This is a genomic window from Sphingomonas endophytica (assembly GCF_014199415.1).
GTDB classification, from domain to species: Bacteria; Pseudomonadota; Alphaproteobacteria; order Sphingomonadales; family Sphingomonadaceae; genus Sphingomonas; species Sphingomonas endophytica.
This window is the reverse complement of record NZ_JACIJN010000009.1, coordinates 109,826-165,156: the sequence shown is the minus strand read 5'-3', so window position 1 is coordinate 165,156 and position 55,331 is coordinate 109,826. Positions and strand designations below refer to the sequence as shown.

Genomic DNA, 55,331 nt, shown 5'->3' with positions numbered 1-55,331 from the left:
GGCGTCTGCCCGGTCATGATCTTTTCTTCGGGGTAGAGATACTGGTCGCGCAGGTCGCGCGGCGAGAAGGTGCAGCGCTCGACCACCGCCGCAACCGCGGCGAGCGCGTCGGGGAAGCGCGCGAAGCGGCGTTCCATCTCGAACGGCGGGTGGAGGCAGCGGTCGGCGGAGCGTTCGCGGCGAAGTCCGAGCGCGTCGATCGTGGTCTTCTCGCGGATCGCGGTGACGACGTCCTGGATCATGCGCTTGTCGGGATGGTGGTAGAGCACGTCGCCGGTCGCGAGCGGCGCGAGGTCATAGCGGCGCGCGGCGGCGGCGGCCTCGTACAGCCGGCGTGCGTCGTCGGGGCGGCGCTGCTGCGTGAGGCAGACATGGCCGCGCGCGTCGCCCGAGGCAGCGCCGAACAGATCGGCCATCCAGCGCAATTCGCCCTCGTCTGCGCCGTCCGCGCCGGGGACGAGCGCGGCGACCAGCCCGGCGGCGTGCGCGGCGACATCCTCCCAGTGCAGGAAGCAGCGGCCTTTTTCGCCATGCTGCGGGCGGGCGCGCGCCTTGCCGATCGTCAGCAGCCGGGTGAGCCGGCTCCATGCCGCGAGGTCCTGCGGCCAGACGAGCAGCGACGCGCCGGTGACGAGATCGAGCCGGCAGCCGGCGACCATCCGCACGGGGTTGCCCTGCGCGGATGTTTTCTCGGCGGCGACCAGCGCGCGGACGATCCCGGCGACCGAATTGCGATCGGTGATGCCGAGTGCCGGGAGGCGCATTTCCGAGGCGGTGGCGAACAGCTCCTCGCACGACGACACGCCGCGCAGGAAGCAGAAGTGCGTCGCGACCTGAAGTTCGGAATAGGTCATGGCGTCACAGCCGAAAGCCGTAACCTGCAAGCCCTGCCGTCATTGCGAGCGTAGCGAAGCAATCCAGGGCGTCCTGGTCCGGCTCTGGATTGCTTCGCTGCGCTCGCAATGACGACGTGGCTGACCGGCATGCTCAATTGCCCAAGCCATGCAGGAACCAGCTGAGATCGCCGGTCTGGCTGCGCAATCCGTCGCCGCGGCGGAACAGCCAGAAGCGCTGCCCGGTCTCGTCCTCGACGCGGTAATAATCGCGGACCGCCATCCGCTCGGGCGCGCGCCGCCACCATTCGCCCGCGACGCGCTCCGGGCCTTCGGCACGAACGATCAGGTGCATGGTGCCGCGCCACGTGAAGCGCTTCGGCGGCTGGTCGGGGAGTTCGGCGAGGACGTGGTCGATCCGTTCCGGGCGACGCAGCAGCAACACCGGGCGCGGCCAGCGCGGGTGCCATGGATGGTCGGGGCTGCGCGCGTCGAGGTGGCGGACATCGTCGGGGCGCAGTTTCTGTGTCTCGCGTTGCGGTGGATCGAGCGGCGCGGTGCGCGTCCACGAGCGTTCGGGGACGTCGCTCTCGACCGGGGCGACGCGCCACAGCCGGCCCGCGCCGATGCGGTTGATGAGCGCATCGATCAGCGGCGCGAGATCGGGCGCGGTATCGTCGGCGAGCGCCGCAGCCAATGTCTCGGCGCCGAGCGGGTCGGCGCGGCGCACGATCAGCGCGATGCCGTCGATGCCATAGCCGGGTTCGATCTCCTCGATGCGGCGCAGCGTCAGCCGCAGCATGTGCGCGGCGTCGCGGGTCGGGCGCGCGAAGCCGAGCCGCAGGATCTGCGGTACGCCGTCGACGCGCGCGGCGATCATCTCGACCGCGCGCGCGCCCTGACCGGCCTTCGCCAGCGCGACCGCGAGCCGGTGCATCAATTCGCGCAGCCAATGCTCGATCGCCTCGGGAGTGGCGATCGGCTCGACGAAGCGCTGCTCGACCGCGACGCGCGTCGGGGGGACGATCGGCTCCAACGGTTCGGGCAGCTGGCCAAGCGCCTGATCGATGCGATCGGCGATCGCGCGGCCGAAGCGGCGGACGAGCGGCGCGCGGGGGAGCGCGGTGAGCTGCCCGATCGCCTCGATCCCGAGCCGCGCGAGCAGTTCCAGCGCGGGCGCGTCGAGCCGCAGCGCCGCGACCGGCAGCTGCGCCAGCGCTTTGCCGTGCCCAGCGGGCGGCACGATCTGCACGGCGTCGCGCGCGCCGAACCGCGCCAGCGCCCAGGCCGCGCCCGGCGTGTCGGCGACCGCGACGCGGGCGGCGATGCCGTAGCGCGCGAGCAGCCGCAGCAGCCGGCGGCAGAAGCGCGCCTCGCCGCCGTGGAGATGCGCGACCCCGGTCAGCTCGACGAACAGCCCGTCGGCGTCCGACACTGCGACGGTCGGTGCCCAGCGGCGCGCGAGCAACGTGGCGAGCGCGGCGAGATCGGCGGCGTCGCGCTCCGGCTCGGCCTCGCGCACGTCGAGCCCCGGCACCTGCGCGCGCGCCATGGTGAGCGCGGTGCCGGGGCCGATCCCGAGCGCGCGCGCGGCTTCATTGGCGGCAGCGACCTCGACGCGCGCGCCGCTGCGCTGCACCGTCACCAGCGGTTGCTCGTCGACGGGCGCGGCGGCGCGTGCGCCCTCGTCGGCATCGTCGCAGACGCGCGCGACCATCGTCGCCAGCGTGCGCCCGGTCTGGAAGAAGCGGCCGTGGCCGTAGCCGGGTGCGGTCGGCGCGCTCTTGCCGTGATTGTCGGGATGCGGCCCCTCGCCGGGGAATTGCACCGCGGGCATCGCGGCGAGTTGCTTGAGGCTTTGAGCGAGATTGGGCGGGGCGACATGCCCGGCCTCGCCGCCATGCCCGTCGCGCGCGCTGCGGCGCGGGGCCTTCATTGCGCGGCGGACGACGGCATCCTCGCCGGGGCCGAGCACCGGCGGCATCCGGCCCATCCGGCGCAGCGCACCCGCTTCGTCGGGGGGCAGCGGGCGGAACGGATGGTCGACCAGCTCGGTCTTGCGCGACAATTCCTGCAGCGATGGGCGGCGATGCGCGGGGAGCGCCTCGACCGAAGCTTGCAGGTCCTCGTTGCGCCAGCCGCGCGTGCCGGGGCGGAACAGCGGTTCGGCGGCTTCGGTGCGGCGCGACAGTTCGCGGAACGGGGTGGCGGCGGCCTCGCTGGTGCGGCCGAGTTCGCGCTGCGCGGGGCGGCGGTGCGCGGGCAGGCCGGCAACTGCGCTCTCGACCTGGTCGCGCGTGTCGGCGAGCCCGCTGCCGGGGTCGGTGCGCGCCCAGCGTGCGCCGGGACGCCAGCCGCCGCCGCGCGGTACGGAGCAGTGCTGCGCGCGCTCGGCGGCGGCGTCGGTGCCCAAAGCGTCGAAGGCGGCGCGGCCGTCGGCCTCAGCCGACCGCGCGGCGCGGCGCTCGATCCGCCGCAGCCGGTCGATCGACCAGCTGGGCAGGTAGAGCGAGGCGACCCGTTTCATCGGAGCCCTCCACCAAGAGTTCGAACGGATCGCCGCCGCGCTGGCGCACGCATTCGACGTGCCAGCACGCGCGGCCCAGCCCGCCCCACGGCACCTGCGACGACGGCGCGTGCGCGACACGCCAGCGCGTCACCGCCGCGGACGGCGCGGTGATCGGATCGGTGCCGTCGCGGGTCGGGCGGCGGAGCAGCAGCGCAGGGGTGCCGCCGCCCTCGGCGGCGAGTTGCAGCCGGCGGGCCTGCGCCATCTGGACGCGCGTCGCCTCACCGACCACCGCGCCGAGCCCGCGGTGGCGCAGCCCTTCCTCGACCAGCGCGAGCAGTTCGGCGTCGTCGCGCGCCTCGGCATAGACGACACGCGACGGCGCGAGCCCGGCCTGGAACAGCCCCGGCGCGAACAGGTCGCGCGAGCGCACGACCCACAGCACCTCGCCGTGCGTGCGCGCGGCGATTCCGGCGGCGAACAGCACCGCGGCGGCGTCGTCGCCCCAGCCGGTGCCGCGTGACGACACTTCGTGCAGCGCGTCGGTCCGCAGGCCATGGTCGGCGAGCCGATCGTCGAGCGCGGCGATGCCGAACGGCAGCACGGGCCGGTCGCGCGCCTCGCCGGTAATGGCCTGCAAGCTCTCGCGGAGCGCGGCAAGGGTGGGAACGGGACCGGACACAGGCGACTCGCAATCAATCTGTTCGCTATTTGTTCCTATTCGTGTTCCGGCGTCAAGGCTTTGCGGGGATTAGGAATGTGGGGGCCCGGCGTTGCCGATTGCCCGCTCGTCATCCCGGACGTGATCCGGGATCCCGCTCCCTTACCTCCGCCAAAAGAACCGGGGCTAGGCCGCCTCTGCCTGTTCCTCTGCCGTGGGCGTCACCCGCAAGATCTCGCTCACCGCGCGCCGCTGCTCGCGGCGCGTGACCACCGGCGCGAGTCGCCCGGTGTCGTCGCAAGCGATCGCGGTCGCCGCGAACGGTGCGCCATCGCTTTGCCGGGCGAGCGTCACCTCCCAGCGCGGGCGCGCGGTGCCGACCATCGGCACGGACCCGATCCGCCAGCGGGTGGCCGCCGAAGACGACACCGCCAACGGATCGCCGCTGCCGCGCGCCGGGCGCTTGAGCAGCAGCGCAACCGTCCGCCCGCGCGCCGCGGCCTGCTGCACGCGCTTCGTCGCGGCGGGCGATGCACGGCGCACCTCGCCGATCACCGCGCCCAAAGCGGGATGGCGCAGGCCTTCCTCCATCAGCGCCAGCACCCCGGCATCGTCATCGGCCTCGGCATGGATCACGCGCTTCGCGGTCAGCCCGGACTGCGCCAGCGCGGGGGCGAACAGGTCGCGGCGTCGCACCACCCACAGGATCGGTCCCCATGCCCGCGCCGCGACCCCCGCGACGAACAACGTCGCCGCCGCATCGTCGCGCAGCGATGGCGTCGCCGCCGCGACCTCGTGCAGCGCGTCGAGTCGCAGCCCGCCGTCGGTCAGCTGCGAGTCGATGTCCGGCACCCCGAACGGCATGACCCGCCGCCGGCTGTGCCCGTCGTCCGGCACGGCGCGCAGCGTCTCACGCAAAGAGGAAAGGACGCTCGACTCGGGCACGACGCGCAGGACTCCGCAGCGGATTTTCGTTCGCAATTTGTTCCAGAAAGAGGGTGCGAGTCAATGGTCTGTCACGTACGCCGACTAGCCCGGATCGCGTCAGAGGTCCGCCAAAAGGGCTTTGACTGGCGTTGAAACAATATTACAAGCGGCTGAAATCGTGCTGCGCGACAAGCAGCGCCTGACGGAGAGTGAAACGTGGGCGAAGAACCCGGCATCGTGCACCCGCGCGGCAACCTGCCGCCCCTGTCGCTGCACGTCCCCGAACCCAAATTCCGGCCCGGCGATGCGGTCGACTTCGCCGACGTTCCGATCCCGCCTGCGGGCGCCGCGCGCCGCCCCGATACCGCCGACGCCGCGCGCGACTTCACCGACCTTGCCTATACGATGGTGCGCGTCCTCGACGAGCACGATCAGGCGGTCGGCGCGTGGAACCCGCGGCTATCGCCCGACACGCTGCGGCGGATGCTGCGCCATATGGCGACGGTCCGCGCGTTCGACGAACGGATGTTCCGCGCGCAGCGGCAGGGCAAGACCAGCTTCTACATGAAGTCGCTCGGCGAGGAGGCGGTGGCGGTCGCCGCGGCGCACGCGCTGGATGCCGAGGACATGTGCTTTCCCTCCTATCGCCAGCAGGGGCTGTTGATCGCGCGCGGCTGCCCGATGGTCGACATGATGAACCAGATCTATTCGAACACCGGCGACAAGCTGCAGGGCAAGCAGCTGCCGATCATGTATTCGGAGAAGCGCTTCGGCTTCTTCTCGATCTCGGGCAACCTGACCACGCAATATCCGCAGGCGGTTGGCTGGGCGATGGCGTCGGCATCGAAGGGCGACACGCGCATTGCGGCGACATGGTGCGGGGAGGGCTCGACCGCGGAGGGCGACTTCCATTCCGCGCTGACCTTCGCGACCGTCTATCGTGCGCCGGTGATCTTCAACGTCGTCAACAATCAATGGGCGATCAGCAGCTTCTCGGGCTTCGCGGGGGCGGAGGCGACGACCTTCGCGGCGCGCGCGGTCGGCTACGGGATCGCCGGCCTGCGCGTCGACGGCAATGACGCGCTGGCGGTCTATGCCGCGACCGCCTGGGCCGCGGAGCGCGCGCGCACCAATGCCGGCCCGACGCTGATCGAGCATTTCACCTATCGCACCGAGGGCCATTCGACCTCCGACGACCCGACGCAATATCGCTCGGCCGGCGAGCCGACGGCATGGCCGCTCGGCGATCCGATCCGGCGGCTGAAGGACCATCTGGTCGCGATCGGCGAATGGGACGAGGCGCGGCAGGCCGACATGGACCGCGAGGTCGCCGAGGAAGTGAAGGCGGCGCAGAAGGAGGCCGAGAAGAACGGGGTGCTCGGCCATGGCCTGCGCCAGCCGCTCGACTCGCTGTTCGACGGGGTGTTCGAGGAAATGCCGTGGCATTTGCGCGAGCAGCGCCAGATGATGATCGACGAGGAAACCGCGAGCGGGCGGCCGTGGGACCGGAAGTGAGGGCGGCCGCGCTACGCCCCGCCGTCATCCCCGCGAAGGCGAGGATCCAGACGCGCGGATCTTCGCAAAAGCCGAAAGGTCAGAGGTTCTGGATTCCCGCCTGCGCGGGAATGACGGAGTGGGTTGGATGAGCGTTACAATCGAACAAGCGGTGGACGACACCACCACCCGCATGAACATGATCCAGGCGATCAATTCCGCGATGGACGTGACGATGGCGCGCGATCCGGCGATCGTCGTCATGGGCGAGGACGTCGGCTATTTCGGCGGCGTCTTCCGCGCAACCGCAGGGCTTCAGAAAAAATACGGCAAGACCCGCGTCTTCGACACGCCAATCACCGAATGCGGAATCATCGGCGTCGCGGTCGGGATGGGCGCCTATGGCCTGCGCCCGGTGCCGGAGATCCAGTTCGCCGATTACATCTACCCCGCGCTCGACCAGTTGGTCAGCGAGGCGGCGCGGCTGCGCTATCGCTCGGGCGGTGAGTTCACCGCGCCGCTGACGGTGCGCTCGCCGTTCGGCGGCGGGATCTTCGGCGGGCAGACGCATTCGCAGTCGCCCGAGGGGATCTTCACGCACGTCTCGGGGGTGAAGACCGTCATCCCCTCGACGCCGTACGACGCCAAGGGGCTGTTGATCGCGGCGATCGAGGACAATGATCCGGTGATCTTCTTCGAGCCGAAGCGCATCTACAACGGCCCGTTCAACGGCCATTGGGACCGCCCGGCGGAGAATTGGTCTAAGCATCCCGGCGGGGAGGTGCCGACGGGTTACTACAAGATCCCGCTCGGCAAGGCGAACGTGGTGCGCGCGGGCGAGGCGGTGACGATGCTCGCTTATGGCACGATGGTGCACGTCTGCGCGCAGGTGGTGGCCGACACCGGCGTCGATGCCGAGATCGTCGACCTGCGCACGCTCGTCCCGCTCGACATCGAGACGATCGAGGCGAGCGTGCGGAAGACCGGGCGTTGCATGATCGTCCACGAGGCGACGCGCACCAGCGGGTTCGGCGCGGAGCTGGCGGCGCTGGTGCAGGAGCGGTGCTTCTACCACCTCGAGGCGCCGGTCGAGCGCGTCACCGGCTTCGACACGCCGTATCCGCATAGCCTCGAATGGGCCTATTTTCCCGGACCGGTGCGGATCGGCCAGGCGCTCAAGAAAATCCTGAAGGACTAAGGCAGATGGCGCGTTTCACCTTCAAGCTGCCGGACATCGGCGAGGGCATTTCCGAGGCGGAGATCGTCGCGTGGCACGTCGCGGTCGGCGACCGCGTCGAGGAGGACCAGAGCCTCGCCGACATGATGACCGACAAGGCGACCGTCGAGATGGAATCGCCGGTGGCGGGCGTGGTGGTCGAGATCGCGGGGGCGGTCGGCGATCAGGTGTCGATCGGTGCGCCGCTGGTGGTGATCGAGACCGAGGGGGAGGGCGAGGTTGCTTCTCCCGCTGCGGAGCCGGAGACGCTGGAGGCGGAGAATCCCGGTGTGGAGGAAGCGCAACCGCAAGCCCTCTCCCCTGCGGGGAGAGGGTTGGGTGAGGGGTTGGAGCCTCGCGGAGAGGATAGTCTCGGTGAGACCCCGGCCCCTCACCCCAGCCCTCTCCCCGCCGGGGAGAGGGAGCCGGTCGCCCACTCGCCCGTCCTCGCCTCGCCCGCCGTCCGCGCCCGTGCCAAGGACCTGAACGTCGACCTCTCCGCGATCCGCGTGGCAGAGGGGGAGCGTATTCGCCACGCCGATCTCGACGCGTACCTCCGCTACAACAGCGGACAGGGCTATCACGCCCCGCACGCCAATCGCGCGCGCGACGACGAGCAGGTGCGCGTCATCGGGATGCGCCGCCGCATCGCCGAGAACATGGCCGCGGCGAAGCGCCACATCCCGCACTTCACCTATGTCGACGAGATCGACGTCACCGCGCTGGAGGAGATGCGCGCCGACCTCAACGCGCATCGCGGCGAGCGGCCCAAGCTGACGCTGCTGCCGCTGCTGATCGTCGCGATGTGCCGGACCTTGCCCGACTTCCCGATGCTCAATGCGCGCTACGACGACGAGGCGGGCGTGGTGACGCGCGCGGGGCGCGTGCATGTCGGCATGGCGACGCAGACCGATGCCGGGCTGACCGTGCCGGTGATCCGCGACGCGCAGGACCGCAACGTCTGGCAACTCGCGACCGAGATCGCACGGCTGGCGGGCGGGGCGCGTGCCAACAAGCTGACGCCGCAGGAACTGGGCGGCGGGACGATCACCGTCACCTCGCTCGGGCCGCTGGGCGGGATCGCGACCACACCGGTCATCAACCGACCCGAAGTGGCGATCATCGGGCCCAACAAGATCGTCGAACGTCCTGTCTTCCGCGGCGACGACATCGTGCGTGCCAAGCTGATGAACCTGTCGATCAGCTGCGACCACCGCGTCGTCGATGGCTGGGACGCGGCGAGCTATGTGCAGGCGTTGAAGCACTATCTCGAGACGCCGGTGCTGCTGTTCGCCGATTGACGATGCGCGCCGGCACTGCACGCGCGCAGGACGCGGCGCGCGGGATCGGCGCCTCGCGGCTGGGTCGTCATCGAACCGTCACGAGAAATGCTCTAGGCCGCGGCCATGCATCTCGATCTGATCCAGTCGCTCAGCCTGTGCGGCGACGCCGGCACGCCCAATGACGATCGGGCGGGCAGCGGCACGCGGCACGCCTGGGTGATCGACGGCGCGACCGACCTGTCGCCGCCGGGACTGCTCGGCGCGCAGGGCGGGGCGGCGTGGCTTGCGGCAACTGCCGACGCGGCGTTCGCGGCGGCGATGGCGGACGATCTGCGCGGCACCTGCACGCAGGTCTTCGCGGCGGTCGCGACGCGCTATGCGGCGCAGCGGCAGCGTGAACCCGAGGGGGCGTGGGAAACGCCACGCGCTTCGTTCGCGGCGGTGCAGCTCGTCGGCGACATGCTGGAGGTGGCGTGGGCGGCGGATTGCGCGGTGCTGCATGCTTCGGGAGCGACGGTGACGTGGTGCACGCCCGCGCCCGATCGCGCGCGAGAGAGCGCGCAGGCGGCGGCGCTGGGGCCGGGGGTCGGCGCGACCAAGCTGCGCACCCCGGCGGTGCTGGCGGATCGTCGCGCCGCACGGACGCTGCCGGGACAGAAGGTGCTGGGCATCGACGCTGGCGAGAGCGCGCGCGCCATGGAGGTGGTGAGCGTCGCGGTCGCGCCGGGCGACGACCTGCTGCTGATGAGCGACGGGATGGCGGCGCTGGTCGATGCCTATGCCGCTTACGATGCGGCCGGTCTGGTGGCGGCGCTGCGGTCGCGTGGGCTGGCGGCACTGGGCGGCGAACTCCGCGCGATCGAGCGCAGCGATGCCGCCTGCCGGCGCTACCCGCGCTTCAAGGCGAGCGACGATGCGACCGCCTTGTGGGTGCGGGTGGGAGGCTGATCGTCATTGCGGACGGAGCGAAGCGATCCAAGGACGGACCTCGACGCTTTGGATTGCTTTGCTACGCTCGCAATGACGGCTGAGATTAGGCGCAATCGAACTCCGTCGCGCAGCTAAATCCGTCACTACGGACTTGGTTTAAAGAAAACTGTAAGGATCGACGTCGACCGCGACGCGCACCTTCGCGGGCCAATCGAGCGCACCGAGCCAGTCGCGGATCACGTCCTGCACGTCGAGCGCCCGGCGTGCATGGACGAGCAGCCGGAAGCGGTGCCGTCCACGCAGCATCGCCAGCGGGGCGGGGGCGGGGCCGTAGACCTCCATCCCGTCGACGCGCGGCGCCGCGCGGCCGATCGCGCGCGCGGTGTCGTGCGCCGCGCCCTGATCCTCGCTCGACACGATGATCGCGGCATAGCGGCCGAACGGCGGCGCACCGGCGTCCTCGCGCGCTTCGGTCTCGGCGGCGTAGAAGGCGTCGGCGTCACCGGTGATCAGCGCCTGCATCACCTGTGCCTTGGGGCTGTGCGTCTGGATATAGACATGGCCGGGCTTGGTACCGCGCCCGGCGCGCCCCGATACCTGCCGGATCTGCTGAAAGGTCCGCTCGGCCGCGCGCAGGTCGCCGCCGTCGAGCCCGAGGTCGGCGTCGATCACCCCGACCAACGTCAGATTGGGAAAGTGATAGCCCTTGGTCACCAATTGCGTGCCGACGACGATGTCGATGTCGCCGGCCTCCATCCGCGCGACGAACTCGGCGGCCTTGGCGGGGCTCCAGATCGTGTCGGAGGTGACGACCGCGGTGCGCGCTTCGGGGAACAGCGCCGCGACCTCGTCGGCGATCCGCTCGACGCCGGGGCCGCACGCGACCAGCGTGTCCTCGTTCTGGCATTCGGGGCACAGCCGCGGCACCGGCTCGATATGCCCGCAATGATGGCAGGCGAGCCGCCGCGTCAGACGATGCTCGACCATCCAGGCGGTGCAATTGGGGCATTGGAAGCGATGCCCGCACGTCCGGCACAGGGTGAGCGGTGCGTAACCGCGGCGATTGAGGAACAGCAAAGCCTGCTCGCGCCGCTCCAGCGCTTCCTCCATCGCCTTGACCAGCCGCGGGCTGATCCAGCGCCCGCGCTCGGGCGGCTCGGCGATCAGGTCGATCGCCTCGATCGTCGGCATTTGCGCGACGCCGAAACGGCCGGGCAATTTCACCTCGGCATATTTGCCGAGCGCGACCTGATGCCGGGTCTCGATCGCCGGGGTGGCGCTGGCGAGGATCACCGGGCACGCCTCGAACAGCCCGCGCATCACCGCGACGTCGCGCGCGTGATAATGGACGCCGTCCTCCTGCTTGAAGCTGGTTTCGTGCGCTTCGTCGACGACGATCAGCCCGAGGTTGGCGTAAGGCAGGAACAGCGCCGAGCGCGCGCCGACCGTCACCCGCGCCTCGCCGCTGGCGATCGCGCGCCACGCGCGACGGCGCTGGGTGGCACGCAATCCGCTGTGCCACGCGACCGGCTCGCAGCCGAAGCGGTCGTGGAAGCGCTTGAGGAACGGTTCGGTCAGCGCGATCTCGGGGAGCAGCACCAGCACCTGCCGGCCGGCGCGGAGCGCGGCGGCGACCGCCTCGAAATAGACCTCGGTCTTGCCCGATCCCGTCACGCCGTCGAGCAGCGTCGGGCGGAAGGCGGCGGCGGTGACGCCGTCGACCAGCGTCGCGGCGGCGGCGCTTTGGTCGTCGGACAGCGTCGGCGGCGCGTGATCGGGGTCGGGGACAGGGAAGGGGCTGTCGATGTCGACCGGTACGCCCTCCAGCGCGCCGACCTTGACGAGCCCGCGGATCACCGCGTCACTGACGTCGGCGATCGTCGCCAGCTCGCGGATCAGCCCCTGCCGGTCGCCGATTCGTTCGAGCGCCTGCTCGCGCTGCGCGGTCATTCGCTCCGGCACATGGCCGGTGGCGCGATATTCAACGACGCTCCGCCCGCCTTCCAGCGCGGCGGTCGAGGACAAGGCCATCCGCACCACCGCGGCGGTCGGGGCCAGATAGTAATCGGCGGTCCATTCGATCAGCCGCCGCAGCGGCGCACGGAGCGGCGGCACGTCGGCGACCGCGAGCAGGTTGCGCAGCCGATTGTCGCCGACCTCGGCGTCGGACGGCATCCGCTCGGCCTCCCAGGCGACGCCGAGCAACTGGCGCGGGCCGAGCGGCGCGACCACCACCGATCCGGGCTCGACCGTCATGCCGTGCGGCACGCGATAGTCGAGTGGACCGAGAGCGGAGTTCAGGACGATGACGCGCGCGCGGGAGGACATTGCCGTCCATATGGGGCCGCGGCGAGTCGGAGGGAAGCGGGTGCGGGTGGATCGGCATCCATCCCACGCCCTGCCCGATCGCCGTCATCCCGGATCAGGTCCGGGGCGACGACCAATACCTTTATGCCACCCGGCGGATGTTGCGCGTGCCCACCCGCGCGCGCTTGGCGGTATAGAGGATCGTGTCCGCGCGGCGGGCGAAGTCGCGCAGCGAGTGGCACTCGTCGTCGAACGGCGCGATGCCGACCGAGCCCGCACTGCTCATCGTCACACCGCCGACCTCGATCGGAATGCGCAGCGCATCCTCCAGCTGCGTGCGCAGCCCGGTGATGTCCCTCGCGAGCGCGGGATGCTCGACGATTACCGCGAATTCGTCGCCGCCGATCCGCGCCGCGACGCTGCCCATCAGCCACGGTTCGGACAGCGCGCTGCCGGTCAGCCGCAGCACGTCGTCGCCGGCGCCATGGCCGAGCGTGTCGTTGATCGCCTTGAACCCGTCGAGGTCGATCAGCACGAGGTGCAACGGCGTGCGATCCTGCCGCGCGCGCTCCATCGCCGCCTCCAGTTCGCGATCGAAGGCGGCGCGATTGGCGATGCCGGTCAATGCGTCGGTGTCGGCGGAGCGCCGCAATTGCTGTTCGAGCGCATGACGCTGCGTCACGTCCTGAAAGACGCCGACCATCGCCACGACGCGGCCGTCGACGATCTCCGGTTCGGCCATCGCGCGCACCCTGCGCAACCGTCGGTCGGCGGTGATGAAATCGGTCTCGATCGAGAAGGCCCGGCCGCGCCGGATCGCATCGTCGAGCGACGTTTGCACGAGCGCGCGGCTCCGTTCGGGGTAGAAGCGCATCGCATCGCGCAGCCGCGGCTTGTGCCCGACCGGCAGGCCGTGAATGCGATAGACGTTGTCCGACCAGTCGAGCGTGCCCTCGACGATCGACAGCCGCCACGACCCGATTTCCGCAATCTGTTCGGCCTGGCGGAAGATCTGGTCCTGCTGCCCGAGACGCGTGACCAGTTCCTCGCCGGTGGTGGCGATGTGGATGGCCTTCAGCGCGGTGCGCCGCGCCTCCAGCAAGGCCTCGGCAAGCGTGGCGAGATGCGCCAGCGCCGCCAGCGCGCGCGGATCGGCGGTGCGCGGAACGGTGTCGACGACGCACAGCGTGCCGACCGCGCGGCGGACGCCATCCGGATCGGCGACTCGCAGCGGCGCACCGGCGTAGAAGCGGACGCCGACGTCGGTGACGAGCGGGCTGTGGCGGAATCGCTCGTCGCACAGCGTGTCGTCGATCACCGTCAGGCAGTCGTCGACCACGGTGCGATCGCAAAAGGCGGTGGCGCGATCAAAGGTCATCGCGCCCGGCGTGGTGCGCGCCTTGACGAACAATCGATCGTTATCAACCAGGTTCAGCAAGGCGGTGGAGCAGCCGAGCAACTCCGCCGCCAAAGCGACGAGCGCGTCGAATTCGCGTTCCGGCGCGGTGCCGAGCAGCGCGAGCGCCTGCAAGGCGGCGGCGCGCGCCGTCTCGGCATGGCGATCATAGCGAGGAGTGGCGGGCGTCATGCGGAACATCTAACAGGCGTAACGTTAATTTTTGTTTGCCAATCCCCTTCATGTGCGGAGCTGCGACGGAGTGAGCGATTTGTCGGTCCCGCTGCCGTTGCCGGTGCAATGGTCGGTCCATCTGGCGCGCGATCGTCGCCGATCGGAGCATACCGTGCGCGCCTATCGCGCGACGGCTGAGCGGTTGTTGTTGTTTTTGAACGAACATTGGGGCGAGGCGGTCGATCGCGCCGCCTTGTCGCGCGTCACCGCCGGCGACCTGCGCGCCTATCTGGCGCAGCGGCGCGGCACCGGCCTGTCGAACGCCTCGGCGGCGCGCGAGCTGTCGGCGGTGCGCGGCTTCCTCGACTGGGCGGGCGGGGTCGGCGCGGCGCCGCGGATGAAGGGGCCGCGCGTCAAGAAGGGCGTGCCACGGCCGATCTCGCCCGACGAGGCGGTCGCGCTGGCCACCGACGTCATGGAGGACAGCGACGAGCCATGGGTGGCGGCGCGCGACTGGGCGGTGCTGCTGCTGCTGTACGGCGCGGGGCTGCGGATCGGCGAGGCGCTGGCGCTGACCGGCGCGGTGTTGCCGCTCGGCGAGACGCTGCGCGTCACCGGCAAGCGCGACCGGACGCGGATCGTGCCGCTGCTGCCGCCGGTGCGTGCGGCGATCGAGGACTATGCGGCGCGCGTGCCGTGGCCGATGGCGCGCAACGCGCCGCTGTTCCGGGGTGTGCGCGGCGGCGCGCTGGACGGCGGGATCGTGCGGACGCGGGTGCGCGCGGCGCGGGCGCGGCTGGGGCTGTCGGAGCGGACGACGCCGCACGCGCTGCGCCACAGCTTCGCGACGCATTTGCTGGGGCGCGGGGCGGACCTGCGGGCGTTGCAGGAGTTGCTGGGCCACGCGAGCCTGAGTTCGACGCAGGTCTATACCGGGGTGGATGCGGCGCATCTGCTCGATGTGTACCGGGCGGCGCATCCGCGGGGGTAGAAATTCGTCATTGCGCGCGTAGCGACGCAACCCGGGGCCGGATCAGGACGCCCTGGATTGCTTCGCTTCGCTCGCAATGACGATGGATCAGCCGCGCGGCTTCCATGTCGCGAAGCGCCAGCCGTACCAGCCGAGCGCGAGCACGGTCAGCGCGATCCCGACCGGGCCGACGTAGCGATCCAGCTCGGCGAAGCGGCTGCCGAGATAGAAGCCCGCGCCCGCCAGCACGCCGTTCCAGATGATGCTGCCCGCGAAGGTCATCACCAGAAAGCGCGGCATCGGCATCGCCGCCATGCCGGCGGGCAGCGAGATCATCGTGCGGAACGTCGGCATGAAGCGGAACACGAAGATCACCCAGCCGCCATGATCGTGAAGGAAGCCGCGCACGCGCTCGACGTCGCTCCATTCCATCGTCAACCAGCGGCCGTGCCGCTCGACGAACGGGCGGAAGCGCGCATAGCCGATCCGCCGCCCGACCGCATACCAGAAGACGTTGCCGGCGGTCGTCCCGGCGGTGCCCCACAGCAGCAGCGGCACGATGTCCATCTGCCCGCGCGCCACCGCGATCCCGCCGAGCCCCATGATGACCTCGGACGGGATCGGCGGGACGATATTCTCCAGCGCCATCAGCAGGAAGATGCCGAGATAGCCGCCCGCGACGATCCAGTGGATGATGAAGTCGGTCACATCCGCGCCAACGGCTCCGTCAGCGCGCGCGTTCCTCCAGCCGGCGGTCGATCGCCTCCCAGATCAGCCCGGCGACATCGGTGCCGTCGAACTTCTCGATCGCGACGATCCCGGTCGGCGAGGTGACGTTGATCTCGGTGAGCCACTCGCCGCCGATCACGTCGATCCCGACGAAGATCAGCCCGCGCTTCTTCAGCTCCGGGCCGAGCGCGTCGCAGATCTCGCGCTCGCGCGGGGTCAGTTCGGTCTTCTGCGCCGAGCCGCCGACCGCGAGATTCGAGCGGATCTCGCCTTCGCCGGGCAGGCGGTTGATCGCGCCCGCGACCTCGCCGTCGACCAGCACGATGCGCTTGTCGCCCTTCGCCACCGCCGGGAGGAACGCCTGCACCATGTGCGGCTCGCGCCATGTCTGGTTGAACACCTCGATCAGCGCCGACAGATTCTCGCCCGCGGCGCGGACGTGGAAGATCGCCTTGCCGCCGTTGCCGTGCAGCGGCTTGACGACGATCTCGCCATGTTCGGCTAGGAAGGCGCGTGCCTCGTCGAGCGAGCGCGTCACCAGCGTCGGCGGCATGAAACGCGCATAGTCGAGCACGAACACCTTTTCGGGCGCGTTGCGGACGCTGACCGGATCGTTGACGATCAGCGTGCGGTCGGCGATCCGCTCGAGCAGGTGCGTGGCAGTGATATAGCCGAGATCGAACGGCGGATCCTGCCGCATCAGCACCACGTCGACGTCCGCGCCAAGGTCGAGCGCCACCGCTTCGCCGAAGCGGAAGTGATCGCCCGCGACGCGCTGCACCGTCACCGGATGCGCCTTCGCCCAGACGCGCCCATCGCGGTAATTGAGCGCATCGGCGGTATAATGGAACAGCCGGTGCCCGCGCGCCTGCGCGGAAAGCATCAGCGCGAAGCTGCTGTCCCCGGCGATGTTGATCTGGTCGAGCGGGTCCATCTGAACGGCGACGGTGAGGGGCATGGGTCCTCCAGAGACGTTGATCCGTCCGTTAGGCGTCGGCGGCTCGCTTGTCAGCAGGCGATGCGCGGGGTGGGCGCGGCGGCGGCGGCACGCGGCCCTCTATAATGAAGCGTCCATCCGCAACGCGATCGTTCCCGCGACGCGTTCGCCTCGCGAGGTTTGTCACCATGTATGCTGCCGATACGGCGGAACGCGATCTGATTGCCGAATTGACCGACGAAGCCGGACGGCGTCTGAGCAGCATCGACCTTCACCAGATCGCGCTGCGACTGTTCGTCGACCATTGTATCGACGACGAGCCAAGCGCCACCGGGCAGATGCTGCTGCGGCTCGCGCTCAAGGCTTCGCCTTACTCCGAGAACCTCGCCGACATTCTGGCCGCCTATCGCGAGATCACCCGCCAGCGCGTCGCGCGCGAACTGCCCGGACTGGCCGAATGGGTCGCCGCGACGGCGGCACGGCGATTGCCGCTGCCGGTCGTGCTGTCGTGCGACGCCTATCTCGGCAAGGCGCGCGAGACGGCTTGTGCGCTCACCGACCGCTATTTCGGGGTGCAGCCGGTCATCGTCATCGGCGGCGGCGCGCTGGCCTTCGAACGTGACGACGCCGGGGCGGTGCTGCGGCTGCCGGTCGGGGACGTCTATGAGGCGCTGCCGGCGAAGGTGTTCGAGAGCTGGACGTTGTTGGAGGCGTTGGGGGCGCGCCACGGGGTGCTCAAGATCGACGACGACACGCGCGTGTTGCCCGGCATCGCGGCCGACGTGGATGAAACGCGGGCGGTCTTCGCGGAGGGCGATTACATCGGCGTCACGGTTGCCAGCCCGTTTCACGACCGTTGCTGGCACCACGGCAAATGCACCGCGCCGGTGCCGGCCATCTATGGCAAGCCGTTCGTCGCGCCATGGATCCGCGGGGCGCTCTATTACCTGTCCGGAAGCGCGCTGGCGCGGCTGACCGCGCATTATTTGTGCTTTCCCGGCTGTCTGGACGGCGAATATTACGAGGACAAGGCGACCGGCGACCTGCTCCATATGCTGGGCGTGCCGGCGGTCGGCTATGCGATCGAGTCGGTGCTGGGCCTCGATACCGATGCCCCGGAGCGCGGGGTGGGGCTGACGACTTAGGCGACAATCAGGTCCGCCGCTCGTTAAATGACACAGGTGAAGCTTACGTACGGCAACTGCGCAGACGTGGCTGTCCTATAATGACCGGGTCGCCGTCCGCGCTGGAACGCTTGCAACAAGCAGTTCCGGCGGCATTCTCATGTCAAAGTAATTTCAATAGGGGGACTACATGGCCATTCCCAAAATACTGCATTATTGCTTTGGCATGAGCCCGGATTTCGGCGGAAAGCCGTGGAGCCTGGTTCACTATGTCTGCCTCCGTAGCGCGATTCAGCAAATCAAACCTGATGCGGTTCACTTCTATTATGAGTATGAACCTGACTCTGTTTGGTGGGAGATCACCAAGCCACTCGTAAGCGCGATAAAGATCGAGGCTCCGCGTCGTATATGTGGGCGGCCGTTGTTGAGTCCGGCACATCGTGCCGACATCGTACGGCTGATGGCCTTAGTAAATCACGGCGGCATATACCTTGACGCTGACGTATTGGTACATCGAAGCTTCGACGATCTTCTTGATCATTCAGTCGTGCTCGGTCAAGAGGGTGTTGACGCTGAGTATGGCCTTTGTAATGCAGTGATTTTGTCGCATGCTAATAGCTTGTTTATAACTCGCTGGATTGATCAATATTCATGGTTCAGAGGAACAACCATCGGTAATCCCTTTTGGGGGGAGCATTCGGTTCAATTGCCGCATTTCATGGCAAGATTGTTTCCTAACGAGGTTACGATGCTTGACCATAAGGCATTTTTCTGGCCGACCTGGACTGCTAACGGTGTTTATCAGATCTTTGAAGCAGAGGGGCGAATCGATACATCCGAGAGCTATGCTACCCATCTATGGGAGTCGCAGGCCTGGCCGCTCATCCAAGACATGACTCCTGGCGAGGTGAGGTCGCTCGGCACCAACTTCGCGCGCTGGGCGAAGCCCTATCTCACGGAACTGCCAGATGACTTCGGCAAAACTGAGGAGGTTACCATTCCCGACGAGCGGCAAGTCCGTCGCTCTGCCTTCCAGCGAACCTACGCTCACCATCTTTGGGGTGACGACGGACAATCGAAGTTTTTTTCGGGCGTCGGTTCCCGCGGGCCTGCTGCACAGGCTTACGTTGACGCGATCTCAGCCGAGATACGAAAGGTTCGGGATACATTGAAGCGTCCCGTTTCGATCGCTGATCTCGGATGCGGGGATTTTGTCGTTGGCAGCGCCATTATCGCTGAAAGCGATAATCTCTATCTCGGGTGCGATATCGTGCCTGAGCTCATCGACTATAATCGAACGCTCTATGAGGGCGGTAATGTCTCGTTTAGAATTGTCGACGTAGTCGTAGACGCGCTGCCGGAAGCTGATATCTACCTAGTTCGGCAAGTTCTTCAGCATCTTTCAAACAGAGACATTCAAGAAGTGTTGTCAAAGCTTTGCGCCAAAGCGAACGTCTACATCACTGAAGCCCATCCCATAATCGAAGTTGGGCCGATCAACCCGGACAAGCCGAGCAATGAAGAGGTGCGATTTGACTGGCGCGTCGGTCAGGGCAGGGGTGTCGATCTCAACCAGCCACCTTTTAGTCTGAAGGTGACGCCGATCTGCGAAGCCGTCAACGGCAAGGAGGTCATCAGGACCTATCGCCTGCTGCCCTAAGCCGGCAGGTAGGCGTCTCCGTCAATAGCCGATCCATGCATTCTCGATGTGGCGCGGGCGCGTGCCGGGGGCGAGCAGGATCACGTCGACGCGGATGTCCTCGCCTGCGGTGGCGTAGTGCGGCATCAGCACCTCCGCCGCGGCGGCGACGCGCGCGAGCCGGCGCTCGTCGATCGCCGCGTCGAGTTCGGCGGGGGTGCGGCGGGTCTTGACCTCGACGAACGCGACCAGCGTACCGCGGCGGGCGATCAGGTCGACCTCGCCCACCGGGGTGCGCACCCGGCGATCGAGGATCTGCCAGCCCTTGAGCCGCAGCCACCATGCCGCAAGCCGCTCGCCGCGCCGCCCGGCCTCCTCCGCGACACGGCGGGTGGCGGTGGAGCGGGGTGGGCGCATCGCGGGAAGGATAATGGTGGAAGCGGGCGCGGGCAAGTCGCTTCACCTGCCGCGGAGGCAGGACGCATCCGGGGGCTGGAGGAACGCACCGACATCGCCGAGCACCGCGCGCGCGAACAGGCTGGCCGCGGCCGGCGCGCCGTCGTTTGTAAGGTCGGCGATCCGGTGCAGCAGCGTCGCCAGCGGGGCCGAGCATCCGCCGGCCTTGTCGAGGATCGTCAGCACGCGGGTCCCCTGCACCTGGTGCGTGGTGAGCGTCTGCGCGCCGCCGACCTGCCACCCGGCTGCCTGCCGTTTCTCGAGCGCCTGTCGCTCGCCGGCGGTGAGCTGTCGGTAGCGATTGCCGGGCTTGTTGAGGCTTGAACCCGCTGCGCCCGCGAGCAGGCCGGCGACGATCTCGCCCGCGCTGACATGCTCGCGCGTGCGCAGTGGCGGTGGGCTGTCGACGGCATAGCTTTGCAGGATCGCGGCAAGCGCCAGCGCTTCTTGTGAAGTCTGGATCGTCGCGACCATCTGACGGTCGACCACGATCGTGCCGTCATCCGGATGGCCGAATGCCTGTCCGACGGGTGGCGTCCCGACGACGACCTGCGCCGGGATGCGCAGCTTGCCGACGGCGTCATCGAACAGGCGGACCGGATCCGTCGCCACGCCGGCGGGGGCGGTGGCCATCGGCGCGATCCGTTGCGCCAGGGCCGCCTGCGATCCGCCGCCGCACAGGGCGAGCGTGGCCAGCGCAAGTGGAGAAAGACGAGAAATCCGCGGCAGAGCAAACATTTGCGATGCTTTCGTCACGTGCAGGATCATCCGGCGCGATGATCCTGCAAGTTACAAATGCATCCCGCAATGCCGGCACATGGCGGATTCTGCCGGGTGCACCCGCTTTGTGGCGCGACATGATTGATATCGTTCGCTTCCGATCAGGCGACTTTATTTTCTAGCTTATCGACCGCGGCTGAACTGTCAGCGCGCGCCCGTTCCGATCAAGCCCGGCGCGTCGGCGATGAAGCGGTCGAGGACGCCATCGGCGATGCGGATCGTGCCGTCGAAGCGCGTCGCACCGGGAATCGTCCGGACCGCGGCCGCGTCGGTCGCGAGGCGTTGCGCGTCGGCGAAATAGCGCGCGGCGGCAGGGCTGCCCGCATCGGCGGCAGCAAGTCCGGCGGCGGTCTGGCCGAGCGCGCGCCCCCAGAGCGCCAGCGCGTCGAGCCACGGGCGCGCCTGTTCGGTGAACGACGCGTCCGCCACCCCGGCGCGGATCGTGTCGGGGGCGGCGACGAGATCGTCGGCGGCGCGGGTCAGGTCGGCGATCGCCTGCGCGCGCGTCCCGGCGTCGCCATCCGCCAGCGCGGTGCGGACAGCGTCGAGCAAGGCGTGGAGCCGCGGTGCCTGTTCCTGCCACGGCTGGCTGCCGAAGGTCGGCGCCATATGCTGGGTGTCGAAGAAGGTCAGCAGCGCGTCCGTCGCGCGCGCGTCGCCCCCGGCCAGCTCGCGCGCCGACCACTGCCACGTCCGCTCGGCGTCATAATCCTTGTCGTTCCACGCGAACGCCAGCACGCCGGTGACCGCGACGCGGCTCGGCGCTTCCTGGTTCATCGGGTTGGACAGGATGCCGGTCAGCTCGCCCGCCAACCCCGCCTCGCGCCGCGCATAGGGGGCCATCAGCAGCCGGCCGGTGGTCTGCGCATAATCGTTGACGGGATAATTGTCCCAGAGCAGCGTCTTGCGTCCGAACGCCTTGGTCGCGGCCTTGGCATCGGGGACCGAGATCGCGGGCGGCACGACATCGGTGCCGGTCCATTGCACCACCACCTTCGGATCGAGATTGTCGCGCAGCGCCGCCTTGTAGGGGGTGTCCTTGGCGTCGTAATATTCGGTCGGCACCATGATGAGCGGCGGCGCCTTGGGATCGCGGCGGGTCAGGTCGGCCTGCACCGCGTTGAGCAATTGCGCCTGCGCCTTGCCGGCGGCGGCAGCGCCCGACGGGCCGAACGCAGCCTGATCGGCGTCGCAATTCCACTTCTTATACTCGATATCGTCGAGCGCGACGTAGAAGCGATGGATGCCGATCGCGCGCAACGCGTCGAACTTGGTGCGCAATGCCTGAAGGTCGGCGGGCGCGGAGAAGCAGACGCTCGGCCCCGGCGAGATCGCGTAGACGAAATCGACATGGTTGCGCGTCGCCGCCGCCGCCAGCGTGCCGAGCTGGGTCAGCGTCTCGGCGGAATAGGCTTCGCGCCAGCGGTCGCGCGCATAGGGGTCGTCCTTGGGGCTGTAGACATAGGTATTGGCCTTGACGGTCGCGAGGAAGTCGAGGTGGCGGGTGCGCTCGGCCATCGTCCACGGCTTGCCGTAGAAACCCTCGATCGTGCCGCGCACCGGCATCGCGGGATGGTCGCGAATCACCAGCGCGGGGAGCGTGGGGCGCTGGACCAGCTGGCGAAGCGTCTGCACCGCATGGAACAGCCCGTCGGCGTCATGACCGGCCAGCGTCACCGTGTTCGTGGCGGGGGCGATCGTGAGCGTATAACCCTCGCGCACGGTATCGGGCGCGGTGCCCGACAGCGCGGTGCGGACGAGCGCGGCATCGGCGAGCCCGAGCACGATCTGCGGCTGCGTGGCGTCGGTGACGGGGCGGCGAGCGGTGGTGATCGTCTCGACCCCGGCGGTGCGCAGGATCTGGGCGGCCAGCGCGACGGTGGCGGCGTCGGTGCCGGGGGCGGCGACCAGCGTGACCCGCCGACCGAGCGTCATCGTGTCCGCGCCGAGCGTCAGCTCGGTCGGTGCGGGGAAGATCGCCGGGCGGGTCGCGACCTGCGCGGCGAGCGGGGTGGACGACAGGAGCGTGGCGGCCAGCAGGGGCAGGCCGATGCGGCGGGTCATGTCGTTCTCCGGTATGATATTGGTATTAGGCGATGTCGTAGGGTGTTGCTCCTCCTGTCGCAACCGCGCTGATCGTTCGCCTCTACCGTCGTCGCGGACCAGGTCCGGGCAACGGGCCGTTACGCGACCGAGTCGCCCTTCATCTCCAGCGCGCGGGCGTAGAGCGCCTTGCGGTCGACGCCGAACGCCTTGGCGACCTCGCCCGCGGCCTTTGAGGCCGGAAGTCGCGTGAGCGCCTCGGCAAGCGCGGCATCGGCATCCTCGATCGCCATCGGCGCCGGCGGGGCGGGGGGTGCGACGACGACGACGATCTCGCCCCTGGGCGGCGCGTCGGCGTAGCGGGCGGCGAGCGTCGACAACGTGCCGGTGACCGCCTCCTCGAACTTCTTGGTGATTTCGCGCGTCACCGCCGCCTCGCGGTCGCCGAGCCCGTCGGCGAGCGCGGACAGGCAGGCGGACAGACGCGGCCCCGATTCGTAGATCACCAGCGTCGCGCGGACTGCCGCGACCTCCGCGATCGCGGCGGCGCGCGCCTGTTCCTTCGCGGGCAGGAAGCCGAGGAAGAAGAAGCGGTCGGTCGGCAGCCCGGCAAGCGTCAGCGCGGCGATCGCGGCGCACGGACCGGGGATGGTGACGACCTGATGCCCGGCCGCACGCGCGTCGCGCACGAGTTTATAGCCCGGATCGGAGATCAGCGGCGTGCCGGCGTCGGACACCAGCGCCACTACCTCGCTGGCCATCCGGGCGATCAGCTGCGGGCGGACATGCTCGGCATTGTGATCGTGATAAGGGGTCATCGGCCGCTTGGTGCCGATGTGGCGGAGCAATCCGGCGGTCACGCGCGTATCCTCCACGGCGATCACGTCCGCCCCCGCGAGCACCTCGGCGGCGCGGGGGGAAAGATCGCCGAGATTGCCGATCGGGGTGGCGACGATGTACAGGCCGGGGGTCAACGGGTTCACGGGAGTAGTCATGGCAGAGGCGATCGGGCGTTCGCAATGGTCGAGCGCAATGTCGCGCGTCATCACGGTCGCGGGGGCATTGTTGCTCGCGGCCTGTTCGACGGTGGTGCCGCGCGGACCGGTGCAGCAGGCGCCGACCACACAACCCGCACCGCCGCCGCGCGAAGCCGCGCCCGAGGTGGTGACCGGGCTGTCGCAGGATGCCGCGCGCAACCGCGTGGCCTTGCTGGTGCCGCTGACCGGCAGCAACGCCGGGGTCGGGCGCAGTCTCGCCAATGCCACGCAGCTCGCGCTGCTCGACACGCGCAACCAGCAGGTGCGGATCACCAGCTACGACACCGCGACCGGCGCGGCGGCGGCGGCGAGCCGCGCGATCCGCGAGGGCGCGCAGCTGATCCTCGGGCCGTTGCTCGCCGAGGACGTGCGCGCGGTCGCGCCGATCGCGCGCGCGGCGAAGGTGCCGGTGCTGTCCTTCTCGAACGACACCGGGGTGGCGGGCAACGGCGCCTATGTGCTGGGTTATGCGCCCGCGCAGGCGATCGAGCGCGTCGTCGCCTATGCGCGCGGACGCGGCATCGACAATTTCGGCGGGCTGGTGCCCAACGCCTTGTACGGTCAGCGCGCATCGGCGGCGTTCCTGCGCGCGGTCGAGCAGGCCGGCGGACGGGTCGTGTCGCTCCAGACCTATGATCGCGGCAGCGGTGCGCTGGGCGGGGCGGTGCAGCGGATGGCGAAGGATGCGCCGTTCGGCGGCGTGCTGATCGCCGACAGCGCCGCGACCGCCGCGGCCGCGGTGCCGCTGGTGAGGCGCAACAGCCCGTCGACGCAGATCCTGGGCACCGAGCTGTGGAATTCGGATGGCGGCGCGCGCGCGTCGGCGGTGCTGAACGGCGCATGGTTCGCGAGCGTGCCCGACACGCTGTACCGCCAATATGCACGCAATTACCGCGCCCGGTTCAACACCGCGCCATACCGGCTGTCGAGCCTCGGCTATGATTCGGTGCTGCTGGTCGTGCGGATCGCGCGCGAATGGCGGCCGGGATCGCCGTTCCCCGAGAACCGGCTGCGCGACGCCGACGGCTTCGCCGGGATCGACGGCGCCTTCCGGTTCGGGCGCGACAACGTCGCCGAGCGTGCGCTGGCGGTACAGGAGATCCGCGGTGGCGACACGGTGACGGTGTCGCCGGCGCCGACCGGCTTTGACGGAAAATAGCCAGCGCAGGCTATGGCATGGCGGTGGCGGTCGTGTAGGGGATCGGGATGCCGATCCTTACCGCCGTCACCCACGCCGATTTGATTGCCGATGTCCGGACGCTCGCCGCGAAGATCGCGCGCGATACGACGTGGCGCCCCGACTGGCTGGTCGGGATCGGGCGCGGGGGGCTGGTCCCCGCGGTGTATCTGAGCCACGCGGCGGGCGTGCCGATGCAGTCGGTCGACTATTCGGCGCAGGACACCACCCGCGCCGCCCCGGCGATCGAGCGGCTCGCCGCGCTGACCCGCGAGGGGCAGAAGCTGCTGTTCATCGACGATATCAACGATTCTGGGCGGACGATCGCAAAGCTGCGCGGACTGCTCGAGGAGGCGGGCGGCACGGCAGGGGCGATGCGCTTCGCGACGCTGATCGACAATCGCGGTTCGGCGGCGAAGGTCGACCTCGCGGCACGGACGATCGATCGCGCGGTGACCAAGGACTGGTTCGTGTTTCCGTGGGAGGCGCTGGCGCCGGCGACGTCGATCGCGGCGGATGCCGCGGCGGTGCCGGAACGGACGGCCTGAAGTTTCACGTCGTTGCGAGCGTAGCGAAGCAATCCAGGGCTGGATCAGGACGCCCTGGATTGCTTCGCTGCGCGCGCAATGATTATGGCAGCGTAACGATGCCCGTCACATGCACCGTCGCGCCCTCGGCATGAACCGCGCCGTTGACGATCCCGGTGATCGTCACCTGCGCGCCCGGTTCGGCGGTGATGTCGCCGCGCACCATGCCCGAGATCGTGACGCGGCAACCGGTCGCGACCGTGATGTCGCCACTGACGATCCCCGACACGTCGGCATCGCTGTCGAGCCGGATCGCGCCGCTGACGATCCCCGCCAGCTCCCTCATGGCTTGATGAGCCCGATCTCGACCAGCCGCTGGTGCAGATAGCCGTGCGCGGTAATCGGCTCTGGATAACGGTTCGGATTCGCGGCGGTGATCGTCTGCGGCAGCGTCTCGATCAGGAAGTCGGGCGCGGGATGCAGGAAGAACGGCATCGAGTAGCGCGAGTGTCCGCGGCGCTCTGGGGGCGGGTTGACGACGCGGTGCGTGGTCGAGGGCAGGACGTGGTTGGTCAGCCGCTGCAGCATGTCGCCGACGTTGACGACCATCGCGCCCTCGGGCGGCTTGACCGCGAGCCACTGGCCCGTCGCGCGGTCGAGCAGTTCGAGCCCTGCCTCCTCGGCGCCGAGCAGCAGCGTGATGAGATTGATGTCCTCATGCGCGCCGGCCCGCACCCCCTTGGCGTCCGCCGGGATCGGCGGGTAATGGAGCAGGCGCAGCACCGAATTGCCGTCCTTCACCGCCGGATCGAACCAGTCGGGCGCGAGGCCGAGGTGGCGCGCGATCGCCGCCAGCAGCCGGTCGCCGGCACGGTCAAAGGCGGCGAACAGCTCGATGAAGGTGTCGCGGAAACCGGCGGGGCGTTCGGGCCAGACATTCGGGGCCATATCGGCGGCGTAGCGATGCCCTTCGGGCAGCTCGCGCCCGACGTGCCAGAATTCCTTGAGATCGACGTGGCGCGCGTCCTTGGCGATCTCGGTCTTGAACGGCGTGTAGCCACGCGCACCACCGCCGCCGGGCGTGTGATAGCGGCGCTTCTCCTCCTCGGGCAGCGCGAACAGCTCGGCGGTCTCTGCCCAGGCGCGGTCGATCAGCGGCTGCGGAACGCCGTGATCGGCGACGATCGCGAAGCCGAAGCGCTCGAAAGACCCGCCCAGCGCGGCGGCGAACGCATCGGGGTCGCGCGCCTGATCGGCGAGGCTGAGCGTCGGAACGTCGGCCGTATCGGGGGCGGCAGGAGTATCGAGCATGGTCATTCGTCCGTGATTCTGAACGCTCTAGGTAAGCGCTCCCGCCAGTGGACGCCAGCCGCCGGAACCGGCGGGGTGCGTCTGCCGTTCGATCGGCGTAACGATTGGAGGAACTGCGCGATGGGCGGGCATCAAGTGTACGGTCAGGGCTCGGGCGACGACGGCTATGACGAGGATGGCTATGACGAGAGTCAGCGCGCAGAGATCCTCGAGGCGACCCGCGACGGACCCAGTGACGGCGCAATCATCGTCGACCTCGATCCCGATATCGGCAGCGACGATGACGCCGAGGACGAGGACGAGCTGGTGATGACCGACGGCGAGGTCGCGCGGCAGGACGGCGATGTCGATGCAGATGAAAGCGATGTCGCGGAGGACGAGGTGCAGGCCGAGTTCGACGACGGCAGCGTCGAAGACGACGAACTCGACGACCGCGACGATACGGCGCTGCGTCCCTGACCCGGCGCGGGAGCGGTCGGTTGACCGCGCCCGTTCGCCTGAGCAGGATGCGCGGCGATGCTGATTGTCGCGATCCTGCTGCAGGCCGCTGCCCCGGCCGTGCCGACCCGGCGCTCGATCCTCGCGCCAGTTGCTGAAGAGCCATGCGTCCGCCGTAGCGAACAGAGCGAAGTGGTGGTGTGTGCTGATCCACTGCCAGCGCAGGCGCTGCCATTTCCCGATGAAGCGGTCTCGCCAGGACCGCGCCCGGTCAACCGCGACATGACCGGCATCGGTGCGCTGCGTGCCGGCACCGCGCCATGTACGGCGCGGATGGAGGGATGCACGGTCGGTTTCAACATCCTCGGGCCGGCGGTGGCGCTGGTCCGTGGTGTTCAGAAGGCGGTCGCGCCGGGCAGCTGTTGCGAGCGACCGGGGGAGGCGACCGATCCGGTGCTGCTGATCGGCGACGCGGTGAAAGGCGTCGCCAAAAGCGGAAAGCACAAGGCCGACCGGTCGAAGCGCGTCGCGATTGATCTCGATGATCCGGTGCTCGCCGGGCGGGTGCATCCTTGAGCTGACCGACCTGTCGCCAAGGCCGCCAATCAATTTCGGGCGACGATAAGCTACAGCCGACCGTCGTCACCGCAGCGGCGTCGACTCGCGTTCGATGATCGCGTGCGGCACGATCATATCGGTCGGGGCCTCGCCGCTATCGCCGGTGCCGATCAGCCGCTCGGCGGCGCGGAAAGCCATTTCCTCGGCCGGCTGGCGGACGGTGGTGAGCGGCGGCCAGATCCGCGCCGCCAGCGTGGTGTCGTCGAACCCGGTCACGGCGAGGTCGCGCGGCAGCACCAGGCCGTGGCGGTGCGCCTCCGCAATCACCCCCGCGGCCATGTCGTCGTTGCTGCACATGATTGCGTCGGGCCGTACCGGGCCGGTCAGCAGCGCATGCGCGGCTTCCTCGCCCGAACTGCGGTCGAAGCGGCCTGCGATCATCAGCGCCGGGTCGGCGGCAATGTCATGCGCGGCGAGCGCGTCGTGGTAGCCCTGCACCCGCGGCGCACTGTCGGAATGGCGCGGGTTGCCTGCGATCAGCGCGATGCGGCGATAGTTGCGCGCGATCATCAACGTGGTCAGCTCCGCCATCGCCGCGCGATTGTCGATCCGCACCGTCGCGATCCCAGGCATGACATGGCCGATTGCGATTGCCGCGACCGGGAGCGCCAGCTCCTGCAGGATCGGCGAGTCGTGCAGCAATTCGGCGAACGGCGGCACCAGCAGCAATGCGTCCGCCCCGCCGCGGGCAAGTGATCGTACCGCCGCTTCGGCGGCGTCGCGCGTGCCGGGCGCCTCCTCGTGGAGCAGCAATTGCAGCCCGCGCGCATTGGTGGCGCGCAGCGCGCCGACGAGGATCGCGTCGAGGAACGGTGCGCGTGTCCCGCTATAGAGCAGCCCGACCGTGGTGGCGCGCGCGCGCGCGAGCCGCCGCGCGACGACATTGGGAACATAGCCCAATTCGGCGACCGCGGCATGGACCGCAGCCACCGTCGCCGGGCTGGCGCGCCCGGCGCGGTTAATGACGTTGGAGACGGTCATCGCCGAAACGCCCGCGCGCTCGGCGACCGCGCGGATCGTGACGCCCTGTCGGCGGCGCTCGCTCATGCAGAAGCCCGGTGCCGTCCGTCATCGCGCCGCATGGGGCGGGCTTGCGCCGCCCGTGTGCGGCGCGATGACGGCGGCGGCAAGGCCCGGCCCTAGAGCGTTACCGAAGCAGGTTGAACCATCGTCATCGCCCTACGGGCGACCGCCGCGCGGGGGGGCACCTTTGGCGGAATGCCGTGTTGCTCGTCGGTCACGATGCTTGGGCATCGCTCCCTCCGCTCGCCTTGCATCCCACCAAATCACCTCCGTGCCGATGATCCAACCCACTCCGATAACGCTTTAGATGGTGCCGGCCTTCATCAGCTTGACCGCATTGTCGCAGGCGCGGGCGGTCATCGCCATGAAGGTCAGCGATGGGTTGACGCACGCCACCGACGCCATCTGCGCGCCGTCGGTGACGAACAGGTTCGGTGCGTCATGCGCCTGGTTCCACTTGTTGAGCACCGAGGTGCGCGGGTCGGCGCCCATGCGCGCGCCGCCCATTTCGTGGATCGCATCGCCCGGAACGTGCTCGCCCTCGCGGCTCGTCACGTCGGTGAGCCCGGCGCCGCGCAGCATCGCCTCGCCCTGCTCGCGCGCATCGGCCATCATCTTCAGCTCGTTGTCGCGGAAGGTGACATTGAACACCATCAGCGGCACGCCGAAGCGATCGACCTTGGTCGGATGCAGCGAGACGCGATTGTCCTCGTACGGCAGACACTCGCCGAACGCGGTCATCCCGAACTGCCAGTCGCCATATTTGCGCATCCCGTCCTTCATCGACTTGCCGAAGCCGACCGGGCCGGCGGGCGAGCGATAGGCCGAACCCTGATAGCCGTAGCCGCGCTTGAATCCGACGCCCTCGTCACCGCCGACATTGCGGAAGCGCGGGATGTAGACGCCGCCCGGACGACGACCGTACTCGATATATTCGGTCATGCCGGGGATGTTGCCGCCGATGCTGACGCGGAAGATGTGATCCATCACATATTTGCCGAGCGTGTTGCTGCTGTCGAACCAGCTGCGCCCGTCGGGACGCTTCGAGTTCATCATGATCTGCACCGACGCGAGCGCCGAGGCACACAGGAACACCATCCGCGCCTTCACCACCTGCGCCTGCCCGGTCTTGGCGTCGATATAACGGACGCCCGTCACGCGCTTCTTCGCGGCATCATATTCGAGGTTGGTGACGACCGCGTCGGAGCGCAGCGTCAGCTTGCCCGTCGCCCGCGCCGCCGGCAGCGTCACCGCCTGGGTCGAGAAATAGGCGCCGAACGAACAGCCGTTACCGCACTGGTTGCGATACTGGCACTTCGTCCGGTTCTGGTCCGGCTTGTCCTCGGTCATGTTGGTGAGGCGCGTGTTGATGAGCTTGCGCCCCGGGAACTTGGACTCAAGCCGCGGCTTCACCCACTTCTCGGCGATGTTCATCTGCATCGGCGGCTGGAAGTCGCTGTCGGGCAGCTGCGGCAAATTCTCGCGCGAGCCCGACACGCCGATGTAATTCTCGACATATTTGTACCAGGGCTCGACGTCCTCGTAGCGGATCGGCCAGTCGATCCCGACGTTGTCGCGCTTGTTGGCCTCGAAATCCTCCGGCGCCCAGCGGAACGTCCAGCGGCCCCAGATCAGCGACTTGCCGCCGACCGCCGCCGGGCGGATCCAGTAGAACTTGCTGCCCTCGTCATAGGCATAGGGGTTCAGCCGGTCGTCGTTGTAGAACTTGCGGTTGCTGGGCGTGACATAGCCGTGCTTGGTGATGAAGTAATCGCTCTCCATCACCGCGGGCGGCATCGAGTTGCGCGCGGGCACCTCATAGGCGGGCTTGCCGTCATAGGGGTAGCCCTCGCCATGCTCGACCATGATGCCACGGTCGAGCATCAGGACGCGCAGGCCCTTTTCGGTCAGCTCCTTCGCGGCGAAACCGCCGCTGACGCCGGAGCCGATGACGATCGCGTCGAAAGTATCGGTCGCTGCCATGTGTAAAATCCTCTCCGTCGGCGCGATCAGAACGTCAGCTTGCGCAACGTGTTGAAGCTGGTGGTGATGTCGGGCAGGTAGGGGGCCGGGCACTCGTCGTTCTCGACGTAGAAGTGCTTCACGCCCGCGATGCGGTTCAGCTTGAAGATCGCGCCGAAGTCGATCTTGCCTTCACCCACCGCGCACATGCTGCCGTCGGCGCGCTTGTCCTTGACGTGATAGGCGTAGATGCGCCCTGCCAGCCGCCGGATCAGCGCCGCCGGATCCTGTCCGGCGGTGATCGCCCAGAACAGGTCGAGCTCGATCTTCACCAGCGCCGGGTCGGTTTCCTTGAGCAGGCGGTCGTAGAGCGACACGCCGCCCGGCTTCACGGTGAATTCGAAATCGTGGTTGTGATAGGCGAACGCCAGCCCGGCCTTCTTCAGATCGCGCGCAAACCGGTTGAAGTCCTTCAACGCGGTGTTCCACGCGGCCTCGTTGCGATGCTGGTCGTTCATGTACGGCAGGATGACCGTGTCGGCCCCCAGCGTCTTGGCCATTTTCACCACGGCGTTGAAATCGGCGAGCAGCCACTCGTACGGGACGTGCACCGACGGTGCCTTGAGCCCGAGCCGGTCCTGCGTGCGGCGCAGTGCGGCATGGTCCATCTTGTCATAGCCGCCACCGCCATATTCGACTTCGCGATAGCCGATCTTGGCGACCTTCTCGAGCGTGCCCATCGGGTCCGGCCCGAACAGCTCGCGGACGGTATACAGCTGGAGCCCGATCGCGCCGAGCTGCGCGGCCTGCGCCGAGACCCCGAACAGCCCGAGCGCGGCGAGGCCGCCCGCACCGGCGAGGACGTTGCGACGGTTGGCGATCATGAGGAATAGACCTTGTTGACGTTGGAATAAGGGAAGGCGCCGTCATAGCTGCCGGGCACGGGCAGATATTCGCGCTCCTGCGTGATGCCGATCTCCGAGGTGTAATAACCGGCGATCACCATCTGGCGGAACGGGCCGAAGAACGCCGCGCCGCCGGGGAGCTTGTCGTCCATCGCCAGCGTCAGCAGCGCGTCGTGCTGGGCCGGGGTGAGCTGCGCCGCGGGCTTCTTGTAATCGGCCTGCGCGCGCGCCGCGATCGCGTCGAGCCCGGCGATGATCGGCACGCGATCCGCGGGGGTCGACCAGTCGGCGAGCAGCTTCTCGATATATTCCGGCACCCCGGCGGCGATCGCGCCCGGCGTGTCGGTGGTCGGGATCACCCGATCGCTGAGCGCGCTCATCAGCGCGCGCTGCGCCGGCGTGAACACCTGCACGCTGGGCGGCCCCTCGCTGATGACGGGGATACCGCCACCCTTTGCCGCCGCGGCGGTCGCCGCGCGTGCCAGTGGAGCGTACAAGGACGCTCCGAACATGGCGGCGATGCCGCCCAAGGCTTGTCGTCTGTCGATCACTCACCCTCTCCCGTAATGCTGATACTGCGCCGGCTCATGCCGCGTCGATCGCGCGGTAAGCGGCGATCAACCGCTCCTCGCCCGCGCGTCCCGCCTGCGAATTGCCATGTTCCATGCCGATCACGCCGCCGTAGCGACGCTCGCGCAGGAAGCGCACGATGTTGTTGAAGTTGACTTCGCCGGTCCCGGGCTCCTTGCGGCCGGGATTGTCGCCGAACTGGATATAGCCGACCTCGTCCCAGATCATGCCGAGCGAGCGGATCAGGTTCCCCGACTGGATCTGCTCGTGATAGCAATCGGCGAGCACCTTGACCGCCGGGCTGTTCGCGCCGCGCGCCACCGCATAGCCGGCCGCGAACGAGCGCATATAGACGTTGGGATGATCGGTGCGCGTGTTGAGCGGCTCCATGACCAGTGCCAGGCCGTGCGGCGCGAGGATGTCGCCGGCGCGGCGCATCAGGTCGATGACCCGCCCGGTCTGGATCTCGATCGGCACCTTGTGGTCGACGAAGCCGGTGACGACGGTCATGTGCTTCGCGTTCAGCCGCTTGGCGACCTCGATCGACGCACGGACGTCGGCGAGGAACGCCTCGCGCTCCGCACCGTCGTCGCTGCCGAAGACCGGGCGGAACGCCGACCATTTCGGCATCGACGCGACGAACACGCCCATCGTCATCCCGCGCCGTTGCAGCGCCTTCGCCATCGCGTCCTGCTCGGCGACGCTGCGGCTGCGCGCCTCATTGTCCTCCCAGGCGCGGAAGCCCTGATCGGCGGCGAAGGCGATCTGCTCCAGCCGGTCGCCGCGGCTCGCGAAACTGCCCTCGTGCGGCGCGTAGTTGAGCGAGAAGGTCGCGGCGTTGCTCGCGCGCGCCTGCCCTTGCGCCGACGACGACAGCGCCGCTGCGGCGGCGCCTGCCAGAACCGTGCGGCGCGACGGGGTCATGCCGCGGCGACCGTCGCGCGACGGCGGCGCTCGGACAGCCAGATCGCGCCGAACACGAACAGCAACACGATCGGGACCAGCGCGAGCTTGGCGAACGACTGCGACGCGGCGGCGTCTTCGACCTGCCGCAGCGCCTCGCCGGTCAGCTGCTTGAACGCCTCCGGCCCGCCCGCAAGCCGCACCTTGGCTTCGTCGAACATCCCGCCGAGCGCCGGGAGCACGAAGAAGCTGGCCAGCGCGCCCGCCGAGCCGACCAGCCCGAGCGCCCATGCCCCGCCGCGTGGATAGCGTTCGGCGACCGAGGCGAGCATCGTGGGCCACATCGCGCAGACGCCGAGGCCCCAGACGGTCGAGGCGACCAGCGCCGCGACCGGCGACTGCGCGCGCGACAGCAGGAACAGCCCGATCGCGGCGAGCAGGCTGGAGATCCACAGCAAGCCCGGATTGGACAGCTTGCCCGCCAGCCGCCCGGCGAAGTGGCGGAACACGAACATCAGCGCGCTGACGTACACGAGCAGCAGGATGCCGCGCATGCCGACGCGGTTGGTGAGCGCGACATCGAGCCACTGGCCCGGGGCCAGCTCCGACGAGGCGGTGAGGAACATCGCGCCGAACCACACGAAGAAGCTTGGGCGGCGGAACACCTCGCCGATCATCGTCCCGAAGCTCTCGCCTTCGACCGCCGCGGGGGCGGGGGGGAAGGTGGTGGTCGCGCCGATGATGACGACGCCGATCGCGGGGAGGAACACCAGCCCCATGATCGCCTGCCACGGCAAAACGTTGGCGAGGAACACGCCCGCCAGGCCGCCGATGATCAGCCCGCCCGGATACCAGGCGTGGAGCACGTTCAGCCGATGCGTGGTCTCTTCGGGATAGAGGCGCGCGGTCAGCGGGTTGATCGACGATTCGGCGAGACCCCAGCCGATCCCGCTGAGCATCATGCCCAGCCATACCAGCGAGTAGATCGTCATGCCGGTCGCGATCGCGCCCGCGCCGACGATCAGCGCGGTGCCGAGGATGAAGCAGATGCCAGAGCCGATCACGATCCGCTTTGCGCCGATCTTGTCGAGCAGCGCGCTGGCGACGAACAGCGTGATCGCGAAGCCGAGGAACGCCGAGCCGAGCGCCGCGCCGATCAGTTCGCCGGCCTCGACGGGGGCGATCGGGTCGATCCACTGCGCCTTGAGACTGCTGGCGATCGCCGCACGCAGCGACGCGCTGACCGCCGCGGTGGTCAGCGCCAGCACGCTCAGCCAGAACAAGCGGGACCGATGTTGTCCCGTAAACGCCGCTGCCTCTGTCTGCACCCTCTACCCCTTTACGATCGCACGATTCTTTTATCTGATTTTTGCAGTCTGGCCGATCAGTCGAGCCCGAGCAAGCGCCGGTTCGCGGCCGGATCGGACCCGCCCGCAAAATCGTCGAAGGCACGTTCGGGGCGACGGATCATGTGCGCGGCGATGAACGGAGCGCCTTCGCGCGCGCCATCCTCGGGATGCTTCAGGCAGCATTCCCATTCGAGCACCGCCCAGCCGGCATAGCCATATTGCGTCAGCTTCGAGAAGATGGCGCCGAAATCGACCTGCCCGTCGCCGAGCGAGCGGAAGCGGCCCGGGCGGTCGACCCAGTCCGAATAGCTGCCGTACACGCCGGCCTTGCCGGTCGGGTTGAACTCCGCGTCCTTGACGTGGAACATGCGGATGCGGTCGTGGTAGAAGTCGATGAACTGGAGATAGTCCATCGCCTGCAGCACGAAGTGGCTGGGATCGTAGAGGATGTTGGCGCGCTTGTGCCCGCCGACCGCATCCAGGAACCGCTCGAAGGTGGTGCCGTCGTGCAAATCCTCGCCGGGGTGCAGCTCGAAACAGAGATCGACGCCCTCGTTCTCGAACGCGTCGAGGATCGGGGTCCAGCGCTTGCCCAATTCGGCAAACGCGTCCTCGACCATCCCGGCCGGGCGCTGCGGCCACGGATAGACGAACGGCCAGGCGAACGCGCCCGAGAAGGTGGCGTGCGCGTCGAGCCCGAGCCGCCGGCTCGCCTTGGCGGCGAGCTTGAGCTGGTCGACCGCCCATGCCTGACGCTCGCCCGGCTTGCCGCGGAGTTCCTCCGGCGCGAAGACGTCGAAGGCGGTGTCGTATGCAGGGTGGACCGCAACGAGCTGGCCTTGCAGGTGCGTCGACAATTCGGTGATCGCGACGCCCGCCTCGCGGCAACGTCCGACCAGCTCGTCGGCATAATCCTGGCTCTCGGCGGCGAGTTTCAGGTCCATGCACCGCTCGTCGCGGGTCGGGATCTGCACGCCCTCGTAGCCGGCTTCGGCCATCCAGCGCGCGGCATTGTCGAGCGTGTCGAACGGTGCGGCGTCACCCATGAACTGCGCGAGGAACACGCCCGGGCCGCGCATGGTGCCGCCGCCGCTCACTTGGCGGTCTCGGACTTCAGATAGGCGATGATCGCGGCGCGCTTGGCGGGATCGGGGGTCGAGATCGGCATCCGGGTGCCGGGCACCTTCTTCTGCGGCGCGGCGAGATATTCGTTGAGCGACGCGTCGTTCCACTTCAGCTGCGCCTTCTTGAAGGCGGCCGAATAGTTGAAGCCCGGCGCCGAGGCGGGGGCACGGGTGAACAGACCGGCGAGGTTCGGGCCGATGCCGTTGCGCTCGCCCTTGTGGAGCGTGTGGCAGGCCTTGCAGGCGGCGAATGCCTGCTGCCCGTTCTGCTGCGCCGGCGCGGGGGCGGAAACCACCAGCGCGACAATGGCGGCGACTGGCGCGGCGGCCAGACCGGCGATCAACTTCATCGCATACTCTCCAAACCCGAATTGATTGCCGCCAGTTTACCGCTAAACCGGGCGATAGCAAGGCGGCCGACGTTACGGTCTTCGTAATGAAGGTATGCGGATGACGGGAGGATGAATGGCGCGGGTAGAACCACTTAAGCTCGGGATGATCGGCGGCGGCGAAGGCGCGTTCATCGGTGCGGTCCACCGGATGGCGGCCGGCATCGACGGCGACTGGCGGCTGGTCGCGGGCGCGTTCAGCACCGATGCGGGCCGCAATACGCGCACCGGCGACCTGCTCGGTCTCGATGCGGGACGCGTCTATGGCTCGATTGATGAGCTGCTTTCGGCCGAGCGTGCGCTGCCGGAGGGCGAACGGATCGACGCGGTAGCGATCGTGACACCGAATCACCTCCATGCGCCGATGTCGATCGCGGCGCTCGACGCGGGCTTCCACGTCATCTGCGAAAAGCCGATGTCGCTGAACTTGGAAGAAGCGCAGGCGATCGCCGCCGCGGCCGAGCGCAGCGGGCGGCATTATGCGCTGGCCTTCACCTACAGCGGCTATCCGCTGGTCGAGGAAGCGCGCGCGCGGGTGGCGCGCGGCGATTTCGGGGCGATCCGGCTGGTGCAGGTCGAATATTCGCAAGGGTGGCTGAGCAGCGCGCTGGACCGCGAAGGGAATCGGCAGGCCGAGTGGCGGACCGACCCGGCGCGCGCCGGGCTGGGCGGGTGCCTCGGCGACATCGGCACGCACGCCTTCCAGCTTGCGGAGCATGTCAGCGGGTTGCAGGTCGAATCGCTGTGCGCCGACCTGACGACGCATGTGCCCGGGCGGCGGCTCGACGACGATGTCAGCGTGCTGTTGCGCTTCGCGGGCGGCGCGCGCGGCGTGCTGAAGGCGACGCAGGTCGCGGCGGGCGACGAGAACGGCCTGCGGCTGCGCATCCACGGCGAGAAGGGCGGGCTCGACTGGGCGCAAATGGAGCCCAACACGCTGACGCTGCGCTGGCTCGACCGGCCGGCCGAGCTGGTGCGCACCGGCGGGCCGGGGATGGCCGAGACGACGCTGGGCCGCATCCGCACGCCGGCCGGGCATCCGGAAGGCTATATCGAGGCGTTCGCGAACATCTATCGCTCGGTCGCGGCGACGATCCGCGGCGGCGACACGGTCGCCGCGCGCGGCGCGGCGGCATGGTTTCCGGGGACGGCCGACGGCGTGCGGACGATGGCGTTCGTCGAGGCGGTGGTCGCCAACGCCGCGTCCGACCAGAAGTGGAGCGGGCTGGCGGGTTGATCCCCGTCATTGCTGGCCGGGCCAGCCACTTGCCTCATCCCGTCATCCCGGACTCGATCCGGGATCCCGCTTCTTACGTTGGTCGCCAAGAAGAAGCGGGGCCCCGGATCAAGTCCGGTGCGACGGAGGGTAGGATACCGGCTCCCTAGCGCACCACCTTCGGGAGGATCGCGTCGAGCAGGATCATCCCTGCCTCGGTGACGCGCAGGCGAGTGCCTTCACGGACGATCAGCGCGGGCAGCGCGGCGATCGCGGCGAGATCGACGATGTCCTCGACGCGCATCCCGCCCGCCGCCGCGATCGCCGCCACGTCGACGCCCTCGCGCAGGCGCAGCCCCATCAGCAATGCCTCGCCGACGCGCGTCGCCGCATCGAGCGGCTCCTCGCTCTCCAGCCCGTGCCCGTTGCGCGCGACCGCCGCGAGCCAGTTCTCGGGCTTCTTGCGCCGGAAGGTCGCGAGATGGTCGCGGCGGCCATGCGCGCCCGGGCCGATGCCGGCGTAATCGCGGTAACGCCAGTAAGCGAGATTGTGGCGGCTCTCCGCGCCGGGGCGCGCGTGGTTCGATATCTCATAGGCGGGCAGCCCCGCCGCCGCGGTGCGCGCGCGGGTCAACTCGAACAGATCGGCCGCGGCATCGCCGTCGGGGATCGTCAGCCGCCCTGCCGCCGCCTCGGTCGCGAAGCGCGTGCCCGGCTCGATCGTCAGCTGGTAGAGCGACAGATGCTCGGTTCCGAACGACAGTGCTTGCGCCAGCTCGGCGTCCCATGCCGCCTGCGTCTGGCCGGGGCGGGCGTAGATGAGGTCGAAACTGACCCGCGCGAAATGCCGCTGCGCCACGTCGAGCGCGCCGAGTCCCTCTGTCACGTCATGCGCCCGTCCCAGAAAGCGCAACGCCGCGTCGTCGAGCGCCTGTAGCCCCAGCGAGACGCGATTGACCCCCGCGGCGGCGAGATCCGCGAAGCGCGCCGCCTCGACCGACGACGGGTTCGCCTCCAGCGTGATCTCGACATCGCCGACCGGCGCCCATGCGCTGGTCGCGGCCGCGACCAGCGCGGCGACGGTGGCGGGCGGCATCAGCGAGGGGGTGCCCCCGCCGAAGAAGATCGATCCCAGCCGCCGGCCCGGCAGCAGCGCCGCCTCGTGCGCCAGATCGGCGAGCAGCGCGTCGTGCCAGAGCGACTCGTCGACAGTGGCGCGGACATGGCTGTTGAAGTCGCAATACGGGCATTTGGAAACGCAGAACGGCCAATGGATGTAGAGCGCGAGCGGCGCGGCGGCGCGCGCCGCCCGGTCCTGCGCCGCGGCGTCGGGGTGGATGAGGTCGATCATGCCCATGATCGCGCGCATATGGCGGCTCGTCGCGGCAAACGCCACCGTCGCCGCGCCGACGGTGCAAACGCTGTTGCGCGATCGAAACGTCTTTGGCATCCGCCGCGGCGATGCCTGTCCGCCCGTTCGTCGCGCTGCTGCTTGCCCTTACCCCCGCTACGCCGGCCGTTGCCGGCGGGATCGAACTGCGGCTTCGGCGACCGGCCCCGGTCCGCGACGCGTCGCTGCTCCAGCGCGAGATGCTCGACGCGCACAACCGCGCGCGTCGCGCGGTGGGGTTGCCGCCGCTGGCGTGGAGCGCGGCGCTGGCGGCCGCTGCCGACCGTCATGCGCAGGAACTGGCGCGCAGCGGGCGGCTGTTCCATGCCGAGCAGCGCGCGGGCGATGCGTGGCAGGGCGAGAATCTCTTCGCGGGAACGCGGGACGGTTACGATTATGGCGAGATGGTGCGCTATTGGGTCGAGGAGCGTCGCTACTTCCGCAACCGCCGCAGCCCGCGGTTCAGCCGCACCGGCCGCTGGCAGGACGCGGTCCATTATGCGCAGATCGTCTGGCGCGCGACCACCGAGGTCGGCTGCGCGATGGAGAGCGGGCGGACGCAGGATTTCCTCGTCTGTCGCTACAATCCCGGCGGCGAGATCGCAGGGCGGCGCGCTTATTAGGCCGGATCGGCTGGCAGGGTCGCCAGGACGAGGCGAAGACGTTTCGACCGGAACCTCGCCTCGGTCGTCGCCGGGATGACCAACGGGGCCGGTGATGGCTGAAGGCCGGGTGACGCCGGCTGCCGGCGCACAGGCGGATCGCCGGCGCGACGCCGTGGATCGCAATGGGTGGAGCGCGGTTATGCCGGCGATGAGCGAGCGACACGATCACCCGTGGTGGGAAAGCGGCACCGTCTACCAGATCTATCCGCGCTCCTTTCAGGACAGCGATGGCGATGGGGTCGGCGATCTGGCCGGTATCGAGCGGCGGCTCGATCATGTCGCGGCGCTGGGGGTCGACGCGATCTGGCTGTCGCCGGTCTTTCCGTCGCCGATGGCCGATTTCGGCTATGACGTCGCCGATTATTGCGCGATCGACGCGCTGTTCGGCGATCTGGCCGCGTTCGACCGGCTGCTGGCGGCGGTCCATGCGCGCGGGCTCCGGCTGTTGCTCGATTTCGTCCCCAACCACAGTTCGGACCAGCACCCGTGGTTCGTCGACAGCCGCTCCGGCCGCGACAGCCCAAAGCGCGACTGGTACATCTGGCGCGATCCCGCCGCCGATGGCGGGCCGCCCAACAACTGGATCAGCGACTTCGGCGGCTCGGCGTGGGAATATGACCCGGCGAGCGGGCAGTATTACCTCCACGCCTTCCTCAGGCAGCAACCCGACCTCAACTGGCGCAACCCCGCGCTCAAGGCGGCGATGCTCGATGCGATGCGCTTCTGGTTCGATCGCGGGGTCGACGGCTTCCGGATCGACGTGCTGTGGCATATCGTCAAGGCGGATGGCTTTCCCGACAATCCGGTGAACCCTTATTGGCGGCCGGGGATCACCGAGCGCGACCGGTTGATCCAGCAGCATTCGACCGACCAGCCCGAGGCGCATGCGATCGCCGCGGAGATGCGCGCGCTCGCCGATGCTTACGGGGCCGAGGGGCGGGGGCGCGTGCTGATCGGCGAGATCTTCCTGCCCAACGATCGTCACGCGCGCTGGTATGGCACGCCCGAGCGGCCGCAGGTGCATTTGCCGTTCAATTTCCAGTTGATCGAGAATGCGTGGGATGCCGCGACGCTGCGCACGATGGTCGCCGCCTATGAGGCGAGTCTGCCGGCGCACGGCTGGCCCAATTGGGTGATCGGCAGCCATGACGCGCCGCGCATCGCCGCGCGCGTCGGCGAGGCGCAGGCGCGGGTCGCGGCGATGCTGCTGCTGACGCTGCGCGGGACGCCGACCTTGTACCAAGGCGACGAACTGGGGATCGGGACGGTGGACATCCCCCCCGACCGCGTCCGCGATCCGCAGGAGCTGCGTCAGCCGGGGATCGGGATCGGGCGTGACCGGTCGCGGACGCCGATGCCGTGGGATACGTCGCCCTTCGCCGGTTTCTCGACGGTCGAGCCGTGGCTACCGCTCAACCCCGACTGGCCGACCCGCAACGTCGCCGCGCAAAAGGCCGATCCCGGATCGATGTTGATGCTGTACCGGCACTTGCTGGCGCTGCGTCGTGCGCGCCCGGCGCTGGCGGTCGGCAATTTCCGGTTGCTCGACGCGGCGGACGGGGTGTTGGCCTATGAGCGACGGCACGGCGGCGAGGTGCTGCGGGTGGCGCTCAATCTGACGGCGCGCGCCATAACCTTCGACTGGGTCGGCGACGTGCTCGCCTCGACACTGGATGGCGCACCCGAACCCGGCATGCTCTACGCCAACGAAGGCCTGATCTTCAAACCATAGCCGCCGCCCCGGCGAAAGTCGGGTGACAAGCGAGGCGGAAGCAACGAGGACCACCATTCATGAAGATCGCCATGCTCGCCCCGATCGCGTGGCGCACCCCGCCGCGCCACTATGGACCATGGGAGCTGGTGACGCATCTGCTGACCGAAGCCCTGGTCGAACGCGGGGTGGACGTGACTCTGTTTGCGACGCTCGACAGCCTGACCAGCGCCACGCTCGACGGCGTCGTCCCCGCGCCTTATTCCGAAGATCCGGCCATCGACGCGAAGGTGTGGGAATATCGCCACCTCAGCCACCTGTTCGCGCAGGCGGCACGGTTCGACCTGATCCACAACCAGGCGGACTTTCCGGCGCACGCCTTTGCGCCGCTGGTCGACACGCCGGTCGTGACGACGATCCACGGCTTTTCCTCGGATCGCATCCTGCCGATGTACGCGCCCTATCAGGACCGGGTGCATTATGTCGCGATCAGCGATGCCGACCGGCATTCCGCGCTGCGCTATGCCGCGACGATCCACCATGGCATCCCGCTCGACGATTTCCGCTTCGACGCCACGGGAAGCGACGATCTGCTGTTCTTCGGGCGGCTGCATCCCGACAAGGGCGCCGCAGAGGCGATCGCGGCGGCGCGCGCGACGGGGCGGGCGCTGAACCTCTACGGGATCGTCCAGGATCAAGGCTATTACGACCGCGCGGTCGCGCCGGCGCTCGACGATCGCATCCGCTATCATGGCGCGGTCGGCGGCGAGGCGCGGGTCGCAGCGCTGGGCAGGGCGCGCGCCTTGCTCCACCTCATCAACTTCGACGAGCCGTTCGGGCTGTCGGTGATCGAGGCGATGGCGTGCGGGACGCCGGTGATCGCCACCCGCCGCGGTTCGATGCCCGAGTTGATCGAGGACGGCGTGACCGGCTTTCTGGTCGACACCCCCGCCGAGGCGGTCGCGGCGATCGACCGCGCCGGCGAGATCGACCGCGCCGCCTGCCGCCGCGCGGTCGCCGAGCGGTTCAGCGTCGCCCGGATGGCCGACGATTATATCGCGCTCTACCGGCGCATTCTCGGCTGACCGCGTCTATCTTTACGGCATGACCCAGACGACCGCGAAGCGCGCCACGCTCTACCGGATGGTGATGCCGACGCACACCTGCCCCTATGGCGTGAAGGCGAAGGACCTGTTGCAGCGGCGCGGCTATGCGGTCGACGACCATTGGTTGCGCACCCGCGAGGAGACCGACGCCTTCAAGGCCGAATATGGCGTCAAGACCACCCCGCAGACGTTCATCGCTGGCGAGCGGGTCGGCGGCTATGACGATCTGCGCCGCTTCTTCGGCCTCCACGTGCCCGCGCCGGGGCAGACGAGCTATCGCCCGGTGCTGGCGGTGTTCGCGATGACCGCGCTGATGGCGCTGGCGGCGAGCACCGCGGCGTTCGGCACCCCGCTGACGCTGCGCGCCGCCGAATGGTTCGTCTCGTTCAGCATGTGCGTGCTCGCGCTGCTCAAGTTGCAGGATGTCGAGACCTTCTCGACGATGTTCCTCAACTACGATCTGCTGGCGAAGCGCTGGGTGCGCTACGGCTATGTCTATCCGTTCGCCGAGGGGCTGGCGGGGGTGCTGATGACCGCGCATGTCGCGGACTGGCTGGCGGTGCCGGTCGCGCTGTTGATCGGGACGGTCGGCGCGGTGTCGGTGTTCAAGGCGGTCTATGTCGACAGGCGCGAACTGAAATGCGCCTGCGTCGGCGGCGCGACGCGGGTGCCGCTGGGGTTCGTGTCGCTGACCGAGAATGTCATGATGATCGCGATGGCAGTGTGGATGGTCCTCTCGTAACCGTCGCCCCTGCGCAGGCAGGGGCCCATGTCTGTCGAATGTTGCGTCAGGTCTGACACATGGATGTCTCTCGTGTGTCAGGCTTGCCGCGGCACGACAGAGACATGGGCCGCTGCCTTCGCAGGGGCGACGGGCGTTACAGATGCCGCTTGCCCAGCTTTCTCGCGAGTGTGCGCCGGTGCATCCCCAGCCGCCGCGCCGCCTCCGAGACGTTGAACCCGCAGTCCGCCAGTGTCTGGTGGATATGCTCCCATTCCAGCGTGCGCAGCGAGGTCGGCGGCGCGACCAGCTCGACGCTGGCGTCGCCCTCGCCGCTCGCCTGGAACGCCGCCTCGATGTCGTCGGAATTGGCAGGCTTCGACAGGTAGTTGGTCGCGCCCAGCTTCACCGCCTCGACCGCGGTGGCGATGCTGGCGAAACCGGTCAGCACCACGATCCGCATCTGCGGATCGAGCGCATGGAGCCGCGCCACGCACGTCAGCCCGGAGGCATTGCCGAGCCGCAGGTCGACCACCGCATGGTCGGGCTTGAGCGCGTCGACCGCCGCGTCGAGATCGTCGGGATCGGTGATCGCGCGCACCTGATAGCCGCGCCGCTCGAACGAGCGCGCCAGCGTGCGCGCGAACACCGCGTCATCCTCGACGATCAGCAACCGCCGCTCGCTCATGCGCCCTCCTCCGGGATCGAGATCGCCGCGATCGGCAGCGTCAGCGTCACCTCGCCCCCGCCGCCTTCGCCGCCCTCGCGGTTGCGCGCCGAGACGGTGCCGCCGAGCGTCCGCAACACGTTGACCGCGAGGAACAGTCCGAGCCCCGCGCCGCGCCGCGTCTTGGTGCTCATATAGGGCTTGCCGAGCCCGTCGAGGATCGCCGGCGCGAAGCCGCGGCCGTCGTCGCGCACCGACAGCACGAGCCGGTCACCGTCCCACCACGCGCACAGCGCGATCGTGCGACCGCCCGCCTCCAGCGCATTGTCGAGCAGATTGGTGATCGTCTGCGCCAGCGCCTTGTCGGCGACGATCCGCGGATCGCTGGTCATCAGATGCTCATAGGCGGCGGCGACCTGCGTCTTGCCGCGCCAGTCGCCGACGATCCCCGACAGGAATGTCTTGAGCGTGGTGCGCACCGGCCCCATCCCGCGCACCTCGCCCGAGGCGAGCAGCACCTGGCTGAGGATGTCCTTGCAGCGCGTCACCTCGGTGCGCATGTCGTCGAGATCGGCGAGCAAGGCAGGGGAGGTAGCGATCGCGGGCTCGCGCCGCCAGTCGCCCAGCATTACCGCGATCGACGACAGCGGCGTGCCGAGTTCGTGCGCCGCGCCGCTGGCGAGCAGCCCCATGCGGACGATATGCTCCTCCTCGGCGGCGCGCTGGCGGAGCGCGGCGAGCCGTGCGTCATGTTCGGAGACGTTGCGGACGATCCGCGTGACGAACAGCGCGAGCAACGTCGCGGTGAGCGTGAAATTGAACCAGCTTCCCAAGATATACGGGGTCGAGAGCGTCGAGGCCCAGCCGCGCGGCAGCGCGAACGGCGGCGCGGCGTGCGCCAGCCAGGCGAACAGGGCGCTGCTGAGCGCGACCATCGCCCAGCTCGCATGATCGCGCAGCAGCAGCGCGGCGATCACGACCTGAAGCAGGAACAGGGTCACGAACGGATTGCCGACCCCGCCGCTGAGATAGAGCTGCGTCGTCAGGCACGCGACATCGACCAGCAGCGTCGCGAACAGCGCGCCATAGGTGATCGGCCGCCGCCCGACGATCTGTCCGATCGCGAGATTGAGCGCGACCAGCACCGCGACCGCGCCGAGCATCGGCACCAGCGGCAGGTGCACGCCGACGATGAAATGGACGAGCAGGATCGTCGCGAGCTGCCCCCCGACCGCGAGCCAGCGCAGGATCGAGAGCAGCCGCACGTTGCGCCGTCCGGCGTCCTCGCGCAGCCCGGTTCCGGCGATGATGTCAGACGCGGCCATTTCCGCTCCTTACGGCGGATCGGGTCGGGTAGGCTATTGCGCAGATCGGGTCGGCGGCAGAACCCTCCTCTCGCCGATCGCAGGGGCACCGGGAACAGGGACGATAGTCGAATTCATGCAAAGCCGCATCGAGACGCTTACCGATCGTGAAAAGCAGACGCTGCGACTTTTGCTGAAAGGTCACGACGCCAAGTCGATCGCGCGCACGCTCGGGCTGTCGGTCCACACGATCAACGAACGGCTGCGCGATGCGCGGCGGAAGATGCAGGTCGCCAGCAGTCGAGAGGCCGCACGGCTGCTCGCGGCGGCGGAGCAGGCGCACCCCGAAGAATTTGGGGACGACACTTTAGGGGTAACCGACACCGGCGCCGGCATGCTTCCGGCTGCGACAGCGGTTCGCGAGGCCAGAACCTCGCGGATCGCGTGGCTGAGTGGAGGAATGTTCGTCATGTCATTGTTGATCGCCGCCTTTTGCGGTCGTTGCCGTCATCAACACGGAAAAGACCCCGGTGCCGCAGACGCGGGAAACCTCGGTGGACGCAGGGCGCCGTCCGTCCGATCCCGCCGTGGAAGGGACCGCCCGCAACTGGCTGAAGCTGCTCGACGACGGGCAATGGGATGCAAGCTGGAAAGCCGCGGCTACCGACTTCCGGTCGCAGATCACCGCGCCGCAATGGCAGGCGATGAGCCAGACGGTGCGCGCACCTTTGGGCACGTCGACATCGCGGAGGTTCCTCGGCGCGGTGCACAGCACGTCGCTGCCGGGTGCGCCGACGGGCGAATATGAGGTGCTGCAATTCCGTACCGATTTCGCGAACAAGGCCGGCGCGATCGAGACGGTAACGCTGGTTCGCGAAGGCACGGCGTGGCGGATGGCAGGCTATTTCATCAAATGATGCGACCGGGGTACGGCTCGGGCTCGCCTATCGCTCCGCCTGATCCCGGCCGCGCGCGATGCGCCACGCGAAATACGCTATCATCGTCGCCAGCGTGAACCACGTCAGCGCGTAGACGAGGTGATTGTTGCGGAAGCGCACCACCGTCAGCCCGCCACGCGGCCATTGCACGCCGGGCAACGCCTCGGCGTCGATGAAATAAGGCGCGACCGGGCCGAGCCGGCGGGCGCGTGCGATCGTGGCGGTGTCGCGCGAATACCAGCGGTCGTCGGCCGGGTCGTTGTCGCGCAGGAAGCCGCCATCGGGCTCGGTGACGCGCAGCAGCCCGGTGACGCGCGCCGGGCCTTTCGGCGGGGTGATCGTCTTTCGTGCGTCGGTGGGCACGAAGCCGCGGTTGACGAGGAGCGTGCCGCCCGCGGTGTCGAGCGGGGCGAGCACCCAATAGCCCGCGCCGAAATCGGTAACCGCCTGCGTGAACACCGGCGGGGCCGCGCGCCACGTGCCGGTGGCAGTGACGCGGGCGTAGGCGTCGTCGTCGGTGATCGTCGCCCAGCGCGCTCGCGGCGGGGCGGGCTGCGCAGCGGCGGCGAGCCGCGCCTCGACGCGGTCGATCAGCGCGAGCTTCCACGCGCGCCGTTCGACCTGCCAGACGCCGAGCCCTGCCAGCACCGCCGCCAGCAGCAGCGCGATACCGGCAAGGACCCAGCGCGCGCGCATCACATGCCGCCGCTCGACATCTCTCCGCCCATGCCCGGCATCATGTTGAGGTTCATGTGGTACATGACCCACAGCGACCCGGCGATCACGATCAGCACGATGATCGCGGTGAAGATCAGCGCCAGCATCGTCCAGCCGTTTTCGGACTTGGTGTTCATGTGCAGGAAGTAGATCATGTGGACGACGATCTGCACCATCGCCAGCGCCATCACGATCCCGGCGGTGACGCGCGGATCGGAGATCACCCCGGTCATCACCAGCCCGAACGCGGGCGCGGTCAGCAGCACCGAGAGGAGGAAGCCGATCCAATATTCGCGACGCGAGCCGTGCGCGGCGCCGCCGTGATGGTCGTGCGCGTCGTGGTGGCCGTGAGCGGAATCATGGCCGTGGCCGTGCGTATCGGCGCTCATCAGCGGAGCACTCCCAGCAGATAGACGAAGGTGAAGACGCCAATCCAGATGACGTCGAGGAAGTGCCAGAACAGCGACAGGCATTGCAGGCGGCGCAGATTGGCCGGCTCCAGCCCGCGGCGCGCGACCTGCACCATCAGCGTCACCAGCCAGATGATGCCGAAGGTGACGTGCAGCCCGTGCGTGCCGACCAGGGTGAAGAACGACGACAGGAACGCCGAGCGCCACGGGCCCGCGCCCTCGTGGATCAGATTGCTGAACTCATACAGCTCGATCGACAGGAACGCCGCGCCGAACACGCCGGTGATCGCGAGCCAGCGCAAGGTCGCGGCCTTGTTCTGCTCGTCGGCGTTGATCATCGCGAAGCCATAGGTGATCGACGACAGCAGCAGCGCGGTCGTGTTCACCGCGACCAGCGGCAGCTCGAACAGCTCCTTGGGTCCCGGCCCGCCGGCATAGCTGCCGCCGTACACGCCGTACGCCGCGAACAGCATCGCGAAGATGAGGCAGTCGCTCATCAGGTACAGCCAGAACCCCAGCATCGTGCTGGCGCCGGGCGGATGTTCGTGCTCGTCCAGATCGTAATAGGACGGGGCCTCGGTGCCCGGGGCCGTCTGCGTCGTCGTGCTCATATTGCTCACACCCCCGCCTGCTGGAGCGCGCGGGTGCGCGCATCCTCGCTGTTGACGACGTCCTCGGCGGGAATGTGGAAGTCGCGGTCATAGTTGAAGGTGTGCCCGATCGCGGTCGCGATCAGCGCGACGAACGCCACCGCCGCCAGCCACCAGATGTACCAGATCATCGCCACGCCGAAGACCGTCGACAGCCCGGCCAGGATCACCCCGGCGCCGGTGTTCTTCGGCATGTGGATCGCGCGGAACCCGGTGGTCGGACGCTCGGCCTTCTTCGACTTCATGTCGTGCCACGCGTCCAGATCGTGGACGACCGGCGAGAAGGCGAAGTTATAGGCCGGCGGCGGCGACGAGGTCGCCCATTCCAGCGTGCGCCCGTTCCACGGATCGCCCGTGAAATCGCGCAGCTTCTCGCGGTCGCGGATGCTGACGTAGAATTGCATCAGCATGGCGCCGATCCCGGCGGCGATGATCAGCGCGCCGATCGCGGCGATCACGAACCAGATTTGCAGCGACGGGTCCTCGAAGGCGCGCAGGCGGCGGGTGACGCCCATCAGCCCCAGCACGTAGAGCGGGGTGAACGCGACCCAGAAGCCGACGACCCAGCACCAGAAGCTGATCGTGCCCCAGAATTTGTCGAGCTTGAACCCGAACGCCTTCGGCCACCAGTAATTGACGCCCGCAAACATTCCGAACAGCACGCCGCCGATGATGACGTTGTGGAAGTGCGCGATCAGGAACAGCGAGTTGTGGAACTGGAAGTCGGCCGGCGGCACCGCCAGCATCACCCCGGTCATCCCGCCGACCACGAAGGTCAGCATGAACGCGACCGCCCACATCATCGGCAGCTCGAAGCGGATCCGCCCACGGTACATCGTGAACAGCCAGTTGAAGATCTTCGCGCCCGTCGGGATCGAGATGATCATCGTCGTGATGCCGAAGAAGCTGTTGACGCTGGCGCCCGAACCCATCGTGAAGAAATGGTGCAGCCACACCAGGTACGACAGGATGCAGATGACGATCAGCGCGTAGACCATCGACGTATAGCCGAACAGCCGCTTGCCCGAGAAGGTCGAGACGACCTCCGAGAACACGCCGAACGCGGGCAGGATCAGGATGTACACCTCCGGGTGGCCCCAGATCCAGATCATGTTCACGTACATCATCGGGTTGCCGCCGCCGGTGTTCGTGAAGAAGTTGGTGCCGACGTAACGATCGAGGCTGAGCATCGCGAGCACCGCGGTCAGCACCGGGAAGGCCGCGACGATCAGGACGTTGGTCACCAGCGCCGACCAGGTGAAGATCGGCATCTGCATCAGGCTCATGCCCGGCGCGCGCATCTTGATGATCGTCGCGAGCAGGTTGACGCCCGACAGCAACGTGCCGACGCCGGCGATCTGCAAGGCCCAGATGTAGTAATCGACCCCGACATCGGGCGAGTAATCGAGCCCCGACAGTGGCGCCATCGCCAGCCAGCCGGTTCGCGCGAACTCGCCGACGAACAGGCTCATCATCACCGTGACCGCGCCGCTGACCGTCATCCAGAAGCTGAAATTGTTCAGGAACGGGAAGCTGACGTCGCGCGCGCCGATCTGGAGCGGGACGACATAGTTCATGAGGCCCGTGACGAACGGCATCGCCACAAAGAACATCATGATGACGCCGTGCGCGGTGAACACCTGGTCATAATGGTGCGCGGGCAGGAAGCCGTCGCTGCCGTTGAACGCAACCGCCTGCTGCGCGCGCATCATCAGCGCATCGGCGAAACCGCGCAGGAACATGACCAGCGCCAGCACGATGTACATGATGCCGATCTTCTTGTGATCGACGCTTGTGAACCACTCCTTCCAGAGATAGCCCCACAGCTTGAAATAGGTGAGCGCGCCCAGCACCGCGGCCCCGCCGATCGCGACCATGATGAAGGTCCCGACGAGGATCGGCTCGTGGATCGGAAAGCTCTCGAGCGTCAGCCGCCCGAAGATCGTCTTGATGAGGTCGTCCGACATGATGTCCTCAAGCCTCCTTGGAGGCGTTGACGCGCCGCAGCGCGGGAATGTCTAGCATGGTCATGTCGCGGTTGCCCGCGCCCGGATCGGTGGCGCCCGGCGCCTTGCCCTGCGGCGCGGTCGAGTGCGGGCTCTCGCCCTTCTGCGACGGATCGCGGGTCAGCGCGCCTTCGGGTTCGTCGGTCCGCTGCGGCCGGTCGTTCACCGCCGGGCCGGCGTGCGACATGTTCTCCATGCAGCTCGTCCCCGGCTTGGTGCACATCGCGACGACGCGCTTGAACAAGGCGGGATCGATCGTGCCGAAGCCGATCGGGCGCACCTTCTCGCTCGGCCGCGCCAGCTTCAGATAGGTGGCGTTGTCGAGTTGCCAGCGGTTGCGCTTCACCCCCGCGACCCATTGGTCGAAGCGCGCCGGGGTCACCGAATGCGTCCAGAAGGTCATGTGCGAGAAGCCCGCACCGGAATAATTGCCCGAGCGGCCCTCGAACTTGCCGGTGCGGTTGAGCACGCCGTGCAGCACCGTCTCCATCCCCGGCATCGTGTAGATCATGCCCGCCATCGCCGGCACCCACAGCGCGTTCATGACGCTCGACGAGGTCATCGTGAACTTCACCGGGCGATCGACCGGCACGACCAGCTCGTTGACCGTCGCCACGCCCTGTTCGGGGTAGATGAACAGCCACTTCCAGTCGAGCGAGACGACCTGCACCTCCAGCGGCTTGACGTTCGCCGCGACCGGCTTGCCCGGCGCGGTGCGCGCCAGCGGGCGGTAGGGGTCGAGCGTGTGCGTGCCGACCCAGGTCAGCGCGCCGAGCGCGATAACGATCAGCAGCGGCCCGGCCCAGATCACCAGCTCCAGCCCGGTCGAGTGATCCCAGTCGGGCTCGTAGCTCGCCTCGGTATTCGTCGCGCGGTACCGCCAGGCGAACACCACCACCAGCGCCATGACCGGCACGATGATGAGCAGCATCAGCACCACCGACCATACGATCAGGTTGGATTCCTGTACCGCGACATCACCGGCGGGACGCATCACGACGGTGTTGCACCCGCCGAGCACGGCGAGCGCGGCCGCCGCGGCGAGGTGACGGACGAAGGGCGTGCGGCCGGGCGCAGGTCTGGTGGCATGACGGGGGGCGAGACGACGGGTCATGCGGCGCGAGCTAGGCTTTGCTGCGGCGCAGCGGAATAGGACATTTTGTCCCATCCACGCCGCGAATGGTTTAGGGTAGGGCGTCGCCGGAAACCGTCCGTCCGACCGATCGGGAATGAATATGGCCACCGCTTCGTCCACGTCGCTAGAGCAGGATGCTCGCGCCCTTCATAGCAAAGGGGATCACGATGTGCGCCCCGGTGAAATCGCGATCGGCGTGATCATCGGCCGCACCTCCGAGTTCTTCGACTTCTTCGTCTATGCGATCGCTTCGGTGCTCGTCTTCCCGGCGGTGATCTTCCCGTACATGCAGCCGATCGCCGCCACCTTGTGGTCGTTCGCGCTGTTCCCGCTGGCGTTCATCGCCCGGCCGATCGGGACGCAGATCTTCATGAAGCTCGACCGCCGCTACGGCCGCGGCACCAAGCTGACGATCGCGCTGTTCCTGCTCGGCACCTCGACGGTGCTGGTCGCGTTCCTGCCCGGTTATGCGACGATCGGCACCTCCTCGGCGGTGCTGCTCGCGCTGTTCCGGGTCGGTCAGGGAATCGCGCTGGGCGGCGCCTGGGACGGGCTGCCGTCGCTGCTGGCGCTCAACGCCCCGGAGAAGAAGCGCGGCTGGTGGGCGATGGTCCCGCAGCTCGGCGCGCCGCTCGGGCTGATCGTGGCCAGCGCCTTGTTCGCCTTCTTCCTCTCGGTGCTGCCGGCCGAGGACTTCATCTCCTGGGGCTGGCGCTATCCGTTTTTCGTCGCCTTCGCGCTCAACGTCGTGGCGCTGTTCGCGCGGCTGCGCATCGTCGTGACCCCCGAATATGCCGAACTGTTCCACAGCCGCGAGCTGACCCCGTCGCGCGTCACCGCGACCGTCAAGGCGCAGTGGCGCAACATCATCATCGGGGCGTTCGCGCCGCTGGCGAGCTTCGCGCTGTTCCACATGGTCACGGTGTTCCCGCTGTCGTGGGTCGCGCTCTATACCCGCGAGGATATCTCGACCTTCCTGATGATCGAGGTGCTCGGTGGCGTCGTCGGGCTCGGCGCGATCGTGCTGTCGGGGCTGCTCGCCGACCGGATCGGGCGGCGCAGCGTGCTCGGCTACACTGCCGCCGGGATCGCGGCGTTCAGCGGCTTCGCGCCGACGCTGCTGAACGGCGGGCGCGCGGGCGAAATCCTGTTCATGGTGATGGGCTTCCTGCTGCTCGGCATTTCGTTCGGCCAGTCGTCGGGCGCGGTGACCAGCAACTTCCCGAAGCGCGCGCGCTACACCGGCGCGGCGCTGACCTCGGATCTGGCGTGGCTGTTCGGCGCGGGCTTCGCACCGCTGGCGGCGCTGGCGCTGACGCAGGCGTTCGGGCTGGTCGCGGCGGGCGGCTATTTGCTGTCGGGCGCGCTCGGCACGCTGATCGCGCTGGGGCTCAACGTGGAGCTGGCGCGCCGCCTCGACTGAGGCGCGGCGGCTTCGGCCACGGAAAAGGGCGGGCGCGAGAGGATCGCGACCCGCCCTTTTCTTATCAGCCGTCATTGCCAGCGAAGCGAAGCAATCCAGAGTCGGACCAGGACGCCCTGGATCGCTTCGCGACGCTCGCAATGACGTTCGTGGTGGATCAGTCCGGCTTCTTCGCCACGCCGACCAGCGCCGGGCGGAGCAGGCGGTCCTTGATCATCCAGCCCGACTGCATTTCCTGCACGATCGTGCCCGGCTCGGCGTCGCTCGGCATCTCGACCATCGCCTGATGCTTGTTCGGGTCGAGCGGCTGCCCCATCGCCTCGATCTTGGTCAGCCCGTGGCGGCCGAACACGTTCGCCAGTTCGCGCCCGGTCGCCTCGAGGCCGGTCACCAGCCCCTTGAACTTCTCGTCCTCACGCAGGCTCGCCGGGATCGCGGCCAGCGCACGATCGAGATTGTCGGCCACCGACAGCACGTCGCGCGCGAAACCCGTCGCGGCATAGGCGCGTGCATCGGCGGCGTCCTTCTCGGCGCGGCGGCGGACGTTCTGGATATCGGCCTGCGCGTACAGCGTCTCCTGCCGCGCGGCGGCGAGTTGCTCTTCCAGCTCGGCGATGCGAGTCGCGGCGGCGTCGTGCTCCGCGACCTCGGGGGCGGCCTCGGCGGTCTCTTCGCGAAGGTCGTCGGCGGGGGTGGCGTTGTCGGTCATGTCCGTCCTGTTCTTCTACGTCGGAAAGCCGCGCGTCATCCCAGCAACCGGGTGAGCGTCGCGGCCGTGAAATCCACCATGGGCACGACGCGCGCGTAGTTCAACCGCGTCGGCCCGATCACGCCGACCACGCCGACCACGCGTCCGTCGCGACCGCGGAAGGGCTTGGCGATCACCGACGAGCCGCTGAGCGTGAACAATTTGTTCTCCGCGCCGATGAAGATGCGGGTGGCGTCCCCGGCGCGCGCCGAATCGAGCAGCGCGGCGACCTCCTGCTTGCCGTCGAGATCGTCGAGCAGCGCGCGCACCCGCTCCAGATCGGCGGTCGCGGCATCGTCGAGCAGCCGGCCGTGGCCGCGCACGATCAGCACCGGGCGGCGCGCACCGTCCTCGCTCCACACCGCCAGCCCGCGCTCGACCAAGGCGCGCGCCGCGGCGTCGAGCGCCGAGCGGCCCTGCGACAGTTCGTGCTCGAGCCGCGCACGCGCCTCGCCGAGCGTCAGCCCGGCGAGCGTCGCGGTCATGAAATTGCCGGCCTCGACCAGCGCGCCGGGCGCGACCCCGGCCGGCACGTCGATGACGCGATTTTCGACTGCGCCGTCCTCGCCGACCAGCACCGCCAGCGCCTGCGTGGCCCCGAGCGGCACGAAGCCGATCGAGCGCAGCACCGCCTCGCGCTTGGGCACCATCACCAGCCCGGCGCACGCCGAAAGCCCGGAGAGCGCCGCGGTGGTCGCCGCCAGCGCTTCCTCGACCGGCCCGCCGGTGCCGGCGCGCGCCTCGATCTGCTGGCGTTCCTCGTCGCTCGGCGCGTGCGCCTGCATCATCCCGTCGACGAACAGCCGCAAGCCGCGCTCGGTCGGCATCCGCCCCGCCGAGGTATGCGGCGCGGTGAGCAGCCCGGCCATCTCCAGTTGCGCGAGCACGCCGCGGATCGAGGCGGGCGACAGGTTGAGCCCGGCCTGCGCCAGCGTCCGCGAGCCGACCGGCTGTCCGCTCTCCAGATAGCCATCGACGACGCGGCGGAAGATGTCGCGGGCGCGGTCGGTCAGCTCGGCGATGGGCGGCGAACGGGTCACGCGCGCAGATGTATGCGCGTCGGCGACGCGGCTCAACCGTCTGCGCCTTCATCTTTCCGCAACCTGGTGCGCGCAAGGGTGAGATCAAGGAAGATCAAAGATGTACGACGTTTCGTTCGACCATGACGCGGAGTTGCTCGCGATCCGCTGGGACCGCATCTTCACGCCCGACGAGGTGGTGCTCTACACCCGCGACGTGATGCGGCAGTTCCTCGCCGCGCGCTTCCGCCCCGGTTACCGGCTGATGATCGACATGAGCGCGTGCGGGCCGCAGCCGCAGGAGACGCTCGCCGCACTGGCGCAGCATATGGGACCGTTCCCCAAGGCGAGCCGGATCGCGGTGGTGGCGGTCGGCGCGGTGCTGCGCGCGCAGGTGCGAAGGGTGATGACGCAGCCGTACATGCAAATATTCGACGACGCCGCTGCGGCGCGCGGCTGGGTGGTGGCGTAGGATCACCCCCAAGAAGACCGTCGCCCCTGCGCAGGCAGGGGCCTATTGCTGTATCGTCCGGGAGGGTGGTCCGACACAATGATGTCGCCTGTGTGACGAGCCTCCTGCGAGACGGCACAGACATGGGCCCCTGCCTGCGCAGGGGCGACGGCATTTGTCACCGCTTGCCGATCAACGCCGCGATCGGCAGCAGCGTGGGCGCATCCTGAAGCGCCTTTGCCATCGCCGCATTGCCGACACGGCAGCCATAGTAGAAGTGCAGATGCCCCGCACCGCCGCTGGCCATCGCCCAGTTCACGTCGACGCTCGGCATGTCCGTCGGCGCGGGGCCGCAATCGGGAGAGTCCATCTCCACCCGTCGCTCGCCATCGGGTCGATACGGTGCGAGCGCGGCGGCGAAGCGGCGATACTCGTCCGGCGTCACGCGGAACGCGCGGCTGCCCGTCACCGCGGTGAAGCGCTGGCCCTCGAACGTACCGCTACCGTCGGCGTGGACCGTCACCGTGTAGACCGGACACGTCCCGAAGCACGGGCCGGTCGCATAACTGATCGAGTCGCCCTCGATCGCGACCGGCGCGCCCGCCGGCGGTGAGCGAAGCTCGACCGGCGTACACCCCGCCGCCAGCACCAATACCACCGCCATCATCACCCACATCGCATCCTCCCGTAAGTCGCTGGCGCCGCCGCACCAACCCCGCTAGGGCGTGCGCGATCCGACCTTGAGGAGAGTTGAATGCGCCCCAGCGGCCGCACCCCCGACCAGATGCGCCCGATCACGATCGAGCCGCGCTTCACCCGCCACGCCGAAGGATCGGTGCTGATCGGCTTCGGCGATACCAAGGTGCTGGTCACCGCCTCCGTCGAGGAGCGCGTGCCGCCGTTCCTGCGCGGCAAGGGCCAGGGCTGGGTCACCGCCGAATATGGCATGCTCCCGCGCGCCACGCATACCCGTGGCAGCCGTGAGGCCGCCAAGGGCAAGCAGTCGGGCCGCACGCAGGAAATCCAGCGGTTGATCGGACGCAGCCTGCGCGCGGTCACCGACCTGACCCTACTCGGCGAACGGCAGATCACGCTCGACTGCGACGTGATCCAGGCCGATGGCGGCACGCGCACCGCGTCGATCTCGGGCGCGTGGGTTGCGCTGCGGCTGGCGGTCGACGGGCTGCTCGCGTCGGGCAAGCTGACCGTCGATCCGATCAAGCAGAAGATCGCCGCGGTGTCGTGCGGCATCTATCAGGGCAATCCGGTGCTCGACCTCGATTACGACGAGGATTCGAACGCCGACGCCGACG

The 55,331-nt window shown here is 68.7% G+C and carries 54 protein-coding genes and 1 pseudogene (2 of these 55 running past the window's edge); 22 read left to right on the top strand and 33 right to left on the bottom strand.

What is annotated here, in order from left to right:
* The 4 genes from FHS97_RS13880 to FHS97_RS13865 form a co-directional block, all read right to left on the bottom strand.
* Positions 1–854: the beginning of an error-prone DNA polymerase gene (locus tag FHS97_RS13880; RefSeq protein WP_184039004.1), read on the bottom strand. It extends 2,452 nt beyond the left edge of the window; the window shows 854 of its 3,306 coding nt (coding positions 1–854); the start codon lies at positions 852–854; the stop codon falls past the left edge of the window.
* Positions 855–987: 133 nt separating this feature from the next.
* Positions 988–3,360: a Y-family DNA polymerase gene (locus FHS97_RS13875; RefSeq protein WP_246346674.1), complete on the bottom strand. Its 2,373-nt coding sequence runs from the start codon at positions 3,358–3,360 to the stop codon at positions 988–990.
* Complete coding sequence (locus FHS97_RS13870; protein WP_311770272.1) at positions 3,275–4,024, bottom strand: ImuA family protein; 750 nt, start codon at positions 4,022–4,024, stop codon at positions 3,275–3,277. The genes FHS97_RS13875 and FHS97_RS13870 overlap by 86 nt, the downstream gene beginning before the upstream one ends.
* A 165-nt stretch (positions 4,025–4,189) precedes the next feature.
* Entirely contained in the window at positions 4,190–4,900 is a 711-nt protein-coding gene (locus FHS97_RS13865; protein WP_184039002.1) for a protein ImuA, read from the bottom strand.
* Between the two features lie 246 nt (positions 4,901–5,146).
* Between FHS97_RS13865 and FHS97_RS13860 the strand changes: the two genes are divergently transcribed.
* The 4 genes from FHS97_RS13860 to FHS97_RS13845 all read left to right on the top strand — a co-directional run bounded on the left by FHS97_RS13860 (position 5,147) and on the right by FHS97_RS13845 (position 9,871).
* The gene (locus tag FHS97_RS13860) at positions 5,147–6,445 is read left to right on the top strand and encodes a thiamine pyrophosphate-dependent enzyme (protein WP_184039000.1); all 1,299 of its coding nucleotides are present in this window, start codon (positions 5,147–5,149) and stop codon (positions 6,443–6,445) included.
* A gap of 172 nt (positions 6,446–6,617) precedes the next feature.
* Positions 6,618–7,622 carry an alpha-ketoacid dehydrogenase subunit beta gene (locus FHS97_RS13855; RefSeq protein ID WP_184039164.1) on the top strand — a complete coding sequence of 335 codons (1,005 nt, stop codon included), beginning with the start codon at positions 6,618–6,620 and terminating at the stop codon, positions 7,620–7,622.
* Between the two features lie 5 nt (positions 7,623–7,627).
* Positions 7,628–8,941: a dihydrolipoamide acetyltransferase family protein gene (locus FHS97_RS13850; RefSeq protein WP_184038998.1), complete on the top strand. Its 1,314-nt coding sequence runs from the start codon at positions 7,628–7,630 to the stop codon at positions 8,939–8,941.
* Positions 8,942–9,046: 105 nt separating this feature from the next.
* On the top strand, positions 9,047–9,871 hold the full coding sequence (locus FHS97_RS13845) for a PP2C family serine/threonine-protein phosphatase (RefSeq protein ID WP_184038996.1): 825 nt from the start codon (positions 9,047–9,049) through the stop codon (positions 9,869–9,871).
* Between the two features lie 138 nt (positions 9,872–10,009).
* Here the strand turns inward: FHS97_RS13845 and FHS97_RS13840 are convergent, their stop codons facing one another.
* On the bottom strand, positions 10,010–12,181 hold the full coding sequence (locus FHS97_RS13840; protein WP_184038994.1) for a primosomal protein N': 2,172 nt from the start codon (positions 12,179–12,181) through the stop codon (positions 10,010–10,012).
* A gap of 121 nt (positions 12,182–12,302) precedes the next feature.
* Positions 12,303–13,757, bottom strand: coding sequence for a diguanylate cyclase domain-containing protein (locus FHS97_RS13835; protein WP_246346673.1), 1,455 nt, complete (start codon positions 13,755–13,757; stop codon positions 12,303–12,305).
* A gap of 61 nt (positions 13,758–13,818) precedes the next feature.
* Here FHS97_RS13835 and FHS97_RS13830 point away from each other — a divergent pair, with 61 nt between their 5' ends.
* Complete coding sequence (locus FHS97_RS13830; RefSeq protein WP_343053457.1) at positions 13,819–14,721, top strand: tyrosine recombinase XerC; 903 nt, start codon at positions 13,819–13,821, stop codon at positions 14,719–14,721.
* An 87-nt stretch (positions 14,722–14,808) separates the two neighbouring features.
* On the opposite strand, the gene FHS97_RS13825 is transcribed toward FHS97_RS13830, so the two are convergent.
* Both FHS97_RS13825 and gshB read right to left on the bottom strand, forming a co-directional pair.
* Complete coding sequence (locus FHS97_RS13825; RefSeq protein ID WP_184038992.1) at positions 14,809–15,408, bottom strand: VTT domain-containing protein; 600 nt, start codon at positions 15,406–15,408, stop codon at positions 14,809–14,811.
* Positions 15,409–15,427: 19 nt separating this feature from the next.
* Complete coding sequence (gene gshB / locus FHS97_RS13820; protein ID WP_184038989.1) at positions 15,428–16,387, bottom strand: glutathione synthase; 960 nt, start codon at positions 16,385–16,387, stop codon at positions 15,428–15,430.
* Positions 16,388–16,554: 167 nt separating this feature from the next.
* On the opposite strand from gshB, the gene FHS97_RS13815 reads away from it, so the two are divergent.
* Both FHS97_RS13815 and FHS97_RS13810 read left to right on the top strand, forming a co-directional pair.
* Entirely contained in the window at positions 16,555–17,511 is a 957-nt protein-coding gene (locus FHS97_RS13815; RefSeq protein WP_184038986.1) for a hypothetical protein, read from the top strand.
* A 169-nt stretch (positions 17,512–17,680) separates the two neighbouring features.
* Positions 17,681–19,150, top strand: coding sequence for a glycosyltransferase (locus tag FHS97_RS13810; RefSeq protein ID WP_184038983.1), 1,470 nt, complete (start codon positions 17,681–17,683; stop codon positions 19,148–19,150).
* Positions 19,151–19,171: 21 nt separating this feature from the next.
* On the opposite strand, the gene FHS97_RS13805 is transcribed toward FHS97_RS13810, so the two are convergent.
* Together FHS97_RS13805 and FHS97_RS13800 are read right to left on the bottom strand one after the other, a co-directional pair.
* Positions 19,172–19,546 (bottom strand): YraN family protein, encoded by a 375-nt coding sequence (locus FHS97_RS13805; protein WP_184038980.1) that lies wholly within the window; start codon positions 19,544–19,546, stop codon positions 19,172–19,174.
* Between the two features lie 42 nt (positions 19,547–19,588).
* A complete protein-coding gene (locus tag FHS97_RS13800; protein ID WP_184038977.1) occupies positions 19,589–20,218 on the bottom strand; it encodes a hypothetical protein in 630 nt (209 codons plus the stop codon).
* Between the two features lie 68 nt (positions 20,219–20,286).
* On the opposite strand from FHS97_RS13800, the gene FHS97_RS13795 reads away from it, so the two are divergent.
* The gene (locus FHS97_RS13795) at positions 20,287–20,487 is read left to right on the top strand and encodes a hypothetical protein (RefSeq protein ID WP_184038974.1); all 201 of its coding nucleotides are present in this window, start codon (positions 20,287–20,289) and stop codon (positions 20,485–20,487) included.
* 22 nt (positions 20,488–20,509) lie between these two features.
* On the opposite strand, the gene FHS97_RS13790 is transcribed toward FHS97_RS13795, so the two are convergent.
* Together FHS97_RS13790 and rsmI are read right to left on the bottom strand one after the other, a co-directional pair.
* Positions 20,510–22,429 (bottom strand): glycoside hydrolase family 84 protein, encoded by a 1,920-nt coding sequence (locus FHS97_RS13790; protein WP_184038971.1) that lies wholly within the window; start codon positions 22,427–22,429, stop codon positions 20,510–20,512.
* A gap of 119 nt (positions 22,430–22,548) precedes the next feature.
* A complete protein-coding gene (rsmI, locus tag FHS97_RS13785) occupies positions 22,549–23,403 on the bottom strand; it encodes a 16S rRNA (cytidine(1402)-2'-O)-methyltransferase (RefSeq protein ID WP_184038954.1) in 855 nt (284 codons plus the stop codon).
* On the opposite strand from rsmI, the gene FHS97_RS13780 reads away from it, so the two are divergent.
* Positions 23,402–24,604, top strand: coding sequence for a penicillin-binding protein activator (locus FHS97_RS13780; RefSeq protein WP_246346672.1), 1,203 nt, complete (start codon positions 23,402–23,404; stop codon positions 24,602–24,604). The genes rsmI and FHS97_RS13780 overlap by 2 nt on opposite strands.
* Before the next feature lie 47 nt (positions 24,605–24,651).
* A complete protein-coding gene (locus tag FHS97_RS13775; protein WP_184038951.1) occupies positions 24,652–25,170 on the top strand; it encodes a phosphoribosyltransferase in 519 nt (172 codons plus the stop codon).
* Positions 25,171–25,252: 82 nt separating this feature from the next.
* Here the strand turns inward: FHS97_RS13775 and FHS97_RS13770 are convergent, their stop codons facing one another.
* Positions 25,253–25,495, bottom strand: coding sequence for a polymer-forming cytoskeletal protein (locus FHS97_RS13770; protein ID WP_184038948.1), 243 nt, complete (start codon positions 25,493–25,495; stop codon positions 25,253–25,255).
* On the bottom strand, positions 25,492–26,460 hold the full coding sequence (locus FHS97_RS13765; protein ID WP_184038945.1) for an isopenicillin N synthase family dioxygenase: 969 nt from the start codon (positions 26,458–26,460) through the stop codon (positions 25,492–25,494). Before FHS97_RS13765 ends, FHS97_RS13770 begins: the two co-directional genes overlap by 4 nt.
* A gap of 120 nt (positions 26,461–26,580) precedes the next feature.
* On the opposite strand from FHS97_RS13765, the gene FHS97_RS13760 reads away from it, so the two are divergent.
* Positions 26,581–26,919: a DNA primase gene (locus FHS97_RS13760; protein WP_184038942.1), complete on the top strand. Its 339-nt coding sequence runs from the start codon at positions 26,581–26,583 to the stop codon at positions 26,917–26,919.
* Positions 26,920–26,976: 57 nt separating this feature from the next.
* Positions 26,977–27,474, top strand: a complete 498-nt coding sequence (locus FHS97_RS13755; protein WP_184038939.1) for a hypothetical protein — start codon at positions 26,977–26,979, stop codon at positions 27,472–27,474.
* A 66-nt stretch (positions 27,475–27,540) separates the two neighbouring features.
* On the opposite strand, the gene FHS97_RS13750 is transcribed toward FHS97_RS13755, so the two are convergent.
* The 8 genes from FHS97_RS13750 to FHS97_RS13715 form a co-directional block, all read right to left on the bottom strand.
* A complete protein-coding gene (locus tag FHS97_RS13750) occupies positions 27,541–28,563 on the bottom strand; it encodes a LacI family DNA-binding transcriptional regulator (RefSeq protein ID WP_184038936.1) in 1,023 nt (340 codons plus the stop codon).
* Between the two features lie 279 nt (positions 28,564–28,842).
* Positions 28,843–30,522 carry a GMC family oxidoreductase gene (locus FHS97_RS13745; RefSeq protein ID WP_184038933.1) on the bottom strand — a complete coding sequence of 560 codons (1,680 nt, stop codon included), beginning with the start codon at positions 30,520–30,522 and terminating at the stop codon, positions 28,843–28,845.
* Between the two features lie 26 nt (positions 30,523–30,548).
* Positions 30,549–31,385: a sugar phosphate isomerase/epimerase family protein gene (locus FHS97_RS13740; RefSeq protein ID WP_184038930.1), complete on the bottom strand. Its 837-nt coding sequence runs from the start codon at positions 31,383–31,385 to the stop codon at positions 30,549–30,551.
* Complete coding sequence (locus FHS97_RS13735; protein ID WP_184038927.1) at positions 31,382–31,957, bottom strand: gluconate 2-dehydrogenase subunit 3 family protein; 576 nt, start codon at positions 31,955–31,957, stop codon at positions 31,382–31,384. The genes FHS97_RS13740 and FHS97_RS13735 overlap by 4 nt, the downstream gene beginning before the upstream one ends.
* Positions 31,958–31,991: 34 nt before the next feature.
* Positions 31,992–32,900, bottom strand: a complete 909-nt coding sequence (locus FHS97_RS13730; protein WP_184038925.1) for a hydroxypyruvate isomerase family protein — start codon at positions 32,898–32,900, stop codon at positions 31,992–31,994.
* Positions 32,897–34,162, bottom strand: coding sequence for an MFS transporter (locus FHS97_RS13725; protein ID WP_221233300.1), 1,266 nt, complete (start codon positions 34,160–34,162; stop codon positions 32,897–32,899). The genes FHS97_RS13730 and FHS97_RS13725 overlap by 4 nt, the downstream gene beginning before the upstream one ends.
* A 101-nt stretch (positions 34,163–34,263) precedes the next feature.
* Positions 34,264–35,307 (bottom strand): sugar phosphate isomerase/epimerase family protein, encoded by a 1,044-nt coding sequence (locus FHS97_RS13720; protein WP_184038919.1) that lies wholly within the window; start codon positions 35,305–35,307, stop codon positions 34,264–34,266.
* A 14-nt stretch (positions 35,308–35,321) separates the two neighbouring features.
* Positions 35,322–35,702, bottom strand: a complete 381-nt coding sequence (locus FHS97_RS13715) for a c-type cytochrome (RefSeq protein WP_184038916.1) — start codon at positions 35,700–35,702, stop codon at positions 35,322–35,324.
* Between the two features lie 115 nt (positions 35,703–35,817).
* Here FHS97_RS13715 and FHS97_RS13710 point away from each other — a divergent pair, with 115 nt between their 5' ends.
* A complete protein-coding gene (locus tag FHS97_RS13710) occupies positions 35,818–36,978 on the top strand; it encodes a Gfo/Idh/MocA family protein (RefSeq protein ID WP_184038914.1) in 1,161 nt (386 codons plus the stop codon).
* Positions 36,979–37,123: 145 nt separating this feature from the next.
* Here the strand turns inward: FHS97_RS13710 and hemW are convergent, their stop codons facing one another.
* Complete coding sequence (gene hemW, locus FHS97_RS13705; RefSeq protein WP_184039152.1) at positions 37,124–38,308, bottom strand: radical SAM family heme chaperone HemW; 1,185 nt, start codon at positions 38,306–38,308, stop codon at positions 37,124–37,126.
* 92 nt (positions 38,309–38,400) lie between these two features.
* On the opposite strand from hemW, the gene FHS97_RS13700 reads away from it, so the two are divergent.
* From FHS97_RS13700 to FHS97_RS13685, 4 genes are all read left to right on the top strand, one after another.
* The gene (locus FHS97_RS13700; RefSeq protein WP_184038911.1) at positions 38,401–38,970 is read left to right on the top strand and encodes a CAP domain-containing protein; all 570 of its coding nucleotides are present in this window, start codon (positions 38,401–38,403) and stop codon (positions 38,968–38,970) included.
* A gap of 190 nt (positions 38,971–39,160) precedes the next feature.
* Entirely contained in the window at positions 39,161–40,744 is a 1,584-nt protein-coding gene (locus FHS97_RS13695) for an alpha-amylase family glycosyl hydrolase (protein WP_221233317.1), read from the top strand.
* Between the two features lie 59 nt (positions 40,745–40,803).
* Positions 40,804–41,808: a glycosyltransferase family 4 protein gene (locus tag FHS97_RS13690; RefSeq protein WP_184038908.1), complete on the top strand. Its 1,005-nt coding sequence runs from the start codon at positions 40,804–40,806 to the stop codon at positions 41,806–41,808.
* Between the two features lie 19 nt (positions 41,809–41,827).
* Complete coding sequence (locus FHS97_RS13685) at positions 41,828–42,571, top strand: MauE/DoxX family redox-associated membrane protein (RefSeq protein WP_184038905.1); 744 nt, start codon at positions 41,828–41,830, stop codon at positions 42,569–42,571.
* A gap of 136 nt (positions 42,572–42,707) precedes the next feature.
* Here the strand turns inward: FHS97_RS13685 and FHS97_RS13680 are convergent, their stop codons facing one another.
* A complete protein-coding gene (locus tag FHS97_RS13680) occupies positions 42,708–43,238 on the bottom strand; it encodes a response regulator transcription factor (protein WP_184038902.1) in 531 nt (176 codons plus the stop codon).
* Positions 43,235–44,542 (bottom strand): ATP-binding protein, encoded by a 1,308-nt coding sequence (locus FHS97_RS13675; protein WP_184038899.1) that lies wholly within the window; start codon positions 44,540–44,542, stop codon positions 43,235–43,237. Before FHS97_RS13675 ends, FHS97_RS13680 begins: the two co-directional genes overlap by 4 nt.
* Between FHS97_RS13675 and FHS97_RS17795 the strand changes: the two are divergent.
* A pseudogene (locus FHS97_RS17795) lies at positions 44,523–44,780 on the top strand (LuxR C-terminal-related transcriptional regulator); the annotation flags it as partial. The gene FHS97_RS13675 and the pseudogene FHS97_RS17795 sit on opposite strands and share 20 nt — an antisense overlap.
* A gap of 328 nt (positions 44,781–45,108) precedes the next feature.
* Positions 45,109–45,438 carry a DUF4019 domain-containing protein gene (locus FHS97_RS13665; protein ID WP_184038896.1) on the top strand — a complete coding sequence of 110 codons (330 nt, stop codon included), beginning with the start codon at positions 45,109–45,111 and terminating at the stop codon, positions 45,436–45,438.
* A gap of 27 nt (positions 45,439–45,465) precedes the next feature.
* On the opposite strand, the gene FHS97_RS13660 is transcribed toward FHS97_RS13665, so the two are convergent.
* From FHS97_RS13660 to cyoA, 5 genes are read right to left on the bottom strand one after another with little or no spacing between them, the layout of a single operon-like run.
* Complete coding sequence (locus FHS97_RS13660; protein ID WP_184038893.1) at positions 45,466–46,155, bottom strand: SURF1 family protein; 690 nt, start codon at positions 46,153–46,155, stop codon at positions 45,466–45,468.
* A complete protein-coding gene (gene cyoD, locus FHS97_RS13655) occupies positions 46,155–46,565 on the bottom strand; it encodes a cytochrome o ubiquinol oxidase subunit IV (protein WP_184038890.1) in 411 nt (136 codons plus the stop codon). The genes FHS97_RS13660 and cyoD overlap by 1 nt, the downstream gene beginning before the upstream one ends.
* Positions 46,565–47,197 carry a cytochrome o ubiquinol oxidase subunit III gene (gene cyoC / locus FHS97_RS13650; protein WP_184038887.1) on the bottom strand — a complete coding sequence of 211 codons (633 nt, stop codon included), beginning with the start codon at positions 47,195–47,197 and terminating at the stop codon, positions 46,565–46,567. Before cyoC ends, cyoD begins: the two co-directional genes overlap by 1 nt.
* A 5-nt stretch (positions 47,198–47,202) precedes the next feature.
* Entirely contained in the window at positions 47,203–49,203 is a 2,001-nt protein-coding gene (cyoB, locus tag FHS97_RS13645; RefSeq protein WP_184038884.1) for a cytochrome o ubiquinol oxidase subunit I, read from the bottom strand.
* A 7-nt stretch (positions 49,204–49,210) separates the two neighbouring features.
* Positions 49,211–50,356 (bottom strand): ubiquinol oxidase subunit II, encoded by a 1,146-nt coding sequence (gene cyoA, locus FHS97_RS13640; protein WP_184038882.1) that lies wholly within the window; start codon positions 50,354–50,356, stop codon positions 49,211–49,213.
* A 115-nt stretch (positions 50,357–50,471) separates the two neighbouring features.
* On the opposite strand from cyoA, the gene FHS97_RS13635 reads away from it, so the two are divergent.
* A complete protein-coding gene (locus FHS97_RS13635) occupies positions 50,472–51,800 on the top strand; it encodes an MFS transporter (protein ID WP_184038880.1) in 1,329 nt (442 codons plus the stop codon).
* 157 nt (positions 51,801–51,957) lie between these two features.
* Here the strand turns inward: FHS97_RS13635 and grpE are convergent, their stop codons facing one another.
* Together grpE and hrcA are read right to left on the bottom strand one after the other, a co-directional pair.
* Entirely contained in the window at positions 51,958–52,509 is a 552-nt protein-coding gene (gene grpE, locus FHS97_RS13630; RefSeq protein WP_184038878.1) for a nucleotide exchange factor GrpE, read from the bottom strand.
* A gap of 35 nt (positions 52,510–52,544) precedes the next feature.
* The gene (hrcA, locus tag FHS97_RS13625; protein ID WP_184038876.1) at positions 52,545–53,588 is read right to left on the bottom strand and encodes a heat-inducible transcriptional repressor HrcA; all 1,044 of its coding nucleotides are present in this window, start codon (positions 53,586–53,588) and stop codon (positions 52,545–52,547) included.
* 100 nt (positions 53,589–53,688) lie between these two features.
* Between hrcA and FHS97_RS13620 the strand changes: the two genes are divergently transcribed.
* On the top strand, positions 53,689–54,039 hold the full coding sequence (locus tag FHS97_RS13620; protein WP_184038874.1) for an STAS/SEC14 domain-containing protein: 351 nt from the start codon (positions 53,689–53,691) through the stop codon (positions 54,037–54,039).
* 157 nt (positions 54,040–54,196) lie between these two features.
* Here FHS97_RS13620 and FHS97_RS13615 read toward each other — a convergent pair whose 3' ends face one another.
* Positions 54,197–54,694 (bottom strand): DUF6438 domain-containing protein, encoded by a 498-nt coding sequence (locus FHS97_RS13615; protein ID WP_184038872.1) that lies wholly within the window; start codon positions 54,692–54,694, stop codon positions 54,197–54,199.
* 78 nt (positions 54,695–54,772) lie between these two features.
* Here FHS97_RS13615 and rph point away from each other — a divergent pair, with 78 nt between their 5' ends.
* Positions 54,773–55,331, top strand: partial view of a ribonuclease PH gene (rph, locus tag FHS97_RS13610; RefSeq protein ID WP_184038870.1) — the 5' portion only. The gene runs 155 nt beyond the window's last position; the window shows 559 of its 714 coding nt (coding positions 1–559); it begins with the start codon at positions 54,773–54,775; its stop codon lies off the right edge, out of view.

What these genes read in the sequence shown, in the direction of transcription:
- FHS97_RS13615 (WP_184038872.1), bottom strand. Translation starts at nt 54,694, where the DNA reads ATGTGGGTGATGATGGCGGTGGTATTGGTGCTGGCGGCGGGGTGTACG.
- FHS97_RS13840 (WP_184038994.1), bottom strand. Translation starts at nt 12,181, where the DNA reads ATGTCCTCCCGCGCGCGCGTCATCGTCCTGAACTCCGCTCTCGGTCCA.
- grpE (WP_184038878.1), bottom strand. Translation starts at nt 52,509, where the DNA reads ATGACCGACAACGCCACCCCCGCCGACGACCTTCGCGAAGAGACCGCC.
- FHS97_RS13850 (WP_184038998.1), top strand. Translation starts at nt 7,628, where the DNA reads ATGGCGCGTTTCACCTTCAAGCTGCCGGACATCGGCGAGGGCATTTCC.
- FHS97_RS13770 (WP_184038948.1), bottom strand. Translation starts at nt 25,495, where the DNA reads ATGAGGGAGCTGGCGGGGATCGTCAGCGGCGCGATCCGGCTCGACAGC.
- cyoB (WP_184038884.1), bottom strand. Translation starts at nt 49,203, where the DNA reads ATGTCGGACGACCTCATCAAGACGATCTTCGGGCGGCTGACGCTCGAG.
- FHS97_RS13815 (WP_184038986.1), top strand. Translation starts at nt 16,555, where the DNA reads ATGTATGCTGCCGATACGGCGGAACGCGATCTGATTGCCGAATTGACC.
- FHS97_RS13790 (WP_184038971.1), bottom strand. Translation starts at nt 22,429, where the DNA reads ATGACCCGCCGCATCGGCCTGCCCCTGCTGGCCGCCACGCTCCTGTCG.
- FHS97_RS13800 (WP_184038977.1), bottom strand. Translation starts at nt 20,218, where the DNA reads ATGGCCACCGCCCCCGCCGGCGTGGCGACGGATCCGGTCCGCCTGTTC.
- FHS97_RS13620 (WP_184038874.1), top strand. Translation starts at nt 53,689, where the DNA reads ATGTACGACGTTTCGTTCGACCATGACGCGGAGTTGCTCGCGATCCGC.
- FHS97_RS13710 (WP_184038914.1), top strand. Translation starts at nt 35,818, where the DNA reads ATGGCGCGGGTAGAACCACTTAAGCTCGGGATGATCGGCGGCGGCGAA.
- gshB (WP_184038989.1), bottom strand. Translation starts at nt 16,387, where the DNA reads ATGCCCCTCACCGTCGCCGTTCAGATGGACCCGCTCGACCAGATCAAC.
- FHS97_RS13855 (WP_184039164.1), top strand. Translation starts at nt 6,618, where the DNA reads ATGAACATGATCCAGGCGATCAATTCCGCGATGGACGTGACGATGGCG.
- FHS97_RS13745 (WP_184038933.1), bottom strand. Translation starts at nt 30,522, where the DNA reads ATGGCAGCGACCGATACTTTCGACGCGATCGTCATCGGCTCCGGCGTC.
- FHS97_RS13730 (WP_184038925.1), bottom strand. Translation starts at nt 32,900, where the DNA reads ATGACCCCGTCGCGCCGCACGGTTCTGGCAGGCGCCGCCGCAGCGGCG.
- FHS97_RS13780 (WP_246346672.1), top strand. Translation starts at nt 23,402, where the DNA reads ATGGCAGAGGCGATCGGGCGTTCGCAATGGTCGAGCGCAATGTCGCGC.
- FHS97_RS13680 (WP_184038902.1), bottom strand. Translation starts at nt 43,238, where the DNA reads ATGAGCGAGCGGCGGTTGCTGATCGTCGAGGATGACGCGGTGTTCGCG.
- FHS97_RS13695 (WP_221233317.1), top strand. Translation starts at nt 39,161, where the DNA reads ATGAGCGAGCGACACGATCACCCGTGGTGGGAAAGCGGCACCGTCTAC.
- FHS97_RS13715 (WP_184038916.1), bottom strand. Translation starts at nt 35,702, where the DNA reads ATGAAGTTGATCGCCGGTCTGGCCGCCGCGCCAGTCGCCGCCATTGTC.
- FHS97_RS13755 (WP_184038939.1), top strand. Translation starts at nt 26,977, where the DNA reads ATGCTGATTGTCGCGATCCTGCTGCAGGCCGCTGCCCCGGCCGTGCCG.
- FHS97_RS13760 (WP_184038942.1), top strand. Translation starts at nt 26,581, where the DNA reads ATGGGCGGGCATCAAGTGTACGGTCAGGGCTCGGGCGACGACGGCTAT.
- FHS97_RS13765 (WP_184038945.1), bottom strand. Translation starts at nt 26,460, where the DNA reads ATGCTCGATACTCCTGCCGCCCCCGATACGGCCGACGTTCCGACGCTC.
- cyoA (WP_184038882.1), bottom strand. Translation starts at nt 50,356, where the DNA reads ATGACCCGTCGTCTCGCCCCCCGTCATGCCACCAGACCTGCGCCCGGC.
- FHS97_RS13750 (WP_184038936.1), bottom strand. Translation starts at nt 28,563, where the DNA reads ATGAGCGAGCGCCGCCGACAGGGCGTCACGATCCGCGCGGTCGCCGAG.
- FHS97_RS13660 (WP_184038893.1), bottom strand. Translation starts at nt 46,155, where the DNA reads ATGCGCGCGCGCTGGGTCCTTGCCGGTATCGCGCTGCTGCTGGCGGCG.
- FHS97_RS13690 (WP_184038908.1), top strand. Translation starts at nt 40,804, where the DNA reads ATGAAGATCGCCATGCTCGCCCCGATCGCGTGGCGCACCCCGCCGCGC.
- FHS97_RS13810 (WP_184038983.1), top strand. Translation starts at nt 17,681, where the DNA reads ATGGCCATTCCCAAAATACTGCATTATTGCTTTGGCATGAGCCCGGAT.
- FHS97_RS13675 (WP_184038899.1), bottom strand. Translation starts at nt 44,542, where the DNA reads ATGGCCGCGTCTGACATCATCGCCGGAACCGGGCTGCGCGAGGACGCC.
- FHS97_RS13740 (WP_184038930.1), bottom strand. Translation starts at nt 31,385, where the DNA reads ATGATCGCCAACCGTCGCAACGTCCTCGCCGGTGCGGGCGGCCTCGCC.
- cyoD (WP_184038890.1), bottom strand. Translation starts at nt 46,565, where the DNA reads ATGAGCGCCGATACGCACGGCCACGGCCATGATTCCGCTCACGGCCAC.
- FHS97_RS13720 (WP_184038919.1), bottom strand. Translation starts at nt 35,307, where the DNA reads ATGCGCGGCCCGGGCGTGTTCCTCGCGCAGTTCATGGGTGACGCCGCA.
- FHS97_RS13845 (WP_184038996.1), top strand. Translation starts at nt 9,047, where the DNA reads ATGCATCTCGATCTGATCCAGTCGCTCAGCCTGTGCGGCGACGCCGGC.
- FHS97_RS13635 (WP_184038880.1), top strand. Translation starts at nt 50,472, where the DNA reads ATGAATATGGCCACCGCTTCGTCCACGTCGCTAGAGCAGGATGCTCGC.
- hemW (WP_184039152.1), bottom strand. Translation starts at nt 38,308, where the DNA reads ATGATCGACCTCATCCACCCCGACGCCGCGGCGCAGGACCGGGCGGCG.
- cyoC (WP_184038887.1), bottom strand. Translation starts at nt 47,197, where the DNA reads ATGAGCACGACGACGCAGACGGCCCCGGGCACCGAGGCCCCGTCCTAT.
- FHS97_RS13685 (WP_184038905.1), top strand. Translation starts at nt 41,828, where the DNA reads ATGACCCAGACGACCGCGAAGCGCGCCACGCTCTACCGGATGGTGATG.
- FHS97_RS13875 (WP_246346674.1), bottom strand. Translation starts at nt 3,360, where the DNA reads ATGAAACGGGTCGCCTCGCTCTACCTGCCCAGCTGGTCGATCGACCGG.
- FHS97_RS13775 (WP_184038951.1), top strand. Translation starts at nt 24,652, where the DNA reads ATGCCGATCCTTACCGCCGTCACCCACGCCGATTTGATTGCCGATGTC.
- rsmI (WP_184038954.1), bottom strand. Translation starts at nt 23,403, where the DNA reads ATGACTACTCCCGTGAACCCGTTGACCCCCGGCCTGTACATCGTCGCC.
- FHS97_RS13805 (WP_184038980.1), bottom strand. Translation starts at nt 19,546, where the DNA reads ATGCGCCCACCCCGCTCCACCGCCACCCGCCGTGTCGCGGAGGAGGCC.
- FHS97_RS13835 (WP_246346673.1), bottom strand. Translation starts at nt 13,757, where the DNA reads ATGTTCCGCATGACGCCCGCCACTCCTCGCTATGATCGCCATGCCGAG.